Annotated in this window: 54 protein-coding genes; 41 read left to right on the forward strand and 13 right to left on the reverse strand. The window is 56.2% G+C overall.

Annotated features, from left to right (window positions below):
* Positions 1-225: 225 nt before the first annotated feature.
* Positions 226-1,287 carry a medium chain dehydrogenase/reductase family protein gene (locus DC522_RS20880; RefSeq protein ID WP_116530555.1) on the forward strand — a complete coding sequence of 354 codons (1,062 nt, stop codon included), beginning with the start codon at positions 226-228 and terminating at the stop codon, positions 1,285-1,287.
* Between the two features lie 399 nt (positions 1,288-1,686).
* Here DC522_RS20880 and DC522_RS20885 read toward each other — a convergent pair whose 3' ends face one another.
* From DC522_RS20885 to DC522_RS20895, 3 genes are all read right to left on the reverse strand, one after another.
* Positions 1,687-2,130, reverse strand: coding sequence for a hypothetical protein (locus DC522_RS20885; protein WP_116530556.1), 444 nt, complete (start codon positions 2,128-2,130; stop codon positions 1,687-1,689).
* A gap of 188 nt (positions 2,131-2,318) precedes the next feature.
* Positions 2,319-4,841 (reverse strand): PAS domain S-box protein, encoded by a 2,523-nt coding sequence (locus DC522_RS20890; RefSeq protein WP_116530557.1) that lies wholly within the window; start codon positions 4,839-4,841, stop codon positions 2,319-2,321.
* Between the two features lie 246 nt (positions 4,842-5,087).
* Positions 5,088-8,087, reverse strand: a complete 3,000-nt coding sequence (locus tag DC522_RS20895) for an EAL domain-containing protein (RefSeq protein ID WP_165820235.1) — start codon at positions 8,085-8,087, stop codon at positions 5,088-5,090.
* Between the two features lie 896 nt (positions 8,088-8,983).
* Here DC522_RS20895 and DC522_RS20900 point away from each other — a divergent pair.
* The 6 genes from DC522_RS20900 (at position 8,984) to DC522_RS20930 (ending at position 16,235) form a co-directional block, all read left to right on the forward strand.
* Positions 8,984-9,670 carry a response regulator transcription factor gene (locus DC522_RS20900; RefSeq protein WP_116530559.1) on the forward strand — a complete coding sequence of 229 codons (687 nt, stop codon included), beginning with the start codon at positions 8,984-8,986 and terminating at the stop codon, positions 9,668-9,670.
* Positions 9,671-10,070: 400 nt separating this feature from the next.
* Complete coding sequence (locus DC522_RS20910) at positions 10,071-11,744, forward strand: methyl-accepting chemotaxis protein (protein ID WP_116530561.1); 1,674 nt, start codon at positions 10,071-10,073, stop codon at positions 11,742-11,744.
* A 60-nt stretch (positions 11,745-11,804) separates the two neighbouring features.
* Complete coding sequence (locus tag DC522_RS20915) at positions 11,805-14,591, forward strand: hybrid sensor histidine kinase/response regulator (RefSeq protein WP_116530562.1); 2,787 nt, start codon at positions 11,805-11,807, stop codon at positions 14,589-14,591.
* Between the two features lie 2 nt (positions 14,592-14,593).
* Complete coding sequence (locus tag DC522_RS20920) at positions 14,594-15,085, forward strand: chemotaxis protein CheW (protein WP_245444392.1); 492 nt, start codon at positions 14,594-14,596, stop codon at positions 15,083-15,085.
* Positions 15,086-15,133: 48 nt separating this feature from the next.
* Positions 15,134-15,517 (forward strand): response regulator, encoded by a 384-nt coding sequence (locus DC522_RS20925; protein WP_116530564.1) that lies wholly within the window; start codon positions 15,134-15,136, stop codon positions 15,515-15,517.
* A 19-nt stretch (positions 15,518-15,536) separates the two neighbouring features.
* The gene (locus tag DC522_RS20930; RefSeq protein ID WP_245444386.1) at positions 15,537-16,235 is read left to right on the forward strand and encodes a protein phosphatase CheZ; all 699 of its coding nucleotides are present in this window, start codon (positions 15,537-15,539) and stop codon (positions 16,233-16,235) included.
* A 123-nt stretch (positions 16,236-16,358) separates the two neighbouring features.
* Here DC522_RS20930 and DC522_RS20935 read toward each other — a convergent pair whose 3' ends face one another.
* The gene (locus tag DC522_RS20935) at positions 16,359-19,151 is read right to left on the reverse strand and encodes a heparinase II/III family protein (protein WP_116530566.1); all 2,793 of its coding nucleotides are present in this window, start codon (positions 19,149-19,151) and stop codon (positions 16,359-16,361) included.
* A 108-nt stretch (positions 19,152-19,259) separates the two neighbouring features.
* Positions 19,260-19,880: a response regulator FixJ gene (fixJ, locus tag DC522_RS20940; RefSeq protein WP_116530567.1), complete on the reverse strand. Its 621-nt coding sequence runs from the start codon at positions 19,878-19,880 to the stop codon at positions 19,260-19,262.
* Positions 19,881-20,313: 433 nt separating this feature from the next.
* Between fixJ and flgB the strand changes: the two genes are divergently transcribed.
* From flgB to DC522_RS21020, 16 genes are all read left to right on the forward strand, one after another.
* Positions 20,314-20,733 carry a flagellar basal body rod protein FlgB gene (flgB, locus tag DC522_RS20945; RefSeq protein ID WP_116530568.1) on the forward strand — a complete coding sequence of 140 codons (420 nt, stop codon included), beginning with the start codon at positions 20,314-20,316 and terminating at the stop codon, positions 20,731-20,733.
* Complete coding sequence (flgC, locus tag DC522_RS20950) at positions 20,733-21,149, forward strand: flagellar basal body rod protein FlgC (RefSeq protein WP_116530607.1); 417 nt, start codon at positions 20,733-20,735, stop codon at positions 21,147-21,149. The genes flgB and flgC overlap by 1 nt, the downstream gene beginning before the upstream one ends.
* Before the next feature lies 1 nt (position 21,150).
* Positions 21,151-21,483 (forward strand): flagellar hook-basal body complex protein FliE, encoded by a 333-nt coding sequence (locus DC522_RS20955; RefSeq protein ID WP_116530569.1) that lies wholly within the window; start codon positions 21,151-21,153, stop codon positions 21,481-21,483.
* Between the two features lie 10 nt (positions 21,484-21,493).
* On the forward strand, positions 21,494-22,288 hold the full coding sequence (gene flgG, locus DC522_RS20960) for a flagellar basal-body rod protein FlgG (RefSeq protein ID WP_116530570.1): 795 nt from the start codon (positions 21,494-21,496) through the stop codon (positions 22,286-22,288).
* Positions 22,289-22,312: 24 nt separating this feature from the next.
* Positions 22,313-22,774 carry a flagellar basal body P-ring formation chaperone FlgA gene (gene flgA, locus DC522_RS20965; RefSeq protein ID WP_116530571.1) on the forward strand — a complete coding sequence of 154 codons (462 nt, stop codon included), beginning with the start codon at positions 22,313-22,315 and terminating at the stop codon, positions 22,772-22,774.
* Positions 22,771-23,871, forward strand: coding sequence for a flagellar basal body P-ring protein FlgI (gene flgI, locus DC522_RS20970; RefSeq protein WP_116530572.1), 1,101 nt, complete (start codon positions 22,771-22,773; stop codon positions 23,869-23,871). The genes flgA and flgI overlap by 4 nt, the downstream gene beginning before the upstream one ends.
* Positions 23,868-24,377, forward strand: a complete 510-nt coding sequence (locus DC522_RS20975; RefSeq protein ID WP_116530573.1) for a MotE family protein — start codon at positions 23,868-23,870, stop codon at positions 24,375-24,377. Before flgI ends, DC522_RS20975 begins: the two co-directional genes overlap by 4 nt.
* Positions 24,374-25,072, forward strand: coding sequence for a flagellar basal body L-ring protein FlgH (gene flgH, locus DC522_RS20980; protein ID WP_116530574.1), 699 nt, complete (start codon positions 24,374-24,376; stop codon positions 25,070-25,072). The genes DC522_RS20975 and flgH overlap by 4 nt, the downstream gene beginning before the upstream one ends.
* Positions 25,073-25,093: 21 nt before the next feature.
* Positions 25,094-25,603, forward strand: coding sequence for a flagellar basal body-associated FliL family protein (locus DC522_RS20985; protein WP_116530575.1), 510 nt, complete (start codon positions 25,094-25,096; stop codon positions 25,601-25,603).
* Between the two features lie 74 nt (positions 25,604-25,677).
* Entirely contained in the window at positions 25,678-26,421 is a 744-nt protein-coding gene (fliP, locus tag DC522_RS20990; protein ID WP_116530576.1) for a flagellar type III secretion system pore protein FliP, read from the forward strand.
* A 121-nt stretch (positions 26,422-26,542) separates the two neighbouring features.
* Complete coding sequence (gene fliF, locus DC522_RS20995) at positions 26,543-28,192, forward strand: flagellar basal-body MS-ring/collar protein FliF (RefSeq protein ID WP_116530577.1); 1,650 nt, start codon at positions 26,543-26,545, stop codon at positions 28,190-28,192.
* Positions 28,192-28,839, forward strand: coding sequence for a hypothetical protein (locus DC522_RS21000; RefSeq protein ID WP_116530578.1), 648 nt, complete (start codon positions 28,192-28,194; stop codon positions 28,837-28,839). Before fliF ends, DC522_RS21000 begins: the two co-directional genes overlap by 1 nt.
* A gap of 2 nt (positions 28,840-28,841) precedes the next feature.
* Positions 28,842-30,062 (forward strand): MotB family protein, encoded by a 1,221-nt coding sequence (locus tag DC522_RS21005; RefSeq protein ID WP_116530579.1) that lies wholly within the window; start codon positions 28,842-28,844, stop codon positions 30,060-30,062.
* 211 nt (positions 30,063-30,273) lie between these two features.
* Positions 30,274-31,329 carry a chemotaxis protein MotC gene (locus DC522_RS21010; protein ID WP_133239332.1) on the forward strand — a complete coding sequence of 352 codons (1,056 nt, stop codon included), beginning with the start codon at positions 30,274-30,276 and terminating at the stop codon, positions 31,327-31,329.
* Between the two features lie 53 nt (positions 31,330-31,382).
* Positions 31,383-32,639: a flagellar hook-length control protein FliK gene (locus DC522_RS21015; RefSeq protein ID WP_165820236.1), complete on the forward strand. Its 1,257-nt coding sequence runs from the start codon at positions 31,383-31,385 to the stop codon at positions 32,637-32,639.
* 58 nt (positions 32,640-32,697) lie between these two features.
* Complete coding sequence (locus tag DC522_RS21020; RefSeq protein WP_245444398.1) at positions 32,698-33,222, forward strand: transglycosylase SLT domain-containing protein; 525 nt, start codon at positions 32,698-32,700, stop codon at positions 33,220-33,222.
* Positions 33,223-33,230: 8 nt separating this feature from the next.
* Here the strand turns inward: DC522_RS21020 and DC522_RS37345 are convergent, their stop codons facing one another.
* Genes DC522_RS37345 through motA form a run of 8 tightly spaced genes read right to left on the reverse strand, consistent with a single transcriptional unit; the run spans position 33,231 to position 39,084 of the window.
* Positions 33,231-33,923 (reverse strand): AprI/Inh family metalloprotease inhibitor, encoded by a 693-nt coding sequence (locus tag DC522_RS37345; RefSeq protein ID WP_116530583.1) that lies wholly within the window; start codon positions 33,921-33,923, stop codon positions 33,231-33,233.
* Between the two features lie 40 nt (positions 33,924-33,963).
* On the reverse strand, positions 33,964-34,464 hold the full coding sequence (locus tag DC522_RS21030; protein WP_116530584.1) for a hypothetical protein: 501 nt from the start codon (positions 34,462-34,464) through the stop codon (positions 33,964-33,966).
* Positions 34,461-35,525: a flagellar biosynthesis protein FlhB gene (gene flhB, locus DC522_RS21035; protein ID WP_116530585.1), complete on the reverse strand. Its 1,065-nt coding sequence runs from the start codon at positions 35,523-35,525 to the stop codon at positions 34,461-34,463. Before flhB ends, DC522_RS21030 begins: the two co-directional genes overlap by 4 nt.
* Positions 35,526-35,541: 16 nt before the next feature.
* Positions 35,542-36,573 carry a flagellar motor switch protein FliG gene (locus DC522_RS21040; protein WP_116530586.1) on the reverse strand — a complete coding sequence of 344 codons (1,032 nt, stop codon included), beginning with the start codon at positions 36,571-36,573 and terminating at the stop codon, positions 35,542-35,544.
* 13 nt (positions 36,574-36,586) lie between these two features.
* Complete coding sequence (gene fliN / locus DC522_RS21045) at positions 36,587-36,964, reverse strand: flagellar motor switch protein FliN (RefSeq protein ID WP_116530587.1); 378 nt, start codon at positions 36,962-36,964, stop codon at positions 36,587-36,589.
* A gap of 11 nt (positions 36,965-36,975) precedes the next feature.
* A complete protein-coding gene (locus DC522_RS21050; protein ID WP_116530588.1) occupies positions 36,976-37,290 on the reverse strand; it encodes a hypothetical protein in 315 nt (104 codons plus the stop codon).
* Entirely contained in the window at positions 37,271-38,200 is a 930-nt protein-coding gene (locus DC522_RS21055) for a flagellar motor switch protein FliM (RefSeq protein WP_116530589.1), read from the reverse strand. The genes DC522_RS21050 and DC522_RS21055 overlap by 20 nt, the downstream gene beginning before the upstream one ends.
* Before the next feature lie 2 nt (positions 38,201-38,202).
* Positions 38,203-39,084 carry a flagellar motor stator protein MotA gene (motA, locus tag DC522_RS21060; RefSeq protein ID WP_116530590.1) on the reverse strand — a complete coding sequence of 294 codons (882 nt, stop codon included), beginning with the start codon at positions 39,082-39,084 and terminating at the stop codon, positions 38,203-38,205.
* Positions 39,085-39,284: 200 nt separating this feature from the next.
* Here motA and flgF point away from each other — a divergent pair, with 200 nt between their 5' ends.
* From flgF to DC522_RS21150, 18 genes are all read left to right on the forward strand, one after another.
* Positions 39,285-40,010: a flagellar basal-body rod protein FlgF gene (gene flgF, locus DC522_RS21065; RefSeq protein WP_116530591.1), complete on the forward strand. Its 726-nt coding sequence runs from the start codon at positions 39,285-39,287 to the stop codon at positions 40,008-40,010.
* Positions 40,011-40,018: 8 nt separating this feature from the next.
* A complete protein-coding gene (gene fliI / locus DC522_RS21070) occupies positions 40,019-41,338 on the forward strand; it encodes a flagellar protein export ATPase FliI (RefSeq protein WP_116530608.1) in 1,320 nt (439 codons plus the stop codon).
* 93 nt (positions 41,339-41,431) lie between these two features.
* Positions 41,432-42,904, forward strand: a complete 1,473-nt coding sequence (locus DC522_RS21075; protein WP_116530592.1) for a flagellar hook-basal body complex protein — start codon at positions 41,432-41,434, stop codon at positions 42,902-42,904.
* 29 nt (positions 42,905-42,933) lie between these two features.
* A complete protein-coding gene (gene flgK / locus DC522_RS21080; protein ID WP_116530593.1) occupies positions 42,934-44,385 on the forward strand; it encodes a flagellar hook-associated protein FlgK in 1,452 nt (483 codons plus the stop codon).
* Positions 44,386-44,388: 3 nt separating this feature from the next.
* Positions 44,389-45,423: a flagellar hook-associated family protein gene (locus tag DC522_RS21085; RefSeq protein ID WP_116530594.1), complete on the forward strand. Its 1,035-nt coding sequence runs from the start codon at positions 44,389-44,391 to the stop codon at positions 45,421-45,423.
* A gap of 17 nt (positions 45,424-45,440) precedes the next feature.
* On the forward strand, positions 45,441-45,788 hold the full coding sequence (gene flaF / locus DC522_RS21090; protein ID WP_116530595.1) for a flagellar biosynthesis regulator FlaF: 348 nt from the start codon (positions 45,441-45,443) through the stop codon (positions 45,786-45,788).
* Positions 45,785-46,207 (forward strand): flagellar biosynthesis repressor FlbT, encoded by a 423-nt coding sequence (gene flbT / locus DC522_RS21095; protein WP_116530596.1) that lies wholly within the window; start codon positions 45,785-45,787, stop codon positions 46,205-46,207. Before flaF ends, flbT begins: the two co-directional genes overlap by 4 nt.
* 14 nt (positions 46,208-46,221) lie before the next feature.
* Positions 46,222-46,617, forward strand: coding sequence for a flagellar hook assembly protein FlgD (flgD, locus tag DC522_RS21100; protein ID WP_116530597.1), 396 nt, complete (start codon positions 46,222-46,224; stop codon positions 46,615-46,617).
* Positions 46,618-46,619: 2 nt separating this feature from the next.
* Positions 46,620-46,886: a flagellar biosynthetic protein FliQ gene (locus tag DC522_RS21105; RefSeq protein WP_116530598.1), complete on the forward strand. Its 267-nt coding sequence runs from the start codon at positions 46,620-46,622 to the stop codon at positions 46,884-46,886.
* 125 nt (positions 46,887-47,011) lie between these two features.
* Positions 47,012-49,087: a flagellar biosynthesis protein FlhA gene (flhA, locus tag DC522_RS21110; RefSeq protein WP_116530599.1), complete on the forward strand. Its 2,076-nt coding sequence runs from the start codon at positions 47,012-47,014 to the stop codon at positions 49,085-49,087.
* Positions 49,084-49,836, forward strand: a complete 753-nt coding sequence (gene fliR, locus DC522_RS21115) for a flagellar biosynthesis protein FliR (protein WP_116530600.1) — start codon at positions 49,084-49,086, stop codon at positions 49,834-49,836. The genes flhA and fliR overlap by 4 nt, the downstream gene beginning before the upstream one ends.
* A gap of 6 nt (positions 49,837-49,842) precedes the next feature.
* The gene (locus DC522_RS21120; RefSeq protein ID WP_116530601.1) at positions 49,843-50,241 is read left to right on the forward strand and encodes a hypothetical protein; all 399 of its coding nucleotides are present in this window, start codon (positions 49,843-49,845) and stop codon (positions 50,239-50,241) included.
* 45 nt (positions 50,242-50,286) lie between these two features.
* Positions 50,287-50,721, forward strand: coding sequence for a rod-binding protein (locus DC522_RS21125; RefSeq protein ID WP_116530602.1), 435 nt, complete (start codon positions 50,287-50,289; stop codon positions 50,719-50,721).
* 10 nt (positions 50,722-50,731) lie between these two features.
* Complete coding sequence (locus DC522_RS21130) at positions 50,732-51,076, forward strand: flagellar protein FlgN (protein WP_116530603.1); 345 nt, start codon at positions 50,732-50,734, stop codon at positions 51,074-51,076.
* Positions 51,073-51,522 carry a hypothetical protein gene (locus DC522_RS21135; RefSeq protein ID WP_245444390.1) on the forward strand — a complete coding sequence of 150 codons (450 nt, stop codon included), beginning with the start codon at positions 51,073-51,075 and terminating at the stop codon, positions 51,520-51,522. The genes DC522_RS21130 and DC522_RS21135 overlap by 4 nt, the downstream gene beginning before the upstream one ends.
* A 53-nt stretch (positions 51,523-51,575) precedes the next feature.
* The gene (locus DC522_RS21140) at positions 51,576-51,959 is read left to right on the forward strand and encodes a PleD family two-component system response regulator (RefSeq protein ID WP_116530604.1); all 384 of its coding nucleotides are present in this window, start codon (positions 51,576-51,578) and stop codon (positions 51,957-51,959) included.
* 4 nt (positions 51,960-51,963) lie between these two features.
* Entirely contained in the window at positions 51,964-53,079 is a 1,116-nt protein-coding gene (locus tag DC522_RS21145; protein ID WP_371680134.1) for a chemotaxis response regulator protein-glutamate methylesterase, read from the forward strand.
* Positions 53,076-53,930, forward strand: coding sequence for a protein-glutamate O-methyltransferase CheR (locus DC522_RS21150; RefSeq protein WP_116530606.1), 855 nt, complete (start codon positions 53,076-53,078; stop codon positions 53,928-53,930). The genes DC522_RS21145 and DC522_RS21150 overlap by 4 nt, the downstream gene beginning before the upstream one ends.
* The last annotated feature ends 359 nt before the right edge of the window (positions 53,931-54,289 follow it).

Raw genomic sequence — 54,289 nt, forward strand, 5'->3', positions numbered from 1 at the left:
CTTCAACGAAACGCTTCATCCGGCCCTCCGCTGATCAACATCAGCTTAGCAGATCAACGCGTTTCCACACAGGCTGGACCCATAACTGCCCTAGATGACGTGACCAGCAAACGTTTCGGGTGGGAAGCAGACGTTTCAACTGCTCAGATCACACTAGCCGTATAGATAACTTGATGGTGAAGTGCTGAGCTGTTGTGTGCCGTGCGAGGGAAATATTCAGATTTCATGCACAAAGTGGTCATCCATAAGGCTGGCGGTTACGAGCAACTGAGGCTCGAAGCCCGTCCGGTGCCAAAGCCTGGCCATCGTCAGGTTCTGATCCGCACCCGCGCAGTCGGAGTGAATTATTCTGATATCTGTGTCCGGTGGGGCGTCTATGAGTCGGCGCGCCGGTTCGTAGGCTGGCCGATCACCCCAGGTTTCGAGTATTCCGGCTGGGTGGAAGAAGCTGGCCGTGAGGTCAGGCATCTGAAGCTCGGTGATCCGGTGTTCGGGGTTACCTTCTTCAACGGCTACTCCACTCATGTTTGCGTCCCGGCCGATCTTGTCTGGCCAAAGCCTCAAGCATTGGACTTTGAGGCGGCCGCAGGTTTCCTGGTTAGCCATCTGACAGCCTATCATGGATTGTTGCAGAACGTGGTGATCCGGCCCGGCATGAAGGTCCTCGTGCATTCGGCAGGCGGTGGAGTGGGCTCGGCGCTGATTCAACTGTGTCGATTGCACGGCCTGCACGTGACTGGAGTGGTGGGAGCAAGCCATAAGGTCGAGTATGTGCGCCAGCTCGGTGCAAACGCGGTGATCGACAAATCTACTCAACCGCTCTGGGATGAGGCTCGGCGTCTCTGCCCCGACGGCTACGATCTGGCTTTTGATGCGAACGGCCCGGAAACCTTGGCCCAGAGCTATGCGCACCTGAAACCCACTGGCAAGCTGCTGGTCTATGGCTTTCATACATTGCTGCCCAAGCAGGGTGGACGCATCAAATACCTCAAGGCCGCCCTCGGCATGCTGAGAATGCCACGCTTCAGTCCCTTGTCGATGACGAGTGAGAACAAGGGCGTTGTGGCGTTCAATCTATCCTTTCTCTTTAACCGCATCGACCTTCTACAGGCTGCCGTGAATGATCTCACGACGTGGGTGGAGGCAGGCCGCATTCAGAAGCCGAGTGTCCAGTCCTTTGCGTTGACGGACGTGGCGAAAGCACACCAAGCCCTGGAGTCGGGTGAGACCACAGGCAAGCTGGTCTTGCGGACAACACCACCATCTCCGAGCGAAATGTTTGATTGATAGCCAGACTGGAACTCGTGCACGGAACCTCGGATATCTGAAGGGGTGTTTGCGGACGCCGCCATCTGCACGCACACCAAGTCTCACGATGCGGCTACAGCCTCGGACGTGAAAAGTGGATTTGCACTTTTGGGTCCGATGCTTTCTCCTTGAATGAGAGCATCGTTCAGGCGACCCGAAGGGCCGCGCTAGCGAATAACCGGATCCACTTTTCCGCACGATGCGCTAATGTGAACGACCATACCGTTTGGATTTCCCGTAGGCTTTGCAATGCGACCCGGCGGTGTTCAGTGGCATGCGCATGTTCTTGCCGTGTATTCCGATCGTTACAGTGTGCCGTCGGCGCTTGTCAGTAGGGTGTCCCACGTCTTCTCGACTATGATGTCTTGCAAGATCAACTCAGCCCCTGTGCCAATGTTGAAAAATGCTCCGGACTGGGTTCGGTTCAGTTATCTTGCCGTCTTTGATCGCGGCCTGAGCACCGTCAGCCAGCCAGACGTGGGTCGCGCGTCCGGGGCCACCGTAATAGGTCGCGTCAACGCTGGTGACGTTCTCTATGGTTGCGGAGGTGGTCCAGAGGCGAAAGTCGTGGGTGGTGCCCTCGAAGGCCCGCACCAGCACCATATTCGACGACTCGATGTCATAGTCGCCGTCGGTGTTGTTCGTGGCGGTCACATTCTCGAAGCGCACGTTGTAGACGCCGCGCCCGGTCGTGAATCCGTCGCCCTTCCAGTATTCGGCATCGGTGGCATGGTCGCAGTTGTTCATCATCGACAGCTTGCGGAGGACGACGTTATGCGCGGTGCTGTTGACGTGGATGCCGGGCACGTCCTTTTCGCCCATGTGTTCTGACCATCGCCGACAAAATTTTCGACCAGCACGATGTTGGTGTCGTATTTGAGACTGATCGCGTCCAGAGTGTAGCCGATGACGCTGCTGTCCCTAATCGTCATGTCCGACAAGTGGCGGTCGTGCTTTCGCCATAAGCATCGTTCTGCACGAAGCGGGTGACATTGGTGCCGGTTGCCCGATCAGAAGGCTTCAGGATAGGCGACCTCTTCAGTGTCGACAGTCTTAAGGGTGAAGTGAAACGTAGTCCCTTCACCTGGATTCGAGACTGCCCAGATTTTTCCTCCGTGGGATTCCACGATCGTCCTGCAAATCGACAGGCCGACCCCCATGCCACTTTTCTTCGTCGTTGTGAACGGCTTGAAAAGCTTGCTCAAGACTTCAGGCGCAATGCCTGAGCCTGTGTCCTGCACACTGATCTGAACCATCGTTCCATCATGCACCGGCATAGCGCGGATACTTAAGTTGCGATTATGGACGTCATGCATGGCCTCAACCGCATTGCGGAGAAGATTGATCAAGACCTGCTGGATTTGTACGCGATTGACGATAACATGAAGACCATTCGGTGAAAAGTCGAACTCAGCCTGAACGCCTTTCTCCTTGGCGCCAACCAGCCCCAGGGCGCTTGCCTCCTCGATCAGCCGCTGCAATTCCTCGACCCGGTGCTCGCTTTCGCCGTGCGCAACGAACTCCCGCAGCTGTCGTATGACCTCGCCCGCGCGCAGGGCTTCCTCAGCCGCCTCGTCGACGGCCATCCTGACCATGTCAACCTGTTCGCCTTCCATGCGATCCAGGATGAGGCCACACCCCTTCAGATAACTGGCAATGGCTGTCAATGGCTGGTTGATCTCATGCGCCAGTGTTGAACCCATCTCGCCCATAGCCGTAAGACGGGACATATAGGCGAGTTCGGACTGCAATTCCTGCATCCGCATCTCGGTGTATTGGCGCTCCGTTAGATCCCGGATGAAAGCAGTGAAGATGCGCTCACCCTCCCAGCGCATCTCCCCGACCTGAACTTCCATTGGGAATGTTGATCCATCCTTGCGCTGTGCCATGGCCACGCGGCAGCTGCCGATAATTCTGCGCTCGCCGCTCGCACGATAGCGGCTGATATAAGCATCATGCTGCTCGCGATATGGCAGAGGCATGAGGAACTTGACGTTGGTACCGATCACCTCATCGGGCTGGTAGCCGAAAACATGCTCAGCCGTGACGCTGAATGAGCGAATGATCCCTTTCTCGTCCGCCACGATCATGGCATCAGGCACGGTTTCGAGAATGGAACGCAGTTGGGCTTCACTTCGGCTCAACCGCTCCTCGCTCGATTTAAGAGCGAACTCCGCCAGCTTGCGGCTAGTGATATCGTGCGTCGTGCCGATTTTACGAATTGGTTGCCCATCCTCGTCCAGCACGGTTCGGCCTGTCACCAAGATCCAACGCTCTTCACCGGTGTCTGCGCGAAGAATACGGAAGGTGGCGCTGTATGTAAGATCGCTATTGACCGGATCTGCGAACAACTTGCGTTCGATACGGTCTCGATCCTCGGGATGAACGAGGGCAAGAATAGCATCCTTGTTGATCGTTGTGTCTGGGTTCAGACCGAGAAGCTTGTATGCTTCGGGCGTCCATTGATGCTCACCCCTCAGGATGTTGAAATCCCAGATGCCCAAACCTGTGGTTTCAATAGCCAAGCGCAGGCGTTCTTCGCTGTCGCGCAGCTTGTCTTCGGCCATCCTGCGGTCGTGAATGTCAGAAATCGTGCCAGCCCATTGCTGAACTTTTCCCGCTTCGTCCAGAAGCGGGACGGCTCTGCAGGATACCCATCGGTAATCGCCGTCATGTCCGAGGATCCGGTGAACAATCTTCGCGGGTTGGGCCGCATGAACGGTTTCCTGCCAGGCGGAGATGGTGCGGTCGCGATCCTCGGGATGAATGATGTCTATCCAACCAAGCAGTGTGTCAACCACCGGCTCTCGACCGCAGAACTCCTGCCAGCCCCAGCCCTCGGTGTATGAGCCTTCCGAATCCGAGCGCCAGACGATAGCAGTGTTGGTTTCAATCAAAGCGCGGTACCGTTGCTCGCTCATGTGCAGATGATCCGCTGCAGCTTTCTGCGGATTAATGCCGGTGTTTGCATCAGTCTGCTGCTCAACATTGCCCGGATCCCTGCGGTCAGCATCAGCAAGGCCCATTTGCCTGAGCTTGAGCTCGTGGGCCACGAAGCGCGAAAGGGCAAGCAGTGCCCGTGACTGTTCTGGCGATAGCCCGGCAGGACGGGGAGTGTAGTCAAAGATGCAGAGGGAACCGAGAATGGCGCCGTTTTCTGATGCAATGGGAACAGCAGCATAAAACCGCAGGTGCGGTTCACCTGCGACATAGGGATTCTCGCTGAACTCGGGATGGTGAGAGAGATCCCCTATGCTGATTGATCCTGCTGGCTCAAGAGCACGTACACAGATCGAGTCCGCTAAAGGGATCTCGCTCGGGATATTGCCGAGCTTGGCTTTGAGCCAATATCGTTTTTCGTCGAAAAAGCCTATTGCGGCAACCGGACACCCACAATTATTGGCGGCGAGTTGGACGATGTCGTCAAAGGCCGCTTCAGGCGTCGTATCCAGAATTTGCAGTTGACGCAGAATAGAAGAGCGCGGTGCTTCTTTCCCTTCGGACAAACCGTCTCTGGTTGTGTTGGAGGTCATAAATGGCCGGCCGAGGCGTGCTGTTGTTTTCGTCAGATTTGCTGGCCCGGCTACCAAAGTGAAATGTAAAATTCAATATAAACATTGTTATGGACAAGCTCATTCGGCTAGGGGGTTGGAGACAACGGTCTTTGCACGTTATATTATTACTCAATTTGTATATCTTCGTGGTAAGTCGGAATGCCACTCTCTTGGGAGGACGGCAACGTGCGCTCTCTGGTGTCAAGTGGCGATAGCGCTCGACGCTCAATGTGCTCGGAGAAATGCTCTTCTCACGGGCCTGCGGCGAATGACTTTTTGGTTCCACTCGGCCAGCAGGGCGGGAATCTCACAAGCCGGAATGGGCTTTGCATAAAAGTAGCCCTGGACATGATCGCAGCCGAGATTGTGCAGACGTTGTGCTTGTCCGAATGTCTCGACACCCTCCGCTGTCACCTGCAGCTTCAAGCTCTTTCCAAGGCTGATGACGGCAGCAATGATTGCTTCGTCATCAGGATCGTTTTCAAGGTTTTGAACGAAGCTGCGGTCGATCTTGATGTGATTGACCGGGAACTGCTTCAAGTGTGTCAAGGATGCATAGCCAGTGCCGAAGTCATCCAAGGCTATATGGATATCGTGCTGACGGAACTCGTGGAGCAGCTTGGAAACGTTGTCGGAGTTTCTGCCGAGAAGAACGGTTTCCGTGACTTCAACCTCAAGAAATTTGGGTGACACCTTTATCCAGTCGAGTGTTCTGAGCATGTTGTCGACCATGCTAGGCTGGATGAACTCTGCAGGTGAGAGATTCAGCGCGACACGACCGAAGGGCACGTCGTCATCAAGCCATTGGCGCATGTCCGTGGCGACGGTCGACATCAGCAGCTTGCCGATCTCCGACGCGAGCTCGTGATCTTCGAATGCGGCGCCAAAGGTTGCCGGTGTCAACATACCCCGAGTAGGATGACGCCAACGCGCGAGAGCCTCGAAACCCACGATCTTGCCCGTGCTGAGGCAGACCTTCGGTTGATAGAAGGGGAGGATCTCATGGTTGAAGATCGCTTCACGCAGGCTTCTTCCAAGAGCTACTCGCTGCTCGGTCACCCGGCGCATGTGCGGTGAATACGTGACGACCTGATTCTTCCCTTGGGACTTGGCCTGATAGAGAGCGATGTCGGCGTCCTTCATCAGTTCTGCTGGTTCACCATCATGATCCGGGAAAGCGGCAACTCCGATGCTTACGCGACTGATCAAGGTGCGCTTTTGATAGATGAAGGGCTGACGCAGTGTCTCCAGGATGAGAGAGCCGAGCCGGGCGGAATTTTCCAACTTTAAGGGCTCGACCACGAGGAGGGCGAACTCGTCGCCTCCAAGCCTCGCAACCGTATCGCAATCGCGCACCATGCTTGAGAGGCGTGTGGCCGTCTCTTTCAACAGAGCGTCGCCGGCATCATGTCCCAAGGTGTCGTTGATGTCCTTGAATTCATCAAGGTCGATCATCAGCAAGCTGACACTGGTGTCATTCTGACGGGCATTAAGCAGTGCCATTTCGAGGCGACGTAGAAACAGGCTGCGATTGGCCAGGCCGGTGAGAGGGTCATGATTGGCAGCGCGCCAGATCTCCTCTTCGGCTTCCTTATGGTCGGTTATATCGAATGTAACCCCGACAATTCTATCGAGCCCGGCTTTCTCGGCGCGCGCTCTCACCCATCGGAAGTCGCCGCCTGGCTGTACGATACGGCACTCGACGGAGTCTGCCCCATATATCTCGATCCGTTCAAAGAAGTGCTTGATCTTCGGTTGATCCGCCGGATGGACAGTACCAAAGAGTTCCACATTATTTCGAGTGGCAATTCCAAATAAGGAAAGGGAATTCTCCGAGCGGTTGATCAATTTCGTTGTGGGATTGAACTCCCATGCCATCATATGGGCGGCCTTGAGCGCAAGTTGAAGGCGCTCTTCGCTATCACGATGGGCTTCCTCCGACTGCTTGCGCTCGTGAATATCCATTGCGACTCCGAACCATTGTTCGATCTCGCCCGCTTCATTCTTGAGCGGCTGACCTCGAACAATAAACCACCTGGAGGTGTCATCGGACGAACGACGAATGGGGATCTCGACCTCGAAGGAGTTCTCCTTCGAGAATGCCTCCATCAAGAGATTGAGAGCATGGTCACGCCGGCTCGGATGGACGATGGATGCCCATCCATGGCCTTCGCGCTTGTCGCGCTCTAAGCCCGTGTAATCGTACCAGTACTCGTTGCAGTAGGTGAAGGCACCATTTCTGTCGCTGAACCAGACAGCCTGTGGCGAGAGAAATGAGAGCGGCATCACATCCACGAGCGTTCGGAACCGGCCTTCGCTCTCACGGAGGCTTTCTTCGGTACGCTGGATCTCCGTTATGTCACGCGAAACACACAAGAGTGTTTGAGGTTCCCCGGCGTCGTTCATGATAGGCGTGACGACGATGTCCCACCACTTCAGCGTTCCAGAATCGGTAGGGCAGAAGCCCTTGTAGCGTCCGACACCCCCGGCCCTCGCGCTTTCCATGGCCTGAGCCGCCTCCTCAGCGCCTTGGACGGCAAAGAGGTCGGTCCAGCTTCGTCCCTGGACGGAGGCGAGGCTCTTCACTTCCATGGCACGCATGCCATTTTCATTCATATAGAGGAGACGGAGATCGAGATCTAAAACAGCAATGCAATCCCTGCAACTCGCGAGAAGATGCTGCTTGAATTTCTCAGCTTCAGCCAGCGCCCGATCTGAGTGCTTGAGGTGGAGCTGGCTCAGGACAGCTTGAGCAAGACCTCGGAGGGCTTCTGTTTGTTGTTCTGTGAGACCTCGCCGGCGCGCCTTGTAATCCAGCACGCACAATGTGCCGAGAGGAAGGTCATCCTTCGTTCTAAGAGGTATGCCGGCGTAGAATAAAATGCGAGGATCGATATCCAGAAGAGGATTGTTTTTGAAACGTGCATCTTTCCTCAGGTCTGGAATCACAAGAAGGCCTGACTGACACATCGTATGCGTACAGATCGATAACTCGCGTGGAGTTTCGCTCAGTTCAGTGCCATGGGCTGCCTTAAACCACTGTCTGTGCTCATCGACAAAGCTAATGAATCCAATCGGAGCATTGCAGATACGGGCCGCGATCCCCGCAATTTCGTCGAAGAAGCTCTCCGGCTCAGTGTCCAGGATCCGGAAGCTCCGAAGCGCAGCAAGCCGGTCGGCTTCGCGCCGCTCCGGATAGAGATCATTGTAGGAACTCTCCGACATGCGAAATACGCCCGGGCTGGGATAATATGATTTGCTCAAGCGATGTCGGAATCCAACCGACCCAACAAGAATGGCATCATGCCTCAAGCAGTAGAGCTCGATCTGTTGTTCAGGATTCATCCGGGCTCAGACCGGTAAAATGGCAGGGCATCATGCCGGACCTTCAGTAGAAGGTATGCCATAGTGCATCAATGACTTTATGCCTAAAGGCAGAAATAAATAGTCATTGTTTTAAATTGTACGTGCCACTCCAGAAGGAGTCAAGAATGGTGTAATAATTCCTTCCTTGGAGGCATTAACTATATTTTAAAAATACAACACAGAACTGCGCCAATGTCATTCGCGAAAGTTGAATGGTTGCCGAAAGGGGGAAGGACTGGGGCAAGATTGCGGCGCTAACACGGCCATCGCGCCAGCACGATTTGCGCAGCTTTGCGTACGGAATAGGGCGCGAATCACTTCCGAAAAGAGAGCGGATATAGTCCCGATAACCCCAATGGAGTACGTAGGCCTCTAGGCTAGATTACGTAGCACTCTATTTCGTGAAATACTGAGTTATTTAATATCGTAACATATATTTTTCGTAGGAACTCGAACTGGAAGTTCCTGAGGGAGGTGTTCCTAACTCGTTTCCGTTCAAGGAGCTTTCTAAACTCTGTCTTCTCTCCAACGAGGACAACGCTTTGGCAGCCACGACTCTAGGAGAAGATGTTGCTTCGTTAACAGCGATTAACCTTCCCCCTCTTGACCCTCTGTCCCAATACGTATTGCCCCTTCAAACGAACACGCATAGCTTCCAAGTGCCGAACAAAAAATATCCGTCGAATATGGCGAAGAAACGGCAAGGTATGATTTGAGTTAAGTAAGTAATTTATACTAATGGCTGGGGGCCAAAGATGTATATCGTTGTCGATGATCGACAGATAGTGACGTCAGGATATGTGGCAAGCTTCAAGCGGGAAGGTGTATCTTCCATTGGCTTGTATTCGACCGAATTCAGCGAATGGCTGGAGGCGGCTTCTGACACCGACATGGAAGCAATCCAGGGCTTCGTTCTCGGCAGTTTCGAACAGCGCGCAAGCTATGCTGAGAGCATTCGGCGGTATTCCAAAGCTCCCATCATTGCTTTGAGCGATGTGCGCTCTCTTGAGGAGACGCTCGAACTCTTCACCGCGAAGTTCGATGACGTTGTCCGCAAGCCCGTCCACGTAAGAGAGATCCTTGCTCGCTCGGAAGCCGTTTGGAGGCGCGTGAATGCCAGCTTGGGAAAAGCGAGCCCGAACGACAATGACCGATTGAAGGTCTTTTTCGATGGGCGCGATCCTGAGATAGACGGTATTCCCCTCACGCTTCCGCGTCGCGAGCGGCATATCCTCGAGTATCTCGTACGCAAGAAGGGGCACCGCCTGACGAAGAAGCAGATCTTCGATGCAGTCTATGGCCTCTATAGCGACGATGTCGAGGACAGCGTTGTGGAGGGGCATATCAGCAAGCTGCGCAAGAAATTGCGTCAGCGCCTGGGGTATGACCCCATCGATGCCAAGCGGTATATCGGCTACTCTTACACCGGCGCTGTCTCTTAAACACAGGGGTGACGACCTCTTCTTCGGAGCGGATGGATAGCATTCTGCTCCGGCGCTTATGCAAAGCCAGTTTCAGGCATATGGAAAAGTCCTCGTCGGGTTCGCCTGGCGAGGACAGTCATAAGATGACGCCCAGTTGTGAGGATGCGCATGAGAATTGCTCTGCGATGCCACAATCTCCGCTTTAGCCTCAGATTCTCCTGATGCGTTCTTCGAAATGGCCGGTTCTGAGCAAGCACCATAGCTGCCGGAAGCTGACCACAGGTGCGATGACGTTTGGCCTGAAAGCCCAAAGGACCTTATCCCGCACAAGTCCCTCCTTTCCTGCAGCGAAGCCAGCCTGACGCAAGGCAAGGCCACTAAGATCAATCACGCTGAAGTCCAACTCTAGTCCGTCATTATGTCCATCACGATCTCTCGTCGCCTCGGTCTGCTTGTCGCTGTTGCCGTCATCATCAGCGCGCTCGCGGTCATTGCGCAGCTCTTCGTCATGAACAATGCAATCGTTCGTGAAAGAAAGCTGTCCGTCCTCAGTCAAGTGGAAGCTGCTGCCTCTCTCGTAAAAGGCCTTGCCGAGCAGGCAGAAGCTGGACGGCTGACAAAGGAAGAGGCGCAGGAGCGTGCAAAGGCGGTTCTTCGAAGCATGCGCTACGGCAGCAACGAGTACTTTTTTGCTTATGACTCCTCAGGCCGGATGGTTGTTCACGGCAGCAAACCCGAGAACGAAGGAAAGGATTTGCGAGGGATAAAGGACGCGAATGGCGTCTACATGCATGCTGAGCTGGTCGACACCGGGCGGCGAGGCGGCGGCTATGTCAGCTATCAGTTCCCGCGCTTGGGTCAGGACAAGCCGGTGCCCAAGATCGGCTATGCTTACAACTTCGCTCCTTGGCAATGGATCATCTGCACGGGCGTCTACACGGACGACATCGACAAGGTCTTCTGGGCGAACGCCCTGAATGCCGCCCTCTGGTCGGCTCTCATGATCGTGGTGCTGATCGGAGCAGCCTGGTTCCTGTCTCGCGGTCTCGTGCGGCCCGTTCGATCCCTGACGTCGGCGATGGCTGCGCTCGCGGCTGGCGATACGAAGACGGCAGTTCCAGGAACCGGGCGGTTCGACGAAATTGGAACAATGGCAAAGGCCGTTCAGACGTTCAAAGCTGCCATGATTGCGAAAATCGAGGCTGACGAGGCAGCCCTGCAGGAGATGAGCGCAAGGGCGCGAAGAGCCCAGGTTCTGGACGAACTGACCCGGCAGTTCGAGCACAATGTGAGTGCAATGACTCAGTCCCTCTCCAGTGCCGTTTCTCAAATGGAAGCCTCGGCTCAATCCATGTCCGTGGTTGCAGACCAAACGAATCATCAGTCGGTCGGCGTTGCGTCGGCGGCTCAGCAGACAACTGCCAATGTTCAGACTGTTGCCGCGGCCACCGAAGAGTTGTCGATCTCGATCTGCGAAATTGCCAGTCAGGCGGCTGACTCGTCGCGAATTGCCAATGAGGCCGTGCAGGCGGCACAGCAGACTGACGAAACCGTTCAAGAGCTTGCGCTGGCTGCGGAACGGATTGGAACTGTTGTCCAGCTGATCAACTCGATTGCCAGCCAGACCAACCTACTTGCGCTCAATGCGACCATCGAAGCAGCACGTGCCGGTGAGGCCGGTAAGGGGTTTGCGGTGGTCGCCATGGAAGTGAAGGACCTCGCAAGCCAGACCAGTAAGGCAACGGAAGAGATTGGAGCACAGATCACAGCTATCCAGGAAGCAACCCAGCAATCCGTGAACGCTATTCAGAATGTTGCAAGGACAATTATCGAAATGTCCCGGATCTCGACCATGATCGCAGCTGCCATGGAAGAGCAAGGGGCGGCAACCGGTGAGATCTCCCGTAACATTCAGGAGGCCGCCCGGGGTACCGAGCAGGTGACAGGCAATATCGTCCTGGTGCAGCAGGGTGCTGGCGAAACGGGATCTGCAGCCAATCAGCTTCTTGGCGTAGCCCGTGAGCTTGCCCACCAAACATCCAGGCTTGGACAAGAGGTCTCTACCTTCATGTCCGGTATCAAGGCCGCATAGCGAGAGGCGTCGAGCAGTCGACTGCTAACCAGTTACTCCAAAGAGAGAAGAGATACGGCAATGGACGACCTCCTCCTTGAGTTCCTTACGGAGACCAGCGAACATCTTGAGACGGTCGACGTGGAGATGGTTCGTTTCGAGCGGGATCCGAACAACCAAGCGATCCTCAGCAACATTTTCCGCCTTGTGCATACCATCAAGGGAACTTGCGGGTTCCTCGGGCTTCCGCGACTTGAGGCGCTGGCTCATGCAGCAGAAACCCTCATGGGCAAGTTCCGCGATGGAATGCCGGTCACAACGTCGGCCGTGTCGCTGATCCTGACGACGCTTGATCGCATCAAAGACATCCTGGGCGAGCTGGAGCGTCATGGCGTCGAACCGGAAGGTGCCGATGACGATCTGATCGAGGCCCTCGACAGAATGGCGAATGCCGGGACTTATGTGCCTGAGCCCGTTGCGCCTTCCGCCAAGCCGAAGACGGTCGGAACGCTTGTCCATCAGGTGCTCGAACGCGAGTTGAAACCCGGTGAGGTCTCTCTTGATGAGCTGGAGCGCGCTTTCCAGGAGGCGCCTGGGCCTGACAGTGAGGCAACGAGCGGCACTCTCGTTTACCAAGTGCTGGAGAGAGCATTGAAGCCCGGAGAGGTTTCCCTCGACGAACTGGAACGCGCATTTCGGGAGGCTCCTGGTCCAAATCAAATCGCGCCCGCCAAGCCAACCGCGGTTGCGCCACCTGCACAAGCCAAGCCTCAGAAAACTCAAGGTGCCGCAGAAGCATCAGAGAATGGCGAGGGCGGAGAAGGTGTGGCCGGCAAGGTCCAGACGATCCGCGTCAATGTTGATACACTTGAGCACCTCATGACGATGGTGTCCGAGCTCGTCTTGACCCGTAACCAGCTGCTCGAGATCGCCCGCCGCAATTCCGAAGATTATGGGTACAAGGTGCCTCTGCAGCGGCTTTCTCAGGTTACGGCCGAGTTGCAGGATGGAGTGATGAAAACGCGCATGCAGCCCATCGGCAATGCTTGGCAGAAATTGCCCCGTGTTGTGCGCGATCTGTCGAACGAGCTCTCGAAGCAGATCGAGCTCGTTATGCAGGGAGCCGATACCGAACTCGATAGGCAGGTGCTTGAGGTTATTAAGGATCCCCTCACTCACATGGTTCGCAACTCTGCGGATCACGGGATCGAAAGCCCTGCTGAGCGCAGGGCTGCCGGAAAGCCGGAGAAAGGTATCATCCGCCTCAATGCCTATCATGAAGGTGGATCGATCACGATCGAGATCTCCGATGACGGCAAGGGTCTGAACTACGCCGCCATTCGCAAGAAGGCAGTCGAGAGAGCTATCGTCAGCGAGTCAGAGATCGAGCGGATGAGCGACGCTCAGGTCGGCAAATTCATCTTCCATCCGGGCTTCTCGACAGCCGCCGCGGTCACTTCCGTGTCCGGGCGTGGTGTCGGTATGGATGTGGTGAAGACGAATATCGAACTGATCGGCGGTACGGTCGATATCCGCTCCGAGTCAGGCAGGGGTACGACATTCACCATCAAAATTCCTCTGACACTGGCAATTGTCGCAGCACTGATCGTTTCGTCGAAGGACCAGCGGTTTGCCATTCCCCAAGTGGCGGTTTCGGAGCTTGTCAGAGTGTCGCCCGCATCAGAACACTCGATCGAGCGGATCAACGGGACGCCAATTTTACGTCTGCGTGAGCGCTTGCTGCCGATTGTTCCGCTATCTAAGGTGATGCGCCTCTCCGAAAGTGAGGATGTCGACACCGGATTTGTGGTTGTCACTCAGGTTGCACAGCAGCGTTTCGGCATTCTCGTCAACGGCGTCTTCCATACGGAAGAAATTGTGGTCAAGCCGATGTCATCTAAGCTTAGGCATATTCAGCTTTTCTCCGGGAACACCATTCTTGGCGACGGTGCCGTTGTCCTGATCGTGGACCCGAATGGCTTGGCCAGAATGGTCGGATCAGGGGTGCAGAACAACGAATTCCAGAACGATGCGACACTCGACCAGGCGATTGCGGCTGTGGAAGAGCTGACGAGCCTCCTTGTCTTCCGCGGTGGCGGAGACACCTTGAAGGCCGTGCCGCTGTCCTTGGTGACCCGCCTCGAAGAGATTGACGCATCAACGATCGAATGGGCCAGCGGCCGACCTGTGATGCAATATCGGGGCCGTCTGATGCCGATTGTTTCCTGTGACGAAGATCTTGAGATCAAGACGCAGGGCCTGCAGTCTCTTCTGGTGTTCTCGGACGGCGAGATATCGATGGGACTTGCTGTGGCCGAGATCGTAGACATCGTCGAAGACAAGCTCGAGGTCGAGCTGCTGGCTGAACGGTCCGATCTCGTAGGATCGGCCGTCGTGCGGGGTAAGACCACAGAGATCGTGAACATCGCCCATTACCTGCCTCTGGTTCTTGAGACATGGTCTCGCACGGATCAGAGAGCTAAGCAGAGCAACTCGCTACTCCTCGTCGACGGGTCTAACTTCTTCCGCGACATGCTGGTGCCTGTTCTCAAGGCGTCGGGATACCGTGTGCACACGGCAGCGACAGCACAGGATGCCGCTCGTTACCTCTCGAGCGGCGCTCAGACGGATTTCATCGTGACCGATCTTGAACTGCCGGGGAATTCTGGATTTGCGTTCATCGCAACGCTGAGGGCTGACGCCCAGTACCGGTCGATCCCCATCATTGGTCTGACGTTAAGGCCTGACCCTCAGCTGATCGCCTTGGCAAGGCGGTTCAAGATTACAGAAGTTGTTTCGAAAGTGGACCGTCGAGGATTGTTGTCTGCTCTGGCGGAACTCAGTGGATCGCTTGAGGAGGCTGCATGACCATGAAGGCCCTGAATACCGTTGCCATTGGCGCACCCAAAAGCCTCTCCCGAGAAATGGAGTTCATCACTGTTACCGTGGCGCGTCAGTTGCTCGGCCTTCCTATTGGCCGCGTCCATGACGTGTTCGTGGTCAGCGAAATGACCAAGGTGCCATTGGCGCAAGCTGAAATTGCCGGATTGCTCAATCTCCGCGGACGCGTCGTCACGGCTGTGTCGTTGCGCAGCCGTTTGGGCCTTGAGGATGATGGCAGGGCAGAGCGCCGGATGGCGGTCGGCCTCGAAAACCAGGGCGAGGCCTATGGCTTGCTCGTCGACGATGTTGGGGAAGTGCTCAAGCTCGATGCTGACGAGATGCAGCCTAACCCTGTTCACATGGACCGCCGTTGGGTGAACCTGTCTCAAGGGGTTCATCAACTCCAGGGCGAGCTGATGATCATCCTCGATGTGGATGCGGTTCTTGCCTTCGGGGCAGAGCGGGACCCGGTCCAATAAGTTCGTTCTGATCAATTCCATTCATCTCACTCAATAGGATACGTAACCGTGAGCCTAGATCTTTCTACCCCTGTTCTTGTCGTCGACGATTACCAGACGATGGTGCGAATTCTCCGAAACCTGCTCAAGCAGATCGGCTTCAATGATGTTGATGATGCCTCTGATGGACAGGCTGCGCTGGAGAAGCTCAGATCCAGGAAGTATGGCCTTGTCATTTCTGATTGGAACATGGCCCCGATGACAGGATACGAGTTGCTCCAGCAGGTCCGTGCGGATGCCGAACTGGGCTCTCTGCCCTTCATCATGGTGACTGCCGAAGCAAAGACTGAGAACGTCGTCGCGGCAAAGAAGGCCGGGGTCAACAATTACATTGTGAAACCCTTCAACGCCGAAACTCTCCGGTCCAAGATCAGCGCTGTCTTCGGCGCATGAGCATATCGCGGTAAGAGCCATGAACCCACGTAAGAGCTATCGTATCGAGGCTCATATGGCCTCCGCCCCTCCTGACGAGGGAGTTCTCGAGCGTCATAACGAAGTTATGTCCATGCTTGGGACGATCAAGGAAGCTATCGTCCCGGCAAAGGAGCTGTCTGCAGCGCTCATCGAAGAGCACCGCAAGGACATGCAGGAGGCTCTTCGTCTCAAGGTCGAACTAGACTCGATCTACGAGGCGATTGAGCGAACCAAGCGTGAGATCGCAACGCTCCGTTATGCTGGAGCCCAGGGGCAAGAGATCAACCGCGTCACGGATGAGCTTGGCGCCATTGTGCTCGGTACTGAGACTGCGACCAATGCGATCCTGGCGTCCGCGGAAAGGATCGATGAGTTGTCGGGCAACCTCGCTGCGCGTCTTGCGGGCGGGGATCAGGATTTTGCCCGTGAAATCTCCGATCAGGTCATCAGCATCTTTGAGGCTTGCAACTTTCAGGATATTACGGGTCAGCGCATCAGCAAGGTCGTGAATGCGATGAGGTTCGTCGAAGAGCGCGTCCATGAGATGATCGAGATCTGGGGCGGACTAGAGAGCTTCAAGGATATCGAGACCACGGACGTTACGCGCCAGGGTGATGAGGCGCTTCTCAACGGGCCAGCGCTTTCAACGGACAAGGGCATCACGTCACAGGATGCTATTGATGCTCTGTTTGGCTGAGCGCAGCATTACGAACGCGGATGCCCGTTCTAGTTGGGCATTCACGTTCCGTTGACGGATGTATTACAGCAGGAAGTTCACCGTTGAGGGGCTCCTGCTGCTCCGAAGGGTTTGGCTCGAGATCTAAAAGACTGCCGTAGACAGGCGCTGAAACAGGTTCTTGACAGACGTTGTTTTCAGCAGGTCTGCGAGAGTGCCGGCTGATCGCTCACTGGTGGCAAGCAAGACACCACCGCAGACAGTGCCGTGGCCAGAGAACCGATAGCGGAGGACGTTGGCTGGCTGCAGCCCTCCTGTTGCCTGTGCCACGAATCCCTGGAGCGCAGTCTGTCTATCGCTGCGGCCGTTATCTATACTCATGCCAGAGAACTGGCCTTTAAGCACACGTGGAATGATCTGTAGCCTGCCATCCTTACGATAGCCGATCCCTAGCCGCGAACTTGCAATGGCCGCAGTGACCCTGGGATCGAAGTGCAGAAAGCCATCGAAGGAGACGGGTCTTGCCTGGGTTGTGAAATGATCGAACAGGGCGATTGCGTGCAAGTCATCCAGGCACACAATGATGCGGCGGTGATCATAGTCATGACCGTGAACATTTGTGCCTATCTGGAATAGGTTAGCGCCTTCAAGCGTCTCATGTGCTTCAATCCAAGCCGTTCCGGCGGTTGGTTCACGTTCATCTGGAATGGCAAGATTGTGCGCTCTGGCGGAGATGAGATATTGACGAGCTGATCCTGCGTCGCAGAAGTCCGAGCCCTTCGGGTCGACAATCCAACTTGCACCACCCGTGGAGTAGACAAAGGATGTGCAATCGGAATGGCCATGTTCTGAGTGATGACCGTCCAATGACGCACAGAAATAACTCCAATGAGCATTCCGCTCGTAGTAACGCGCTGTGATTAACCCCGCATTTGGTAAGGAGAATATCTTTTTTCCTGTCGGATACGACAGCGCCGCGGCAAGTGCCGGATCGGAGAGCAAGGTAGTTCCATAAACAGACAGCAGCCGTCGCAGCCATGATGCATGATGCAATCCTTGCGGTGCATCGCCGAAAGGTGGAAGCGATCCGGAAGGATCAGTAGCAGAAACGACGTTCTGGAGCCCTTTCGTGAGGCGTGTGGTCAACTCGTCGCGAAACTCGCGTGTCTCCGGCACATCGCCAAGCATGCGAGCGAGAATGAGCCCTAGTGAGATAATCTCCAGGCGGAAGTGCAGGGATTGTTCAACAAACCCGCCCTCGCGGTCGATGAGGCGGTCAAAGCCTTCCTGGATTTGTGGGAGGGCAACAGAGCTCCAGTAAGAAGCTAAGGGAAACTTAGGGAGTGCCCGCGCTGCAGAAAGAAGAGCACAGGCAGCATGGATATGGACAACCGAATGCGCAAAGACATTCTGGCTTACAAGTTGGGCCAGAGCAAAGGCATGGCGCACGACCTCGGAAAAGAGAGTGAAGCTCTTTTCAAAGGCAGCTGATCGTTGCGATCTCACGTTTAGGGAAAGGAGAGTGAGCAGTGCTTCGGTGCGGGCGGACAGGGACAAGGGGTGAGCACTGATCGGATCCTGAGCATGCCCCCAAGGATTGGCCTGCGACCATAAAACCGCAAGATCGATTGCGCGTGTGAGACCTCCGGCTTCCGCCTCGTTTGCGAGATCGACAAGCCAGGATAGAGACTGAAACTCGAGTCTCCATGCCAATGACTGGAATGGATCTTCCATCCATTTCGGTGCCTCAGGAAGACGCCATGATGGGAAGTTGCTGAGAACAAGTTCACGCCCATTGATTGTCGTGGGCGCACCCCACTGCACAGATTTGAGCTTGTGGTGAAATGTGAGGGGAGACCGCAGTGCTTCTGGGTCGACAAACTGCTTGAAGATAGCAGAGTTGACTTTAGAGCCGCCGAACGGCAGCTCGAGGCCCAGCTTCGCTAAGGTCTGACGGAGGAAGGCCCAAGCATCGGGGAGATCGTCGCCTGAGATATTCTCAAGCAGAAGCTCGTCTCCAAGGGACACTTCGAGTGGGACGACCAATTCCATTCTGACTTCAGCATGCCAGGTCTGAAAGCCGATCTCGATGCTTGCTGCTCGCGGCGGAGGAAGGAGATCCAGCGTAAAGCGCCGAGCCTGTCGGTGGACGGGAATGTCGATGAAGGCTCCAATGGATGGCGCCACCGCTATATCAGGATAGGGAGGGGGCAGTTCCTCTCCTTCCGCATTGCGATAAACGATGCGGGCCAGGGCCCCTTCGCCACCCGGATTCTCATTGATGATCTGTCCGCGCACCAGGAGTTGGTGTTCCGGACGCACTCCATATTTATACCAGACAGGCTCGGCTGTGAGAGTTCGCCATGTTCGGCGCACGTCGGACAATTCATGGGCGCTCGTCTGATGAGCCTGATCGGCTTCGTTCAAGCCGCTGTCCTGCAAAGAAGTGGGACGAGCAGTCTGAAACAGCTTCGGATCGCGAATGGTGAAGGGGTGGGAATTGCGCCAGCTCCGAACAGATACGGCCAGTTTCCTGGCCGGGGAGGGGACAAAAAACGTACAAGATACCTTACCAGGATGCACAGGGCCGTTATGACGGCCGTTGCAATCCGGCCCACCAATGTGCCAGCTGTGAGGATCAATCTGACTTCTTGTCAGGCCGGGCACATAAGCGAAATCGATACTTGATCCATCCTCCATAAGGAAATCGAAACCGATGGCGGCAAGATCGTAGGCAGCCCTGTTTTCCTCTTGTGGATTCCAATCTATTTGAAAGCTCAGCTCGCACCAGCTGTCGCTATCGAGGCCCTCAAAGTTCAGGGTGATGCGTGACCAACGGTTGTTGTTTGAAACAACGTATCGGGAGCTGTCGACCGCCGACAGCGCATCGGCGCCAATGTCGGCCGGGATCGGAAAAATGCATCTGGCGGCGGGCATAAGGCGGCACAGCTCTTCTGGTTGAGGGAAAACTATTCACACTGACGCTGATGCAGCCCACGAGCCGGAACCATCTGCAAGGTCCGGGCTCTTTCCTCCTATCTCTAGTCAATTGCCTACTGTGGCTTCGATGAAAAGGGCCATCCGAATCAACTCGGAAAGGCTTCGAGCCTCCATCTTAGCCATGACATTGGATCGATGGATCTCGACCGTTCGGATGCTGATGTTGAGTTCATGGGCAATCACTTTATTGGCCTTGCCTGCGACCAAGCAGTCAAGGACTTGGCGCTCGCGCTGAGTCAGCGACTGGAGACGAGCTTGAGTTCTCAGGAGCTCCTGGCTCCGTCGAACGCTTTTCTCATCACAGACGAGGGCAAAGCGGACGACCTCAAGAAAACGGTCCTCGCGAAATGGCTTTTCCAAAAAGTCGATGGCGCCAGCCTTCATGGCTTCGACTGCAAGAGGGATGTCAGCGTGACCTGTCATGACGATGACAGGCACATTGAGCCCTCGCTCATTGAGACGCTGGATAAATTCCAGCCCATCGATCCCCGGCATCCTGACATCCGTTACAATGCAGCATCGGCCCGGATCCGCCACCTCTCGCAGAAAGGCGGTCGCAGACTCGTACAAGCGGACGTTCAAACCGGCAGAGACCAATAGGAAGGATAGCGCCTTGCGCACACCAAGATCATCATCCACCACATAAACGATTGCCCCGCTCGACATTGGGCATATTCTCCTGATCAGCAAATCCGAAGATGAAAGATAGAGAGTGCCTCTGGTCAGGTTGCCCGACAGCCCAGGAGCCTGCACCCATGCCGCTTCAGTCCGAGGTCGTAGACCGCTTGAACCGCTTCTTCAAGATCTGACAACAAGCGTGCATCATGCACTGCCCCCGGCTTAAGCGTCTTTAATGAGTGCTATGATCCTTCATGCTTGCATTGGAGCAAAAATCAATTGGCGGAAATGCGACATTGCACCGCTAGAACATCCCACTCAGGGGCGGTTTTGCTATCGATATAACGTTCAAAAGTCAGTCCACTATTTCTCTCAGCGGTTGTACTCTGTTCATTGCGTACCGAGAAATCCAGGCTGGCTCATCTCCACCTGCAACGTGTTGAACTGGCTAGGTCAGCCTCATGCAAGGTTGCATGGGTAAATGCATCTTTACCATGACAGCTTGGAGATCATCGTGACGTCACCCGTCTACCTCTTCGATTTGGCATCGCGGCAGGCGCAGTGGCTTGCAGCACGTCAGTCCACGATCTCGGGGAACATCGCGAATGCCAATACACCCGGATACCGCGCGAGGGACATCGAACCCTTTGGCGATGTTCTGGATAAGACCAAGCTGGCTGTGGTCGCCACGAACGGCGGCCACATCGGCCTGGATGCGACACGGCCCGAGGGAACGAAGATCAAGAAGGCTGATACTTGGGACACTGTTTATTCCAAGAACTCCGTCAGTCTGGAGCAGGAACTCATCAAGGCCGGTGAAATCGACCGGCAGCATTTATTGAACACCAGCATCGTCAAGGCATTCCACCGAATGCTGATGTCGAGCGTGAGGACTGCATGATGTTCGATCCTCTCATTGCATCAACAAAACTCTCGAGCTCAGGGCTGGAAGCACAATCGGCGCGCCTGAGGGTCATCTCCGAGAACGTCGCAAATGCGCAATCGACTGGGCGCACGCCGGGCTCAGATCCCTATACGCGTAAAACGGTTACCTTCAGATCGGAGCTCGACCGGGCTCTCGGCGCCTCTTCCGTGTCGGTGAAGGAAATCGGGACGGACGATGCGCCATATCCTGTCGAATACGATCCCGGCAATCCTGCTGCGGACGAGAACGGCATGGTCAAGAAGCCGAACGTGAACATGCTGATCGAGATGGCCGACATGCGTGAGGCCAACCGCTCATATCAGGCAAACCTGCAGATGATGAAGCAGGCGCGCGCCCTGATTTCCGCAACAATCGACCTAATGAGAGGCTGATATGATCAGTGCAGCATCTTCGATCTCTTCAATGATTGAACGGCCGGTTGCTGTTTCCTCCGCCCCGACAGCAGCAGTCAAATCCATTGCTGGAACAACTGCAGCCGGGAATCCCCAGGTGAGCTTTCTCGACACGATGGCTCAAGTTGCCTCGACTGCTATCGATACGCTGAAGACGGGTGAAGCCTCCTCCATCGCCGGCATTCAAGGAAAGGCATCGGTTCAGCAGGTAGCTGAAGCGGTCATGGCCGCCGAGCAAACACTTCAGACGGCGATTGCGATCCGCGACAAGGTGGTCGCAGCCTACCAAGAAATCGCTCGTATGGCGATCTAAGGAGAACACCATGAGAGCGCTTGCGATTGCTGCAACCGGCATGAATGCTCAACAGCTGAATGTTGAAGTCATCGCCAACAACATCTCAAACGTGAACACCACGGCGTTCAAGGGCGCTCGGGCCGAGTTCTCGGATCTCCTCTATCAAGCCGAGCGTGCTCAAGCCGTGCCCAATCAGGCCGGAGCGAGTCCGGTGCCGGAAGGAGCCATGCTGGGCCTTGGCGTGCGGACAGCAGCAATCCGCAATCTGCATCGTCAAGGATCTCTGACCGCCACGTCGAACCAGTACGATCTTGCGCTGAACGGACGCGGCTGGTTCCAGGTGGGAGCACCGAACGGTGACATCTTGTATACGCGCGCCGGCGCCTTCAACAAGGATGCTAACGGCCAACTCGTCACCCTCGATGGCTATACGCTCAATCCCGGCGGGCCGATCCTTATTCCAACCGAGGCTATCGAGGTCAGCATCAACGAGTCGGGTGAGGTCTTCGCCAAGATTGCTGGTGAGGAGCAACCCCGGGCTCTCGGCCAGATCATGCTCGCAAACTTCGCCAATGATGCGGGATTGGAGCCGATCGGGAACAATCTGTTCCGTGAGACGCTTGCGTCCGGCGCTCCGAACCCCGGAGCGCCTTCGGATCCTGGTTACGGAAAAATTCACCAGGGTTACCTCGAAGCGTCGAACGTGGATGCGATCAAGGAGATCACCAATCTCATCACTGCGCAGCGCGCATTTGAGATGAACTCCAAGGTGATTCAAGCGGTCGATGATATGGCCGGAACCGTGTCCAAGGGCATCCGCTGAGTAATTGAGGGTCGGGGTCTGTTCATGAATCTATTGCTTCGCTTCGCAATGGCTGCCGCCATCATTGCTGCCACGTGCCACACGGCTGCGGGTGAAGAGCGTGTTCTCCCCGTCCCGACAGTCACGATCTACCCCGGTGACATGATCAATGAATCCATGCTCAAGGATAGGAAATTCCCTGAGAATTATCGCTTCCGGACGGCAGTCGTGGAGTCGCCCCGCGTTCTGGCCGGCAAGACGGCCCGTCGGACGCTGCTTCCAGGCGAACCTATTCCCCTGAATGCTATTGATGATCCAAAGCTCGTGACGCGTGGAGTTCAGACCGCGATCCTCTTCGAGGAGGGGGCTCTGTCAATCGTAGGTGTTGGCATTCCGCTGCAATCCGGTGCGCTGGGCGAAACGGTTCAGGTCAAGAATGTCGACAGCGGCAGGATCATTACAGGCCGTGTTCAGGCCGACGGCAAGATCAGGATTGGCATCCAATGATCCTGCGCGCGCTCCTGCTGGCTTTCGGTATCCTTCTGTCAGCCCACGCTATGGCTGCCACGCGCATCAAGGATGTGGCCGGCGTCCAGGGTGTGCGCGATAACCAGCTGATCGGTTACGGGCTGGTCATGGGATTGCAGGGTACCGGCGATACTCTCCGGAATTCGCAGTTTACCGAGCAGGCTCTGCAATCGATGCTGGACCGGATGGGAGTGAACGTCCGGGACATCAACCTGCGGACCAGAAACGTCGCGGCCGTCATCGTGACCGCTGATCTGCCTCCCTTCGTCGGCGCAGGTTCCCGGATCGACGTGACGGTGACCTCGATGGGTGATGCGACGTCACTCAAAGGCGGCACTCTGATGCTGACAGCGCTGCAGGGTGGCGATGGTCAGATCTATGCGGTGGCTCAGGGCGCGATCGTCGTGTCGGGCTTTTCCGCTCAAGGGCAGGCGGAGACATTGACATCGGGAGTGGCGACCGCTGGCCGGATCGCCAACGGCGCTCTCGTCGAACGGGAGGTCCGGGGTGGCTTCGAGGCAGTCGGGTCGCTGGCTTTCGAACTCAAGAATCCTGATTATAAGACCGCCACTCTCGTGACAGACGCCATCAATCAATATGCACAGCGTCGATATGGAATGCGTGTCGCCGCTCCACGGGATTTTCGCACCGTCGTTCTGCAGAAGCCGAAGAGTATTGCAGCAACCCGATTCATCGCCGAACTGGGGGATCTCGAAATCCAACCTGACACGCCCGCTCGTATCGTCGTTGATCAGAGAACCGGGACGGTCGTCATCGGGAAGAACGTGCAGATTTCGACTGTTGCAATCACTCATGGAGCCTTGACGATCCGCGTCACCGAGGCTCCCGAAGTGTCACAGCCCGATCCGTTCTCATACGGGCAGACCGCCGTTGTTCCCCGCACTCAGGTCACAGCGGATGAGGAGCGGGTTCCTCTTGCAATCGTGAGAGGCTCGGATCTCCAGACCCTGGTCAGGGGACTTAATCAAATGGGCCTGAAGCCGTCGGATGTGATCGCAATTCTTCAGGCTGTCAAGACGGCCGGGGCTCTTCAGGCTGAGCTGGTAATCCAATGACGCAGTTTGAAAAATTCCTTGCAGTGAGGGCAGGTATATTGGGAGCAGTTGTCGTACTTTCCCTTTCCGGACCTGTCATGGCTCAAGACAAGGAAGGTGAGGCAAAGAGCAACGCATATTGCGTCAATATCGCAGATGCCGCCGCCGATGCACGCTTTGCATTGCAAAAAGAAGCGCTCGCCAAAATGGAAAAAGAGCTTGAGGGGCGGCTTAAGATCCTTGAGGCGAAGCGCGCCGAATATGAGGAATGGCTGCGCCGCCGCAATGAGGTTCTCCAGAAAGCCGACGAGACGATTGTGGCGATTTACTCGCGGATGCGCCCTGATGCCGCGGCTCTTCAGCTGACCAATATGGAAGATGAGATTGCCGCGGCAGTCATTGCCAAGCTCAACCCCCGCTCCGCCAGCGCCGTGCTGAACGAAATGGAGCCGGCAAGGGCAGCTCAACTGGCCAACATCATCACGGATGCTCCCAAGCGGGTTGCGGGCAACGGGAGGAAAGAGTGAAGTTCATCATTGCAGTCGCTAGCCTTTACCTCCTTGCGGCATGTGCGACCCGGCCTGAGGAAATCGGGCGGGAACCGACGATGACGCCGGTGGGAAGCGGCATTGCCGTCGAGCGTGAACCCCTTCCTCACGTGTTCAAGAGCACCACCAGCATTGCTCCAAATTCTACGTGGAGCAACGCGAGTGCTGATCTGTTCACCAGCCCCCGAGCCCGCCAGGTCGGCGATATCGTGACGGTCAATATTCAGATCGACGACAAGGCCCAGTTTGACAATGCGAGCGACAGATCTCGCTCGTCATCGGTTGACGCTGGACTCGGCTACGGCTTCAGCTTCGAGGGATGGCAAGCCGATGGCAGCGCTGATATCGGGATCGACTCCTCGTCCTCGTCGGCCGGTCAGGGCAAGATCGACCGGTCCGAGAAGCTGCGCCTCTCTGTAGCAGCGGTCGTGACCGAGGTTCTGCCTAACGGAAACGTCATCATCAGCGGGTCGCAGGAAGTCCGGGTGAATTACGAGCTGCGTATTCTCAATATCGCCGGCATCGTCCGCCCTCGTGACATTTCTCCCCGAAACACCATCAGCTATGACAAGATCGCCGAAGCGCGCGTCTCCTATGGCGGCCGCGGACGCCTGATGGAGGTCCAGCAGCCGGCCTATGGGCAGCAGATCTTTGACGCCGTGACGCCGTTCTAAGCAGGTCGAGAGGCGAGTCTCATGGCGACGAATCTGGCATTGCCGGCAGCTTCAGGGCAGGCGTCTGGGAAAGAGGGAGCCAAAAGCCTGATCCTGACGCTTGGACTTCTGACACTGCTCTCTGCTGTAGTAGGCGGAGGCTTTGGTCTCACCATTGTATCGAGCATCGAAAGGAGAGTTGAGGAGAAGTACAAAGACGCTCCGCAAAAGGTCCCGAATACGAGCCCATACACAGGCGACATAACGATCAAGAAAATGGCACCGGTGGTGACCAATCTCGCCAACTCTGAGAACGATTGGGTCCGGCTTGAGGCCTCTATTGTTTATAAGTCAGGCGACGTTTTGAATTCGGACGTCCTGGTTGCCGAGACCAGGCAGGACGTGCTGGCTTATCTTCGCACCGTATCGCTCTCTCAAGTTCAGGGGCCGAGTGGCTTGCTTCATGTGAGAGACGACCTGAATGAGCGCGCCAAGATAAGGTCAAAAGGGGTGATTCAGGAACTCGTCCTCGAAACCCTCGTCGTTCAGTGAGGCAAAGAGAGCGAGAGAGCCAGCCATCTCAGACCACATCATTTGAGTGCATCTTTACTACGGAAGACTTTTTCATGCCTGTTCGCCTTCTCGCTCAGAGCCTTTTCTTCCTGTTGATGACAGGTGCAGGCGCATATGCTCAAGTTCCTGGTCTCGATGCGCTGCTGCCGGCTGGAGATGGGGCTGCAAGCGGGAGGATCATTCAGCTCGTCGTCTTGCTGACAGTGCTTTCCCTTGCGCCGGGGCTTCTGATCATGGTGACGAGCTTTACCCGGTTTGTGGTTGCATTCTCCTTCTTGCGTTCCGGTCTGGGGCTTCAGAGCACACCGGCCAACATCTTCCTGATCAGCCTTTCTCTCTTCATGACATTCTTCGTGATGGGCCCAACTTTCGACCGGGCTTGGAACGATGGCGTACGCCCACTGACGGAGAATAGGATCACCGAGGCGGAGGCATTCACCAGAACGACGGATCCTTTCCGTGAGTTCATGCTGGCCCATGTTCGACCCAAGGATCTGCAAACATTTACGGATCTGGCGGCCGCGAGCTACCCGAAAGTCAATGAGGGAGAGAAGATCGACCTGCGCGTTCTTATTCCGGCTTTCATGATCTCCGAGTTGAGGAGAGGGTTCGAGATCGGATTTCTCATCGCCCTTCCTTTCCTGGTCATTGACATGATCGTGGCGACCTTGGTGATGTCGATGGGCATGATGATGATGCCGCCGACAGTCCTTGCCCTCCCGTTCAAGATCCTTTTCTTCGTCCTGATAGATGGTTGGAATATCCTGGTCAGCGGACTTGTCAGGTCATACTTCTGATGCCCTCTCTCGGAAAGGCATTTCCTTGACATTGCGCCTGCCCGTCTAGGTGCAACCTTCACACAAGGTTGACCGAGCAAAAAGGTATCTCGACACAATTCATTTTTCGCCGAGATCCTTTATGCCCGGTCGTCAGCATGCCGAAAGATTGTGGACTAGCCTGATGCAGCTCGGGGCCCGCCGGTTGGGGGCTCTGGCCGCAATCGGTCTTGCCGTGTTCCTGATGGTAGGTATCGGCGCCTATTATCTGAGCCGTCCTGCGCAGGAGCCTCTCTATACCGGACTGGACCGCGAAGATGTGAGCCGCATGGGCGCCGCCCTCAAGGATGCGGGAATTCCATTCGACGTCAGTTCCGACGGAACCGCACTGCTTGTTAGCTATGGAAATACGGCTCAGGCGCGAATGCTTCTGGCCGAGAAGGGGCTCCCTCATAGCTCCAAATCGGGCTACGAGCTGTTCAACGATCTTGGCTCCCTCGGCCTGACCTCCTTCATGCAGGAGGTCACGAAAGTGCGCGCGCTTGAGGGTGAGCTTGCTCGTACTATCCAGGGGATGAAGGGCATCAAGGCTGCACGCGTTCACATCGTTCTGCCTGATCGGGGCTCTTTTCGCCGTGAGCAGCAGCCGCCTTCGGCATCGGTCGTCATCCGTACGTCCCCGTCCGATGATGCGTCTTCGGCTCAGGCCATTCGCCACCTCGTTGCGGCTGCTATCCCTGGAATGGCCGTTGACAAGGTCACGGTCATGAACACCGAGGGAACGCTCTTGGCTTCCGGAAACGATGCCGCCAACGCATCGACCGGTAAGATGGCCAACCTTGAAAAAACGATCGGCCTTGAAATCCAAGACAGCATTCGAAGAACCCTTTCTCCCTATCTCGGTATCGGAAACTTCGAAATCAGCGTCGCTGCTCGCCTCAATACAGACAAGGTGAGCACGAACGAGACTATCTTCAATCCGGAGTCCAAGGTCGAACGCTCGACGCGGACCGTGAAGGAAACCGAAGTTTCGCAGAACAGAAGCGGCCAGAAACCGACGACGGTCCAGCAAAATCTTCCGGATGAAAACGTGCGCGGAGATTCGAGCGATAGTTCAAGCGAAGATAGCCAGCGCCGTGAGGAGCTCACGAATTACGAGATTTCCTCCAAGACGATTCAGACCATCAGTGATGGCTACTCGATCAGAAATCTCTCCGTCGCTGTTCTCGTCAACAGGTCTCGAATCACTTCTCTTCTTGGCGAGGGTGCAACATCGGCAGATGTCGATGCGAAGGTCGCCGAGATCGAGCAGCTCGTCTCTTCTGCGGCTGGGTTCAACAAGTCCCGTGGTGACCAGATCAAGGTTGCGGCCGTGAGCTTCGTCGACGATGGCGGCGTGCTCCAGCCGGTTCCAGGACCCTCGGTTGCGGAAATCCTGATGCGCCAGTTCGGCACGGTTGTGAATGCGCTGACCGTTCTTGCGCTTTGTGCAATGTTGATTTGGTTCGGCTTGCGGCCAGCAGTCCGCATGCTCGTGGCCCGTCACCAGGCCGACCTCGAAATCCAACGGGAGCAGGTGGCGACATTGGTGGCGGTGGAGGCCAGTGAAGCATTCAACCAAGAGGTTGCGCGGGCCGAACCTGCCCCGCAGCCGGCGCTGCAAGACGATCCGATGCCAAATCTCCTTGGGACACAAAGGACACCGCAGCGCAAGCTCGAGCAGATTATCGAACTCAGTGAAGAACAGGCTGCGGCAATCCTCAGGCAATGGCTCAATCAGGAGGCTGCCTGATGTCGGGAGGAGTTGCGAGGCTCATTGCGGACTTCTCCATCCCGAGCGCCTCCGAAGGGTTCGGACTTGGGATGCTGCGTCGCGTAAAGGCCGTTGTCGAAGAGGAGCCGGTGCGGGTCCAAAGCGCGCCCGATCGGCAGGCCGAGCTGATACGGTCTGCCGAAGCCCAGGCCAGGGCCGAAGAGAGAGAAGCGGCGCGCCAACAGCTCAAGGAGGCGCTGGACGCCGAGCGTGAGAAGCACTGCGAAGAGCTGGCGGTTCAGCGGGAACTCTGGGTCGAGCAGGAAGCCGCGCAGCTCTCGGCCCAGATTGTTGACTCTCTTGGAAACCTCGAGCGAATTCTCTCGGACAGGGTCGCGCGTATCCTCGCTCCGATTATCCCTGAGGCTCTTCAGCAGAAGGCGCTTTTCGAGTTCAACGAGATTCTCGGAACAATATTATCCGGTGAGATCTCTACCGTCCTGAAAGTGACAGGGCCTGAGGACATGCTGAAGGCCATCCGGGCTCGCTTTGCACTCCGTGAAGGTATCATCGAGTTCGTGCCGAGCGACGATGTGGAAGTCACCCTCGTCGCCGGCGATACAACGATACAGACACAGCTCAGCTCCTGGTCGATCCGCCTGAAAGAGGCGCTCAAGGCAGAGTGACGATGCTCAGTTCAGACAAGCATGAAATCATCATCGTCCGCAGAGGCGATGGCGGTGAGGAGACCACCAAGGGTGGCGCCTGGAAGATCGCTCATGCGGATTTCATGACGGCGATGATGGCCTTCTTTCTTGTAATGTGGCTTGTTGGTTTGGCCGATGAGGAGACCAAGGCGGGGCTCGCCAACTACTTCAATCCGGTTCAACTGGCCCAGTCCACGTCGAACAAGAAGGGCTTGGATGACCCACAGAATGTTCGGCCTGACAACGAAGCCGAGGACGACAAGGAGGGAAGGGAAAAAGGAAGCGGCCCGGGAACAGGCGGCAAGTCGCAGCAACTGCAGAAGCCTCGTTTCAAAGAGGGCGCTCTCTTTCAGGATCCTTACGCAGTTTTGGCAAGAATCGCGGATGAGATCGAGGCCAATCCCCACGACACGCTGGGAGCAGACGTTACGCCTGGCGAAAGCGATGTTCCTGGTCTCAAAGGCGGTGAAGTCTTCAGAGACCCCTTCGATCCTCTCTACTGGCAGGTCGCCCCGGTTGAGGAGTTGAAGGCTGAAGCGGCTCCCAAGCCTGGAACCGCAAAACCTGCTCCGTCCAAGGCAGAGATCGATGCGCTGGCAGCGACTGCCCCTAAAGCTCAGCCCGATGCCAGCCATACAGCCAAGCCCGAAGACGCAAATGCATCTGCGGATGCGGTCGCTGCGTCGGGCACACAGATGTCACCGGCGGCCGCGGTCTCGACCGAGCCAGTGGACAAAGCTGCCGACCAGAAGGCCGCCGAGTTGAAGAAGGACATCATGGACGCAGCCCAGGAAACCAGAGATAGGTCCCCGAAGCCGCAGATCGAAGTGCGGCGGACAGGAGCTGGAACTCTGATCAGCCTGACCGATGATTTCGATTTCTCGATGTTCACTGTCGGCTCCGCGGAACCGCATGCGAAGGTCGTCCATGCGATGGCTAAAATCGCTGCGGTTCTACAGTTACGTCCGGGGAGGATCGTTATCCGCGGCCATACGGATAGCCGTCCGTTCAAGTCTGCAAACTACGACAACTGGCGTCTCTCACATGCCCGTGCTCAGATGGCGCTCTACATGCTTGTGCGCGGCGGCTTGGATGAAAATCGGATCGCGCGAGTTGAAGGACATGCAGATCGCGACCCGAAGGTTCCGTCTGATCCAAAGGCCGATCAGAACCGCCGCGTGGAAATCCTGCTGCAGGAGTAATGAAGTGAATAGTCTTCTGAAGACTGCTCTTGCTCTCGTCCTGACCATTGCGTCGGGCGCGGCCAATGCGGAAAGCGAGCAGCCATCCATTGTAAAGCCGTCGCATGATCTGCCGCGACCTCAACCAGCGAACGCCGCAAGCCCTGTTCAGATGCTGCGGACCCTTCAGCTCATGCAAGATCAGATCGCGGCTGGATCGACCGAGGCTCATATGGGCCAGCGTGGTCTTCTCACGATTCTTGACAACCGGTTCATGGATCTGCCTCCGGAGGTCTGGACAGATGGGAGGAACATTCGCGCCACCATCGCATTCGTCTTGAGTGGCGGCAATCCGCAGATCCTCAGGAAGCTCTTGGAAATGGGCGATCCTGCTATTCCGATTGAGGATAGGTCGCTCGTTGAGGGAACCCTCGCCTATGTCGAAGGACGTGAGGAGGAGGCAAAAGGAAAGCTCCTGTCGATCGATGTTCGGTCCCTTCCGCCCTCGTTGGGGGCTCAGCTAGCGCTGGTCCAGTCTGCTCTTGTGGTTCGGGCGGATGTGAAAAAGTCTTCCGACCTTCTCGATTTTGTCAGGCTTCAGGCCCCGGGCACACTTCTGGAAGAAGGGGCATTGCGGCGCCAAGTCTTCGTGGCAAGTCAAACCGGAGACATGAGGAAATTTCTGGCGCTGTCCTCAGGATATCTGCGCAGATACCGTCATTCGATCTATGCCGGCAATTTCAGACAGCGCCTCGCCTCAGCCTTGACCCGGATCGACTTCGGAAAGGATTCGGCGTTATTTGACGACGTTGTCGAGATGCTGATGGATCTTGAGCCTGATGCCAGGCGCGAAATCTACCTCATGGCAGCCCGTTCCTCGATCAACCAGGGGCAGACGCATTCAGCCCGAATGCTTGCCGAGAAAGCCAAGGAGCTATCCGAAGGTGATGTCGCGAGCACCGCAAGAGCGAAGCTTTATCGTGCGGCAGCAATGATCGTCTCGTCTGAGACGATTGGTATGGCTGTGGAAGATCTCAAGGGAATTGATAGAACGAAGCTCACGGCTGGCGACGCAACACTCCTGGATTCAGCCCTGTCAATGGCGGGGCATATTCGTGTCATGCCTGGAGACAAGATGGCAGACAATCTGGGCTGGACGTCTCCATCTCCTGCATCAGATGTTCCTAAGCAGCAAGCGCCAGAACAGCTTCAGGCGGTATTGAAGGCACAGGATGCTCTTAGTCGCATCGATAAGCTGATCAAGAACCAGGCGTCGACAGTTCAATGAGCCCAATTGACCTCCTGTCCAGGAGCCTTCCCAGGCCTGCCGATTCACAATCAATGCGGGATGGTTCGGCTACAAGTGAATCGGGTGATGCAAATGGAATGCTCCCTGAAGCGGACAGCTTCGACACATTGCTTGAGGGACTGTCCGGGAGGCACCGTCGCGACGGAAAGAATGCTCCACTTCCCGATGAGTGTGACGTCCTCAACCTCATAGCGGATCTCGATCCGCCCCATTCGGCAGGTTCTGAAACCAGCAACCCCGTTTTCGTGCTGCTGGAAGGGCTCTTACCGCGCGTTCTGCCGCAGGCTCCGTCGGCCGGTTCTGATGACAAGGCGCAATCGAGTGACGCCGCTTCCCAGCTGATGCCTTCCGAGACTCAGCAAATACAGGATAGCGGTGACCTTTTGGGCTCTCCTGTGCAGCAACGGGTTACGGTTGCCGTTCAGCACCAGGAGACACATTTCAAGCCCGTTATCGAAGCATCTGTCACTGAGGCGGACATTAAGGACGAGAGGCAGGAGAGCGCATCGGAATTTGCCTCCGTCGACAAGTTCATGGACAGGCCGTCCAAGGCAGTCCATCCGAGACATCAGGACCTGACGAGATATCCTCTGCCGCAGGAGGCAGCGACTCCCGTTGATGAAGAACAGGTTGAGGAACAAAATCTTGACAAAGACCAGTCGTTGAAAGCGGCTGCCGAGCGTCTGGAGGCGCGCAAGAGCGCACCATCAAGTGCGGCGCAAACCGAGGGTGCGAGCATTCCCCCAGCAACGCTTCAGCGTCTCGCCAGCTCGGTAAGGGCTGAGGTTCGTTCGATGGTCAATGAGGCTGCGCAGCACGCAGCATCGACTGACCGGACAATCCACATGTTCTCCATAAAGGCTTCCGATAGTGCTCTCCGGATCCTCAACCTGCAGCTTCACCCCGCCGATCTGGGCGTGGTGACCATCAAGATGAGACTAGCCGGCGACAGTCTCGAAATGGAGCTGCACACTGAGAAAGAAGATACGGCACAACTTCTCCGCAATGATTCCGAGAAGCTGTCCGCTCTTCTGCGTGGGTCAGGCTATCGTCCCGATGCAATCATCATTCAGGTGAACGGTATTGCTGACCAGGATCGCGTCTCCCCACAAAGGCAGCAATCTGACATGCAGTTTCAGGGGCAATCGTTCGAACAAGGTGGAGCCAGTCAAGAAGGTCATTCTCGGAATCGGGAAAAGCAATATGCCAGCACGAGAACAGAGCCTCTTAACAATCGGACGGAAGATGGTACCCTGGGCAGCCGCAATCCTGGCGGTGTGTACCTTTAATTTAGCGAACTCAAGCCAAGCCGAAGCTCAATCGGGCAGCCAGCTTTGTGAGAAAGAGATGCTGCGGGCCTCCGCGAAGTACGGAGTTCCCGTTGGAATGCTGTACTCAGTTGGTCTAACGGAGACCGGCCGACGTGGCTCTCTGCAGCCTTTCGCGATGAATGTTGAGGGGCGAGCAGTGTTCTCGAGCAGCCTCCCTGAAGCGGTTCAGCGGTTTGAGGAAGCTCGCCGGGCGGGAGCGAAGTTGATCGATCTCGGCTGCATGCAAATCAATCACCATTACCACCGGGAGAAGTTCGCGTCAGTGGAAAGCATGCTGAATCCCCGGGACAACGTCGAATATGCTGCGCGCTTTCTGAGTGAGCTCAAAGGCCGCCATGAGACCTGGACAATGGCCGTGGCTCGCTATCATGCTGGACCTGACAATGACCCGGCGCAAAAGCGTTATGTTTGCAGGGTCATCGCCAACATGGTTGCGACAGGTTTTGGGCAATGGACACCGAATGCCCGTACATTTTGTGCCGATGCTCCGGGCCTCAGGCCCGACCAGACCGCTTCTGACGGTTTATACACGAGGCCCTGAGAGATCCATTAGCGCAACATCTGGAGCGAGGTGCCTGCCTTGCTCAGAGACCCACTAAGGGCGGCTTCCGAACCCGTTAGCTGGGCTATTTCTACGCCACGAGAGAAAAGCACGATCCGGTTTTCGTTGAAACTCCAGGAGTTCACTTGCCGGAGAGCCTCGTCGGAGCATTTAGATGTTGATGCTTTATACAGATCCAAAGAGGCGACACTGGACAGCTGAATAAGGCAAGAATCTCCTTTGTGGTCCCTCGCTTTCCATGTCCCTGCATACGATGAAGTCCGACGTGGGGCGCTGAAGACACTGGGCGGCGATTCACTTGGGGCTGGCGCCAGATCGGTGGCGTGCGGTTGAGGATCCTTCGGCATCGAAGCTTGCTCAAACACAGTCGGTGGAGCCGGGATGACCACCGCCGCGGTAGGGATAGAGGGCTGTGGGTCTGCGGGCAACGCAATGAGGTGTTCATATGGTCTGGGTTCAGCCAAGGGCTTCACACTGCTCGAAGGAGCAATAACCTCAGCAGCATCATCCGGGTCTAGTACGGCGACGACACGGATATCCGGGCGCCATCGGCCCCAAGGTGATGCATATTGCGCGTAGCCGCGATGCGCGTCGGGTGTTCCCCAGTACCCATGCGCGTAGAGACTATCCCTTGAATTGCAGCCTGCAAGGATGGTGGCTGTCGAAAGTGCAAAGAGCATGGGAGCGGATCGTATCACGACTTCGGTCCGACATCATTTCTCAATGCCGCAGAGAAGCTGCAGGGCAGTAAGACGAGCGGAATCTCGGGGGAAGGGGTCTCAGCCGCGCCGATGAGACGATTTCCGCAAACGAACGAGGATCAAAGTCGCTGTCAGGACTCTTGGAGAGCAGGACTCTATTAATATGAATCCCGACAGAAAATTCGCCGAGGACGAGCTTGAAGTACACGCTTACTGTGTCATGTGCGAATTCCATATCAAGAACGATGCAGGGCGGTTGGCCCAGCGCTGTGCTGATATCGGCCGCGCGGGCATAAGAGAGTGTATCGCCTTTGAAGAAAAGCTCAGCGGAGGACGACACGATCTCATTCATGTTGCCGTGCAACTGTTTGCTCACATAAGACCGGATGATGTCTGCATCTGTCAGGCAGAAGTCCGCTATGACATCTTTGATGTTGCAGGCAAGAATTTCTTCAAATGCATTCACATCAAGTTCTTTGTCAAATGACTCTGCTGCGCTGATTGACGGAAGACTTTTCATTTGGATCTCGTCAGGATGTAGAATAGGATCTGAGCGACGGCCTTGTAGAAATCCGGCGGAATCATGCGATCCACTTCAACATGATCGTACATGGATCTTGCCAGGGGCTTGTCTTCGATAACCGGAATGTCATGTTTTTCTGCAGTCTCGCGGATTTTCAGGGCGATCAGGTCTTTACCCTTCGCAACAACGACAGGTGCACTTGCCTCGCTGCGTTCATAACGAAGTGCAATGGCATAATGCGTCGGGTTGGCGATCACGAAAGTTGCTTTGGGAACGGCTGCCAGCATTCGCTTGCGGGCGCGATCCTGAGCCAGAGAGCGCATGCGCGCCTTGACCATGGGATCGCCTTCCATCTGCTTGTACTCTTCCTTGACCTCCTGCGGCGTCATCTTGAGATCGTTCCGCCACTTGAGCCGGGCCCAGACCAGGTCAGCGGCTACAAGAGCGATCGTCGCAATAGCAATGGCCGAGACGAGCCGCATTGCCATGATCAGCATGAGTTCCGGAATAAGGATCGGGTCACTGAACATGGCATTGAAGACCTTGGTTTGCTCCGATTTCAGAAGCAGAAGGGACACAATCGTAATTGTCCCGAATTTGAAGAGAGACTTGGCGAATTCCACTAGACCTGAGCGGCCGAAGATTCGTTTCCAACCGCCCATCGGCGAAATTCTGTTCCATTGCGGCCGAATTCGCTCGGACACGAAAGATGGCATGTTCTGGAAGACAGATGCCGCCAGACTGCATCCAGCGAGGATTGCAATAATGGGCGTAAGAAACTGACCGAGCTCAAGAGCAAGTGCTTGAAACAAGACAGCCGCATCCGCACCCGAGTCCAAACGGAAATCTTGGGGGCGATCCACAAAAAGAGAGAGCTTCTCCGCCAGAACTTTCGTGTTGCTTCGCGTCACGAATGTCAAAACGACGAGAATGCTAAGGATCGACGCGAACATTGGCGCCTCTCTCGAGAAGGGGATATTCCCCTTCTCGATGGCATCTCTAACCTTCTTGTCAGAAGGCGCTTCTGTTTTACTTTCTTTATCTTCCGAATCAGACATCGGCTACCATCGGTACTCAGATAAAGGACTCGTCGTCAGGTTCTGAGTTGATGACGATTTCACCCCGTCCTGCCATATCCAAAGCGAGATCAGTAATGGAGCGGCGGGCTTCGGCGACGTCTCTTTGCGACGACGGCTCGTTGCTCCCCAACTCGTGCTCGATCATGCGGCGTACGCGTGAGGAGAGAGCAGTCAGAACGACCTTGCGGAAATCCTCGTTCGTGCCCTTGAGAGCCAAAACGACGCGATCCGGAGGAACTTGATCGAACAGAGTTGTACGATCCCGAGGCGTTAGCTTGACGATATCGTCGAACGTGAAGAGGAGACTTCTGAGAATCTCCGCCGATTTTGGCCTGACGGCAGACAGGCTGCTCAGAACGTCCTCCATGTGATCGCGTTCCATCTTGTTGATGATGTCGGCGATCTTGGCGTGAGTGTCAGCGCCAGCATTCTTCGAGAAGTTCGCCATGAAGTCTTCATGGAGAGTTTTCTCGATATTCTTCATCGTTGCGTCGACGATTGGCTTCATGCTCAGCATACGACGCATCAAATTATTGCGCAGGGGCTGAGGAAGTTGAGCCATGACCTTCGCTGCACAGGATGGCTTCACCTTGGACAAAATAAGTGCCGCCGTTTGGGGATGCTCCTTCATCAGGTAAGAAGCAATAGCACTTTCAGAGACCGTCGAGATGCGCTCCCAGATGCTCCTGTTCGCATTCCCGGCGACTTCGCTCAGGATCTCGGCGATCTGTTCAGGCGTTAAAATCCCGGCCAGGAGCTTCTCAATGTGAGCCACGCTGCCGACAACATCTGCTCCCGACGAGAAGTTCGAGGCAAACTCATCGATGAGGGTCTCTATCTGTGATGGCGATACGGGTCCAAGTTGAGCGGCAGATCTCGTGACAAGGCGAATCTCCTCATCACTGAAGTGCTTCAGAATTCTACTGGCTGCGGGCTTTCCCATCGCCAGCAGAAGCGTCGCGACACGTTCCGGCCCTTTCATGGGCCTGGTGCCACTGTTCGTCTTCACGGGAATGTTCGCAACCATGGTGAAAGTCGCTTCAGCCGTTCATATCGTTGCTGGGAGGGCCAACGATCTCAGTGAGAGAGATACCAAACCGGGAATTGTCGTCTTCCACGACGACAACTTCCCCGCGAGCGATCACGCGGCCGTTGACCACAACGTCGACCGGCTCGCCAACTCTGTGGTCGAGAGGCACGATAGCACCGCGTCCGAGCTTCATCAGGTTCGAAACCGGCATCGTGGCCGAGCCGAGAACGACCTGAATTGTAACGGGGATCCTCAGGATGGAGTCGAGATTGCGGCCAGCATCCCCTTTCGAGTCGCGCGATGCCGCGTTGTTGAGACTTTTGCCAAGCTCGCTTTCCTGCTGCCAAGCAACCTTGTCCTGAAAATTATTTTCAAATGGATTTGACATAGTACAGACCCTTACTGATTGGGATTGGGAGGACGGGACTGCATCAGCTCATGGGCCGATCGAGTGAGCTCTTCGAGGCGTTGAGCGGCAGTCCGGGCTTCTTCAATTCGCGAGCCGAGGAGAACGAGGGTCACTCGACCCTCAGAACCAAAATTGGTCACGGCGTTCTGAGCTCCCATCAAGACCTCTCCGGTCTTGTCGAAGATCCGCTTGTACTCTGCGTGGTATTGATCCAAACGCTTGAGCTTACGGTACATGACCGCAACCATGGCGCTCGTAGTGACGAGGGCTATGAAAAGGATCACATTAGCGAGCGAGGACATCATCGAGAAATTCTTTCTCTTGATCGATTGGCTCATCGATCTTTAGAACATACGAGCCGTCTGCCTGTCCGATGTGACACCAGAAGAGCCCTTGCTGGTTTCCTTCGAGCTTGACCCGACTCCGGGGTGTTGCCTGCAACTCGATGACCTGTCCAACCTTCAGATCAGCAATCTCGCCAAGTGACAGGAAACGTTCTTCGAGAACGGCCGTGAGGGTCACTTCTGTCTTTTGAACCTCGCTGGCCATTTGCTTCATCCAGCGCGGGTCACGACTGGTCGATTCACCGGATACAACGCGAGACAGCACTTTCCTCATCGGGTTCAGAGCCGATTGTGGGATGATGACGAACATCTCCCCACCGCGGTTGAGGGCCTGAAGGAGAAATTTGGCTGCAACGGCCTGATTGTTGCGACGACCGATGACGGCGAAGTCCATTCTGGTCTCGAGACGCTCCAGCTTGAACTTCGTATCCGACACAAGGGAGAAGGAGGCTTGAAGAGCCTTGGCAACCTGCTCAAAGAGCACCTGGGCCATCCGCAGCTCGATGTTCGAAAAGCCTCGCGCCTCCTCGACAGGAGGCTCGGAGCCATCGGACCCGAAGAGCACCTCCACCATCGTATAGATGAAGTCCCGATCGAAGCCGATCAGAATATGACTATCCCAGTCCGGAGCGTGAAAGATCGCGGCCACTGCATTGGCCTCGTACATCTCCAGAATTTCACTGATGCGACCACTCTCGATGCCACTCAGCGAGTAGTACATGGGTGAGGCGGCCATATGGCGCAGGTGCTCGGCGCAGCTCGTCGACATGCGATCGAAGATCACGTGGAGCATGGGCAGGCGGTCAATGGATAGACCGGCCGAGTCCAGGAGCATGTCTCTAATATCGTTGGCATTCTGCATGCCGCTCATGACTAAGCTGCCTCCTTCATGTCTTCGGAGCGGCCGCCCGTCGTGGTAGCCGTTTCGACTTCATCAATGGTGGGGCGGTATTCAACCGAGATTCCCTTGCGGCCATGCTCGACGGCAATCTGCGGCAAAGCTCCATTCATGTAGGCGATCAAAGCTTGCTTCACGATGATATAGACGCGCGTCTGCTTCTCTCGTGTCGCCTTCACCTTATTGGCGAGCGGCGAAAGAAAAGCATAAGAGATGAAGATGCCCCCGAACGTCCCGACGAGTGCGGATGCAATGAGCCCTCCAAGAATGGTGGGAGACTGGTCGATCGCACCTAGAGCCTTCACGATACCCAGCACGGCCGCCACGATGCCAAGCGCAGGTAGGGCTTCCGCTACGGTGGAGATGGAATAGTAGGGTTTCGTTCGGTCGCGCTTGAGCGCAGCGATCTCTTCTTCCATGAGGGCTTCGATCTCATGCGGGCGCGCATTGCCGATAATGATCAGGCGCGCGTAGTCACAGATGAAGAGGGTCAGGTCCTTGTCCTTCAGAACGCTCGGGAACGCCTTGAAAATTTCCGATTCCTCAGGGGTGTCGATGTGTGCCTCAACCTCATTACGTGGCTTGTTCTTCAGCTCTCTCAGCAGAGCATACAGAAGGCCGAGAATCGATAGATACTGTTCCCTCTTGGGAACAGTTCCCTTGATCGCTTCTAGGGACGCCCGTCCTGTGTCCTTCACAAGCGACATGGGGTTCGCAATGATGAATGTGCCGATCGCGATGCCGCAGATGATGACGTATTCCCAGGGCTGCCAGATCACGGACAGATGCCCACCCATGGCGACATAGCCGCTGACGAGAGATCCGATGGCAACGACCAATCCGATTAAGACACCCAACCTCGTAGTCCTTCGCGAGAGATCAATCCTTGGTAACTTCCTAATCATGGAGGCTTGCGCGAAGCTGGGATGGGGGTGGCAAGCCTCATGCAAGGCTGTGCTGGTACAGACGACTGGAAATTGACCAGGCGGCCCAGCCAACGCGTAGCGGAAGATCGATCAGAGCCACGGGCGGCCATCTGACTGGATGGAGTTTCCAGGTGCAATCCGCCCTCTATGTGTCACTGTCGGCCCAAGTCGCCATGGAGAAGCGTCTGGCGACCATTGCCAATAACGTCGCGAACATGGCAACCGGCGGTTTTCGCGCTGACGAAATCAAGTTCGAAGAAATTCTCTCTCTCGCCGCCAAGGACAATGTGTCGTTCGCGTCTCCAGGCCAGAGCTTCATCTCGCGCCGGGCCGGTCCTGTGACCAAGACAGACAATCCCCTTGATGTGGCGATCCAGGGCGAGGCATGGTTTGCCTACCAGGGGGCCAGTGGCCCGGTTTACACACGTGACGGACGCTTCTCCATGAATGAGAACGGCGACCTTGTGACTGTCGACGGCCATGCGGTTCTCGACTCCGGTGGGGCGCCCATCGTGCTTGATCCTCTGGCGGGCCCTCCAACCATCAGCCGTGATGGAACGATCACCCAAGGGGGCAATCAGGTCGGAGCCCTGGGCCTTTTCAACCTGAGCAGCGACAGCCGCCTGACCCGGCAGGGAAGCTCGGGGGTCCTGTCCAGCATCCCTGGTGAAGTCGTTCAGGATTTCACATCGAGAGGTGTACAGCAGGGCTACAGTGAAGGGTCGAACGTCAATCCTGTTCTGGAGATGACGAAGATGATCGCCCTGCAGCGGAATTTCGAAAGCGCCGCAACCACGATCCAGGAGAGTGAATCCACATTGATGGACGCCATTCGGACACTTGGTCCCAGCAGTTGATCGACGGCATGAATGCCCTTTGCGAGCTTGAGAACCTCCTTCTTGAAAGTGCTGGACGCCGCCTGGTGCGGATCGTTGGCACCATTCGTGAGGTGACCCCTAGTTATTACCGGGTCATCGGGCTCTCCCAATTCGTCAAGCTGGGTGACCAGGTCGGTTTCGACGCCAATGGAAAAACGCAGATCGGCGAGGTCGTTCGCATCGACACCAATGGGCTTACGATCAAGCCCTTCAATGGACGTATCGATGCCAGGATTGGCACGCCTGCGTTTCTGGTCAGTAATGCTGGCTTGAGCCCTGATCCGAGTTGGAAAGGGCGTGTCATCAATGCCCTTGGTGAGCCGCTCGACGGGCAGGGTCCCTTGGCGCCGGGACCGAGACCGGTGCATCACGACGCCGAGCCTCCCTCTGCGATGACGAGGGCGAGGGTTCATAAGCCGTTGCATACGGGCGTGAAGGCGATCGATCTTTTCACGCCTATCTGCCAGGGACAACGTATCGGCATCTTTGCCGGATCGGGTGTGGGAAAATCAACCCTATTGACGATGCTTGCAAAGTGCGAGGGCTTCGACACGATCGTAGTTGCTCTCGTGGGCGAGCGCGGACGAGAAGTGCGAGAGTTCCTGGAAGGGCCGATCCAAGCCAGCTTGCACAGAGCCGTGATGGTGGTCTCGACAGGCGATGAGAGCCCGATGATGCGGCGTCAGGCGCCGAGAACCGCTGTGTCGATCGCCGAGTATTTCCGGGATTGCGGCGAATCGGTTCTCCTGATCGTCGACTCCGTGACCCGCTATGCTCATGCCGCCCGGGACGTGGCGCTTGCAGCAGGGGAGCCGGCTGTCGCCCGCGGCTATACTCCAAGCGTCTTCAGCGATCTGCCCCGCTTGCTGGAGCGGGCTGGCCCCGGAGAGGAAGGGAAGGGGTCCATCACGGGCATCTTCTCCGTTCTGATCGATGGCGATGACCACAACGATCCGGTTGCCGACAATATCAGAGGCACCCTCGACGGCCATATCGTCCTTGACCGGTCGATCGCCGATCAGGGCCGCTACCCTGCAATCAATGTCCTAGGCTCCATATCGCGACTGGCGGACCATGTCTGGTCTCCGGACCAGAAGGAGCTGGTCCGGCGGTTACGTGGGTTGATCGCTCGCTATGAGGATACGCGCGATCTGCGCATGATGGGTGGATACCAGCCAGGTACGGATCAGGATCTTGATCAAGCTGTTGTTCTCGTTCCAAAAATTTATGAAGCCCTGCGGCAGGATCCATCCTCTCCCTTAAGCCGAGATGCCTTCTTGGACCTCGCACAGGCGCTCAAGCAGTGATGCCCTTATGGCATCCACGCGCGCTTCATCTCTCCTCCAGCTTCACACAAGCATCCTGGTGTTAGCTTCCTCTCGAATTCGCAGGAGTTGTACATGAGTCTTTATGGTGTCCTTCGCAGCGGCGTGTCCGGCATGAACGCTCAGTCGAACAAGCTGGGAACGGTTGCCGAGAATATTCAGAACTCGAGCACGACTGGCTACAAGCGTGCCTCGACTGAGTTCTCGTCTCTCATCCTTCCGTCCAGCGAGGGAAACTATAATTCGGGATCGGTCACAAGTAGGGTACGCTATACGATCGGCGATCAGGGGCCGATCGCTTACACGACCTCGACGACGGACCTGGCGATCTCCGGCAACGGCTTTTTCGTTGTGTCGGACCCGGGTGGAGCCAATTACCTGACCCGCGCCGGCAACTTCGTGCCCGATGGTCGAACCGGTAACCTCGTCAACGCAGCCGGCTTCACGCTCATGGGCTATAAGATCGGGGTCGACCCATCCTTGAACAGTCTCGACGACGTCGTCCCGGTCAACATGGCCGACTTCGGCATGCAGGCTGCCGGTTCGACTGCAGGCACATTCAAGGGGAATCTCCCATACGGCACGACGGAGGTGGCTGGTACTGCACATCCCGGAACATTGGCCCCCCCGGTGCCTGGATATGTTGATATCAAGATCTCGAATCTGACCCCCAGGGATATGATCCAGTTCTCTGTCGGCGGCGGACCTGCCCAGACCTTCAATGTGACGACCGAAGCGAATGTGGATGATCTGGTCACATCGATCAACGCAGCCGTCACCGCCGGTACGCTCAGCGGTGTTCAAGCGTCCAAGGATCCGGCCACCGGCAATCTCGTGCTGACGTCCGATGACCTGACCGGCGCCACGAACGTCACCGGCTCCTTTACGGATATGACACCGGCCAAGAAAACCTCGTCTCTCCAGGTGTTTGACAACGTCGGAAATCCGGTGAAGGTCGATATCCAGTTGGAGAGGACCGGAGAGAAGACCTGGGAAATCGCGGTCTATAACGGCTCCACTCTGCTGGATGGACCAACTACGATGACATTCAGTGATCTTGGGCAACTCATCAGTCCTGCATCGCTGAGTTTCGGCATTCCCAAGGGGCAAACCTTCACGCTTGACATGACCGGTATGACGCAACTCGCGGGTGAGTACTCAGTCACGGGCTCGGCTAACGGCAATGGGCCGTCCGCTGTGAAGAGCGCCGAATTCGCTTCCGACGGCACGGTTTATGCCGTCTATGAGGACGGATCGCGTGTCGCCGCCTACAAAATTCCGCTGGCAACCGTGCCCAGCCCGGACAACCTCTCTCCTCGTGCGGGCAATGTTTACGAGATGACCGCGAGTTCGGGCGGCTACCAGGTCGGTTTCCCGGAAACCGGTAGCTTTGGATCGGTTGCCTCGGGAGCGCTTGAAGGATCGAATGTTGATATCGGCACCGAGCTGACGGCCATGATCGAAGCCCAAACCAGTTACACGGCCAACTCGAAAGTGTTCCAAACCGGTTCCGAACTGCTCGATGTTCTCATGAATCTGAAGCGATAACGGTTTAGGTCATTCTCGAGAGCTCGAACATGTCACTTTCGGTCGCCTATAACACGGCCCGTTCCTCGTTGCAGGCATCTCAGTCGCAGATGGCGATTGTCTCCCGCAATACGGCTGGAGCGTCGGACCCCGCATATTCGCGCAAGATCGGCGCGCTCGTCACGACGGGCGGCGCCGCTCGCGTGACGGTGCTCAGAGCCAGCGACAGAGCGCTTCTGAACAAGATGCTGGAGACGACCTCGGATGCAGCCACTCAGAAGTCGCTGCTTGAGGGACTCCAGAGGCTGAGCCAGACAATCGGCGATCCGGAACTGGATGAGTCTCCTGCCGCCCGCATTGGTACCTTGAACAATGCCTTGAAGCAGTATGCGAACGCGCCTGACGATGCCGTACTTGCCCGCGGTTTCGTGAAGGCTGCTTCGGATCTCGCGGCAAGCCTGAATCAGGCGACGTCAAGCATCAACGCGATACGTCAGGAAACGCAGGTCCAGATTGCGGACTCGGTTTCCCGGATCAATGACATCCTGGCGAAGTTCAAGATCGCCAACGATGAGGTCGTAAGCGGAGCCGCTCTTGGGCGAGACGTGACGGATGCTCTCGATACGAGAGACAGTCTCATTGCGCAGCTTTCCGAAGAGATTGGAGTTACCGTCGTCCCGAGGGCCGACAATGACATTGCTCTCTATACCGATAGCGGGGTGGCGCTCTTCGACAGATTGCCGCGCAGCGTAAGATACGAATCAGCCGCTCTGACCGCTGGGAAACCCGGGGGAGCGATCCTCATCGATGAGATTCCGGTGACTGGAAGCTCATCTCCGATGCCCTTGAATTCCGGCAATCTTGTCGGGCTCGTCAGGCTGCGGGATGATGCGGCTGTCACGTATCAGAAACAGCTCGACGAGCTGGCTCGTGGTTTGATCGAGGCTTTTGCCGAGTATGACAAAAGCGGGGGTGGAAAGCCGGACCGGGCTGGTGTCTTCACCTATAGCGGTGGCCCGAGCATTCCAAAGCCGGCTCCGGAAGGTCTCGCCGGGCTGATCAAGGTAAGCGATGCCGTTGATCCGTCTAAAGCAGGCGGGAAATTCGAGCGAATCCGCGACGGTGGAATCAACGGTGCTGATTACACCTATGGTGACGGAACCGCATCGTTCTCCACGCGCCTTTATCAATTGGTCGATGCCATGCAGGCGGATCGTGCTTTTGATCCGAGCCTAGGACTTGGTAATGCGATGTCCTTGCAGGAATTCGCATCGTCTTCGGCAGGCTGGCTCGAGGCTCAACGCCAGGATGCATCCCAGCAGGTGGCCTACCAGGAGACTTTACTTGCACAGGCGTCCGAGGCGCTCTCGAACGCTACGGACGTCAACATGGACGATGAGACGGCTCTCATGCTGCAGCTTGAGAAATCCTACTCGGCGTCCGCAAAGCTGATCTCCGTCATTGATCAGATGCTCCAGACGCTTCTCAATGCGGTGGGTTAAGACATGAAGACAACGTTCATCTCCTCCACCACTCTCTGGAATTCGCCCAGATCGACGCTCGACAAGCTCCAGTCCGAACTTGTGAAGGCGAATAAGGAAGTCGTGACCGGGCGCCATATGGATGTTGGTCTGGCACTCGGACGCAAGACCGGGAAAACACTTTCTCTCCGTCAGGAAAGAGCCGCTCTTGATGCTTTGACCGACAGCAATACTTCGGCGACGCTCCGGCTCAAATCGACCTCGGCAGCACTCGACCAGGTTCGTACCGTGGCCGACAACTTCAAGAATGCCCTGGTCGGAATGCATGTGGGGTCGCAGGACGTTCCTCTCATTCAAAGCCAGGCCAGGGCCAGTTTGAACAAGCTGGTCTCGAACCTGAACGAGAATGTCGGAAACCAATTCCTGTTTGGTGGTGTGAACTCTAAAGTTCAGCCCCTCAAAGCCTATGATGCCGGTCCTCAGGCAGCCATCAACAAGGCGTTCCTGGACCACTTTACCTTCCCGCAAACCGATGCGCAGGTGGCGGATATCACGCCCGCCCAAATGCAGGCTTTCATTGAGGGGCCACTCGCTGATCTCTTCGAAACTCAATGGCACGGCACATGGTCCAACGCCTCGGATCAAAACATCCAAAGCCTGATTTCTCCTGCCGAGAGAGTTGAGACATCCGCCAACGCAAATGAGACCGCTTTCCGACAGCTGGCAATGGCTTACACGATGACCTTTGATCTTGGGATTGCAGGTCTCAACAATCAGACAAGATCATATCTCCTCGACAAGGTTATCGGGACGCTCGGTGAGGGCGTTTCCGGAGTGACCGAGCTCCAGGCCGACCTCGGAACGGCCCAGCGGAAGATCGATGACGCTAACGAGCGGATGGGTCTTCAGAAAACGTTCTTTGAGGAGAGGATCACGAACTACGAGGCCATTGATCCCGCTGAGGCGAAAGTTCGAGTCGATCAACTCTCGACTCAGATCCAGACATCTTACTCCCTGACTGCGCAACTCAATCAACTGAGCTTGATCAATTTCATTTAACGGCAGGAAAAGTGTAAATGTATCAGTTCTCCTACTCTGAAATCCTCGAGGATTCGTCGAAAGACTGCCGGCAACGCGAGTACGATCTCTTCGAACGAGCCATCACCCTCTTGCGCGCAGCAGAGGGATTTCCGTCTCAATCTCCGGAGATGCTCGGCGCAATCGTTTTTCTCCAGCGCCTTTGGACCTTTCTGATCAAGGATCTTGGACATCCCGAGAATGCATTGCCCGACAAGCTGAAAGGCCAGCTGATCTCGATCGGTCTTTGGGTGATGAAGGAATCTGATCTCGTCGTTCGTGGCGAGCACAATAATCTCAATGCTCTTATCGACATCAACGTCCTCATCAAGGATGGCCTGAAATGACTGCGAAGATGCGTTTCTCTCTCAAGGCCGGCGAACGGATTTTTATCAACGGCGCCGTTCTGACGGTCAGCCAGAAGGTCACCTTGAGCCTCCTCAACGACGCCCGATTCCTTCTGGAAAGCCACGTGCTCCAGCTGGCAGAGGCTACGACCCCGATGCGGCAGCTCTATTTCGTGGTGCAAGCTCTCCTCATCAATCCTCAGGAAGAGGAGCAGGGGATGATAGCCTTCCACAAGATCTATGACGCCCTGCTCGTGGTCACATCCGATGAAACCACAAAGGCTCAGTTGAGGAATATCGGAGGTCTTGTCGCCCGGAAGCGGACCTTCGAAGCGCTGAAAATGATCAGAGGGCTCTTCGAAAAACTAGAGTTCCAGCCTGCATCCACAAGCGTGGTAATGCCCGAGAAGGCTGCTTAGCCCGGAGTCGAGAAATGAATGTCAGTTCCGTTGCATCTGCGGCTTACAATCAGCAAACATCTGCCGGCGAGAAGACGTCTACCGTCAGCTACGACAATTTTTTGAAGCTGTTGATGACGCAGATGAGGAACCAGGATCCTACGGATCCGATGAAATCGACGGAGTACATGGCTCAATTGGCCACGTTCTCCCAGGTCGAGCAGACCGTGAAGAGCAACGAGAAGCTCGATGCCCTGCTTTCGTCCTTCGCCCTATCTCAGGCCGACAGCGTGATCGGGCGGACGATATCCTCGGCCGACGGTACCATTTCGGGCAAAGTGGAATCAGTGATGATCACCAGCGATGGCGCCGTTGCCAAACTGTCGAATGGAGACCGGGTCCTGCTCGGCCCCGGCATCGTGATCAGCTGACGATGAACGAAATTGATGCTCTCGAGCTGGTCCGTGCGGCGATTTGGACTGTCATCATCGGCTCCGGGCCAGCGGTCTTGGCCGCGATGGTGATTGGCATCGTGATCGCCCTGATCCAGGCTCTGACCCAGATTCAGGAAATCACTCTGACCTTTATTCCCAAGATTATTGCCATCCTGGTCGTCACGCTTCTCACAGGATCGCTGGTCGGATCCCAGATCTATGCCTTCACGGAGTTGGTTTATGGACGAATTGTTACAGGGTTCTAGAATAGCGAAGGCCCTGAGAAGCTGCTGCGAAGGAGCAAGAGCCTAGCAAGACGCGAGGCGACCTTCGCGCAAGCTTCATGGCGCATGTGTCAGACGGATGGTTGGCTCGCCGAAGGGAGAGACACATGGCGTCTAGCGACATGATGGTAAAGGACCGCGGCCGGGATGTGATGTTCGCCGCAGGCGTCGTCGTGATCCTTGCGATCCTGTTTCTGCCGATCCCGCCCCTGGCTATCGATATGGGGCTCGCTTTCTCGATCGCCCTGTCGGTCCTCATCCTGATGGTGGCCCTGTGGATTCAGAAGCCCCTCGAATTCTCTGCCTTCCCGACCGTGCTCCTGATAGCCACTCTCCTTCGCCTTGCCCTTAGTATCGCCTCGACGCGACTGATCCTGTCTAACGGTCATCATGGCGTTGAGGCTGCGGGCCATGTGATCAGCGGCTTCTCTCGCTTCGTCATGAGCGGCGACTTCGTCATCGGTATCGTGGTCTTCATCATTCTGATTACCGTCAACTTCTTGGTGATCACCAAGGGTGCCACACGTATCGCCGAGGTCGGAGCCCGCTTTACCCTCGATGCGATCCCTGGAAAGCAGATGGCTATCGATGCAGACCTCTCTGCGGGGCTCATCGATGAGAAGGAAGCCCAGAGACGGCGACGTGAACTGGAAGAGGAGAGCGCCTTCTTCGGTTCCATGGACGGCGCTTCCAAGTTCGTTCGCGGTGAGGCCGTCGCGAGCTTGATCACCATCGCAGTCAACATCTTCGGTGGGATCATCATCGGCGTGACACGCCATGGCATGCCGCTTTCAAAGGCCGCCGACGTTTTCACCCAGCTGTCAGTTGGCGACGGCCTCGTCAGCCAGATTCCGGCGCTCGTGGTTTCTTTGGCTGCTGGCCTCCTCGTTTCCAAGGGCGGCACGCGTGGGCAGGCCCAGCAGGCGGTGCTGGATCAGCTTGGCGCCTACCCGCGTGCTCTGATGGTCGCTTCCGGAATGATGTTCATCTTCGCCATCGTTCCCGGTCTGCCGATGATCCCCTTCATGATGCTGGGCGGATTCATGGGGTTCGTGGCCTACAGCATTCCAAAGGTCCGAGCCGAGCAGGCGGCGAAAGAAAAGCTGAACCAGGAGCAGGAGCAGCAGAAGAACCTTCTGGAGGCGAGTGATACCGTGAAGGAGTCGCTCAAGATCGCGGAGGTTGAACTCTGCCTCGGCAAGCACCTATCTTCTTATCTGGCGAGCTCCCATGGAGACCTCGCCCATCGCGTCAAGAAGATGAGGAAGAAATTCGCCCAGGACTTCGGCTTCGTCCTCCCGGACGTCAAACTCTCCGACAGCTTCATGATCCCGGCGAAGAGCTACCAGATCAAGATCCATGGCACGGTGGTCGCAACGCATGAGATCAGACCGGGTGACCTTCTTGTCGTCCTTGGCGACGGTCCGGTTCCAGATGTGCCGGGAGATGAAGTGCGCGAGCCTGCATTCGGCATGAAGGCCCTCTGGGTCTCGGATGCCTATGCCGGCGAGATCAAGCGTCAGGGCTTCACGGCCGTGGACGGGGCATCTGTCCTGCTCACCCACCTCAGCGAGGTTATTCGCAACAATCTGCCCCAGCTCCTTTCCTACAAAGATGTTCGCAATCTTCTGGACGGGCTCGAGCCTGAGTACAAGCGTCTTCTCGACGATATCTGCCCGTCCCAGATTTCTTACTCCGGATTGCAGGCGGTGCTGAAGCTGTTGCTGGCCGAGCGCGTCTCGATTCGTAACTTAAGCCTGATCCTCGAGGCGATTGCCGAGATCGCTCCCCATGCCCGGCGGGCCGAGCAGTTGGTGGAGCACGTGCGGGTGCGCATGGCGCAGCAGATTTGTGGTGATCTTGCCGAAGGAGGCGCCCTCAATGTGCTGCGTCTGGGCAATAAATGGGATATCGCGTTCCACCAGAGCCTGAAGCGCGATGCCAAGGGGGACGTCATCGAATTCGATATCGACCCGCGCCTCGTCGAGCAATTCGGGGCGGAGGCTTCGGAAGCCATCAAGACTCGGATGGGTCAGGTCAAGAACTTCGCCATCGTGACAGCGCCCGATGCGAGGCCATATGTGCGCATGATTATTGAGCGCATGTTCTCGTCCTTGCCGGTTCTGTCTCATCTGGAGATCGCGCGAGGCATCGAAGTCAATTCGCTTGGTACTGTCGCGTGAGCCAAGTCGCCTCCGACACACTCCTTGGGATCTTCCTTATCTTCTGCCGCATCGGCGGATGTATGCTGATCGCGCCGGCGTTCTCCAGCAACAGGATACCACCTCAGGTTCGGCTCTTCCTGGCTCTGACCGTGAGCCTCGCCCTTGCACCCGTCCTGATGGATAAGATCCGTACCGGTATCGCTGGGCAGGCGCCAACAGTGACACTCACTTGGATTGGCACTGAGATGCTGGTCGGATTGCTGATAGGACTGCTTGGAAGAGTTTACTTCCTCGCCCTCCAAACGATGCTGAGCGCCGTATCTATGGCCATCGGCTATGGTGGCATGCCCGGAACCCCAATCGACGAAGCGGAGCCACTTCCCGCAATCAGTTCCCTCATCATGATGGTGGCAACGGCCGTCATCTTCCTGTCCGACCTCCACTGGGAGCTCTTTCGTGGGCTGATCGCCTCATATTCGCGCGTGCCGGTCGGTCAGGGCTTTGCCGTGCAAACTTCCTTGACGGAGCTGGTCGACCAGGTTGGGGTTGCCTTCGTGCTGGCACTGCGGATCAGCAGTCCGTTTCTGATTTACTCCGTCATTGTAAACCTCGTGGCTGGACTCACGAACAAGCTGACGCCGCAGATACCTGTCTTCTTTATCGCAACCCCCTTCGTGATGTTCGGAGGGCTGTTCGTCATGTACTTCGCAGCGCAGGATTACGTTCTGCTCTTCATCGAGGCCTTTACGGCATGGCTGCGGGACTGAAGGCCGATGAAACAGAGACTCAAGAAGATCGATAGGCTGATCAAGGTTCAGCAGCACCTTCATGAGAGTGCAGAGCTGAAACTCGCCAATCTCCACCGCCAGGAGAGCGAACTCAAAGCGGCCCAAGAAGAGACGCTCCAAACGATGGGCGATTCCGATGTTCTGCACGGTCTCTTTGTGGACATGTTGGCCAAGAGACTAAGGACGTTGTCTTTAGAAGAGAGTCGAACGCAGGTCGCCATCATCGAGCAAAAGGCACTCACAGTTGAAAAAGCCCTGCAGGTGAAACGCACGGAGAAAGTTTACTCGCGTCTCAAAGAGGATAATCGACGAGGTGAGGAGAAGAAAGGGCTGATCGCCATCCTTGAGAGCATGGCCCAAAAGGACAGCGCAAGCCTCCCGTAAGCCTCGTGGGCTAAAGTCTGGCTCAAGTGAAAAAGGAGGATCGCAATGGCGATCAGCCCCCCGTCAGACATTCTCAGCGAGGTTGCCAGAGCAGCAGATCCTGCGCGGTATCAGGCGGCCGCACAGAGCCTTCTGCAAGGCGCTGCCCCTGTCTCTGGGCTAAGCTTCGAAGACACTGTGCGCTCTGTTTCCGCTCGTCCCATTGGCGGTGGGGCAGACGTTTATCAGATCCGAAATTCTCTTCGAAACGATGCCGAATCTGCGGCAGCAGTCAAATCGAAGCGTACCGCGCAAGAGTTCGAGGCCTTCATTCTCCAGAGCTTCGTTGAATCGATGCTTCCGAAGAATGCCGAAAATGTCTACGGAAAAGGTAATGCCGGCTCCATCTGGAAGTCCATGATGGCGGAGCGGATCGGCGCGCAGGTGGCGAGGACCGGCGGCATCGGGATTGCAGAGCAAATTCTGGGCGTGAAAAAATAAGGAAGGTCGCATGTTGATGAAGTCATTGGACCGGCTTGAGGAGACGCTGGACCTCGAGACGGCAGCCCTGCTGTCTCGTGACTTGAAGAATCTAGACGAGTTCAACCGCCGCAAAAGCCAGAGCCTTTTAGAGATCAGCCGGATGGTGAGAGCTGCCGAGACTCTCGCGTTTGATGGAATTGCAGCGAAGCGATTCGAGAGGTTGAAAGCTAAGCTGGAGCGAAACCAGGAAATTCTGCAGCGTCACATGCGGGCGGTGCAGGAAATTTCGAGCATTATCTCTGGCGCTATTCAGGCTGCAGAGTCAGATAGCACATACTCGGTTCACATGGTGCGCGGGGGCTATGGCGCATGATCAGGAATGTCATGGCTGGCTTCTGGGTTTGCGCTGTCACGCTCGTTTCGTGCTACGCAGCTGTAACCTGGATGGTCGGCAGGGCGCCAGCAGAGGAGCAGCCGCATTATGAAGGATTGCAGTACAAAAAGCTCCCGCCCATGAACATCCCGATCATCGCAGAAGGCGCGGTTCAAGGTTATGTGATCGCTAATCTTGTGTTCACGGCCGATGCAAAGACTTTGCGGGAGATCTCCGTACCGCCAGAAGCTTTCATTCAAGACGAAGTGTTTCGCTATGTCTACTCGGACGAGACAATCGATTTCAGGAGGTTGTCTCGGTACAATGTGAATGGGATGATCGGCAATGTTAGAGACAGAATCAACAAGCGCCTCGGCGCCGATATCATCAAAGAAATTCTAGTCGAGAATTTCAACTTCATCGATAAATCCGACATCCGATCCTGATCTGCCTGCTTTAGAGCGCGATTTGGGGCCTTGCTGCCAGGGATATTGCTTTCATGAGCTATTGCTTGATTGTTGACGACTCGCGGACGATCCGGAAAGTCTCTCGTGAGATCGTCGAAAGCCTCGCATTCGAAGTTGCGGAGGCTGAGAACGGGGAGGTTGGGCTCTCGATGTGTCAGGCCAGAATGCCCGATGTCATTCTGCTTGATTGGAACATGCCGATCATGGATGGCTACAGCTTCCTCAAAGAGCTGAGAAAGTCTCCAGGTGGCCAGGCTCCGAAAGTCGTATTCTGCACGACAGAAAATGACATGGGGCACATTACCCGAGCGCTGGAAGCCGGTGCGGACGAGTATATCATGAAGCCGTTCGACAAAGACATTTTAGTTGCAAAATTCCAGGAGCTGGGCCTCCTTTCGGAAGCATTCTCTGTGTGATTCCATGCCAGCGGATCGCCTCGCACAACCTACTCCTATGCAAGCTCAACCAACACGTGTCATGATCGTGGATGATAGTGCGGTCATTCGCGGGATGATCGCGCGGTGGGTGACGGAAGCGGGCGGCTTCGATGTCGTCTGCACCGCGTCCAACGGGCGGATGGCTGTCGGTCTTGCCGAGCGACATAAGCCAGAGATTGTTCTTCTCGATATCGAAATGCCTGAGATTGACGGCTTAGCGGCATTGCCGATGATCTTGAAGGCTCACCCTGCTAGCAAAGTCATTGTAATCTCCACTCTGACACAGCGAAACGCGCAGATTTCACTGAAGTGCCTCTCCCTGGGTGCTGTTGATTATCTTGCAAAGCCTGAAAGCGCGCGCGCTGTGGATGCTGCGGCAGAGTTCCGGCGCGACCTCGTCGAGAAACTGAGAGCCCTAAGCGCCATGAAGCCGAGACAATTCCGCCCGAGTATTGTCCCGGTGCCGAATGTCCCTGCACCCATGCAGTCTCCTCTGCCAAAGTCAGGCAATGTACGGCCGCAATGTCTTCTCATCGGCTCTTCGACCGGTGGCCCAAGGGCTGTTGAGCGAGTGCTGCAGGATCTCAGGCCTGTTCTTGCCTCCATTCCGGTTTTGATCGTTCAGCATATGCCTGCGATGTTCACGGCGGTTTTCGCCGAACACCTGCAGACTTTGCTTTCGTTTCCCTGCCGTGAAGCGAAAGACGGGGACGGGATCAATGCGGGCACAGTGCTTGTTGCCCCGGGCGGACGTCATATGGGCGTGGTCTCAACGTCAGGAAAGCCCACGATACGACTCAGCGACAGCCCTCCTGAAAATTTCTGCCGTCCTGCCGTGGACGTTCTGTTTCGGGAGGCCGCTTCTGTCTTTGGAGGGGCTGCAATCGCGACGGTGCTGACAGGAATGGGTTCCGACGGAACGAGTGGAGCCCGTCATCTGGTCAAGGCTGGTGCAACCGTTGTTGCCCAAGATGAGCCGACGAGCATTGTCTGGGGTATGCCTGGAAGCGTCGTGAAAGCCGGCCTTGCCCACGAGATCCTTCCCCTTGATGCCATTGGCCGCTCATTGAGAGGCCTGATTGCCGGAGCCTCACGATGACCGAGATTGAATTTGAAGCTCTGCGCGCTTTTCTCAAGACACGGTCAGGGTTGGCCCTTTCCCCCGATAAGCGATACCTCGTTGAGAGCCGGCTTGCTCCCGTTTGCACCCGCTTCAGGGTCGAGAGCTTGTCTCGACTCATTTGGGAAATCAAATCGAGCCGGTCTCCTGCCCTTGAGAATGCAACTATCGAGGCAATGACGACCAACGAGACTTTCTTCTTCCGGGATAAGGCGCCTTTCGATCTCTTCCAGGATGTTCTGCTGCCGAGATTCCTCAGGGAGCGATCCGTCAGCCGGCGCCTGCGCATCTGGTGCGCGGCTGCATCAACGGGGCAGGAACCTTACTCGCTTGCAATGCTTCTCAAGGAAGCATTTGCCCGCATGTCGGGCTGGCAGGTGGAGATCATTGCAACCGATATCTCGAATGAAGTGCTCGAGAAGGCAAGGGCGGGTGTCTATAACCAGTTCGAAGTGCAACGCGGTTTGCCAATCAGGCTCCTCGTCAAGTATTTCACGCAGAAGGGCGATCAATGGCAGGTCGCACCTGAAATCCGCTCCATGGTGGATTTTCGCTATTTGAATCTCATCGAGGATTTCAACCGACTTGGGCAGTTCGACATTGTCTATTGCCGCAACGTGCTGATCTATTTCGACGTCGCGACGAAGTCGAATGTGCTTCGCAGGATTGCGCAGTTGATGGCATCGGATGGAGCTCTGGTGCTCGGAGCATCGGAGACGATCCTTGGCATCAGTGATGCGCTGTCGCTCGATCCGGCATATCGCGGGCTCTATACAAAGGCCCTTCCTACCGGAGCCCCTCACAGAACGGCCTTGGCTGGAACGCGCTGAATGCGCTGGCCTGATCAGATCGCTCGCCATCTCCCATGGCGAGCCCGCATGCATTTGTGCTTCCGCGCGAGCGGGAGCCTTTTGTGCCGCCGATTACTATCCTTAAAAGACTTTTAATAATAAAAGTACGTCCAATACTTCATTTCTGTGCTTGACGATTAGGGATGATTCGTCCATACACAGATCTATGGATGCAACGGGCGGGATGTTGAAAGCGCGGTGCATCGAGCAAGCACTATGGAGGCTCTTTAAGAGGGCATGGCATGACGCCACTCCATTTTACCGGTTGAGCCCGGATGTCATGTGAGCAGCGGATCGAGCTTTGCTCGAGGCATGATGCCGCTCCGCTGGGCCGGTTC

The organism is Microvirga sp. KLBC 81 (assembly GCF_003075415.1).
Taxonomy (GTDB): domain Bacteria; phylum Pseudomonadota; class Alphaproteobacteria; order Rhizobiales; family Beijerinckiaceae; genus Microvirga.

Coding starts and splice junctions, on each gene's coding strand:
- DC522_RS21020 (WP_245444398.1), top strand. CDS start 32,698: ATGCTGCGGGCCTCCGCGAAGTACGGAGTTCCCGTTGGAATGCTGTAC.
- flgK (WP_116530593.1), top strand. CDS start 42,934: ATGTCACTTTCGGTCGCCTATAACACGGCCCGTTCCTCGTTGCAGGCA.
- DC522_RS21010 (WP_133239332.1), top strand. CDS start 30,274: ATGGGCCAGCGTGGTCTTCTCACGATTCTTGACAACCGGTTCATGGAT.
- DC522_RS21145 (WP_371680134.1), top strand. CDS start 51,964: ATGCCAGCGGATCGCCTCGCACAACCTACTCCTATGCAAGCTCAACCA.
- DC522_RS21135 (WP_245444390.1), top strand. CDS start 51,073: ATGATCAGGAATGTCATGGCTGGCTTCTGGGTTTGCGCTGTCACGCTC.
- DC522_RS21120 (WP_116530601.1), top strand. CDS start 49,843: ATGAAACAGAGACTCAAGAAGATCGATAGGCTGATCAAGGTTCAGCAG.
- DC522_RS20935 (WP_116530566.1), bottom strand. CDS start 19,151: ATGCCCGCCGCCAGATGCATTTTTCCGATCCCGGCCGACATTGGCGCC.
- DC522_RS21015 (WP_165820236.1), top strand. CDS start 31,383: ATGCGGGATGGTTCGGCTACAAGTGAATCGGGTGATGCAAATGGAATG.
- DC522_RS21130 (WP_116530603.1), top strand. CDS start 50,732: ATGTTGATGAAGTCATTGGACCGGCTTGAGGAGACGCTGGACCTCGAG.
- flgC (WP_116530607.1), top strand. CDS start 20,733: ATGTTCGATCCTCTCATTGCATCAACAAAACTCTCGAGCTCAGGGCTG.
- DC522_RS21055 (WP_116530589.1), bottom strand. CDS start 38,200: ATGAGCGGCATGCAGAATGCCAACGATATTAGAGACATGCTCCTGGAC.
- DC522_RS20885 (WP_116530556.1), bottom strand. CDS start 2,130: ATGGGCGAAAAGGACGTGCCCGGCATCCACGTCAACAGCACCGCGCAT.
- DC522_RS21000 (WP_116530578.1), top strand. CDS start 28,192: ATGTCGGGAGGAGTTGCGAGGCTCATTGCGGACTTCTCCATCCCGAGC.
- DC522_RS20890 (WP_116530557.1), bottom strand. CDS start 4,841: ATGACCTCCAACACAACCAGAGACGGTTTGTCCGAAGGGAAAGAAGCA.
- DC522_RS21040 (WP_116530586.1), bottom strand. CDS start 36,573: ATGGTTGCGAACATTCCCGTGAAGACGAACAGTGGCACCAGGCCCATG.
- flgG (WP_116530570.1), top strand. CDS start 21,494: ATGAGAGCGCTTGCGATTGCTGCAACCGGCATGAATGCTCAACAGCTG.
- flgB (WP_116530568.1), top strand. CDS start 20,314: ATGCATCTTTACCATGACAGCTTGGAGATCATCGTGACGTCACCCGTC.
- DC522_RS21085 (WP_116530594.1), top strand. CDS start 44,389: ATGAAGACAACGTTCATCTCCTCCACCACTCTCTGGAATTCGCCCAGA.
- DC522_RS20955 (WP_116530569.1), top strand. CDS start 21,151: ATGATCAGTGCAGCATCTTCGATCTCTTCAATGATTGAACGGCCGGTT.
- DC522_RS21125 (WP_116530602.1), top strand. CDS start 50,287: ATGGCGATCAGCCCCCCGTCAGACATTCTCAGCGAGGTTGCCAGAGCA.
- DC522_RS20985 (WP_116530575.1), top strand. CDS start 25,094: ATGGCGACGAATCTGGCATTGCCGGCAGCTTCAGGGCAGGCGTCTGGG.
- DC522_RS37345 (WP_116530583.1), bottom strand. CDS start 33,923: ATGCTCTTTGCACTTTCGACAGCCACCATCCTTGCAGGCTGCAATTCA.
- DC522_RS20895 (WP_165820235.1), bottom strand. CDS start 8,087: ATGTCGGAGAGTTCCTACAATGATCTCTATCCGGAGCGGCGCGAAGCC.
- DC522_RS21105 (WP_116530598.1), top strand. CDS start 46,620: ATGAACGAAATTGATGCTCTCGAGCTGGTCCGTGCGGCGATTTGGACT.
- DC522_RS20920 (WP_245444392.1), top strand. CDS start 14,594: ATGAAGGCCCTGAATACCGTTGCCATTGGCGCACCCAAAAGCCTCTCC.
- DC522_RS20915 (WP_116530562.1), top strand. CDS start 11,805: ATGGACGACCTCCTCCTTGAGTTCCTTACGGAGACCAGCGAACATCTT.
- fliF (WP_116530577.1), top strand. CDS start 26,543: ATGCCCGGTCGTCAGCATGCCGAAAGATTGTGGACTAGCCTGATGCAG.
- DC522_RS20880 (WP_116530555.1), top strand. CDS start 226: ATGCACAAAGTGGTCATCCATAAGGCTGGCGGTTACGAGCAACTGAGG.
- flgD (WP_116530597.1), top strand. CDS start 46,222: ATGAATGTCAGTTCCGTTGCATCTGCGGCTTACAATCAGCAAACATCT.
- DC522_RS20975 (WP_116530573.1), top strand. CDS start 23,868: ATGACGCAGTTTGAAAAATTCCTTGCAGTGAGGGCAGGTATATTGGGA.
- fliI (WP_116530608.1), top strand. CDS start 40,019: ATGAATGCCCTTTGCGAGCTTGAGAACCTCCTTCTTGAAAGTGCTGGA.
- DC522_RS21150 (WP_116530606.1), top strand. CDS start 53,076: ATGACCGAGATTGAATTTGAAGCTCTGCGCGCTTTTCTCAAGACACGG.
- flgI (WP_116530572.1), top strand. CDS start 22,771: ATGATCCTGCGCGCGCTCCTGCTGGCTTTCGGTATCCTTCTGTCAGCC.
- flbT (WP_116530596.1), top strand. CDS start 45,785: ATGACTGCGAAGATGCGTTTCTCTCTCAAGGCCGGCGAACGGATTTTT.
- DC522_RS21005 (WP_116530579.1), top strand. CDS start 28,842: ATGCTCAGTTCAGACAAGCATGAAATCATCATCGTCCGCAGAGGCGAT.
- flhA (WP_116530599.1), top strand. CDS start 47,012: ATGGCGTCTAGCGACATGATGGTAAAGGACCGCGGCCGGGATGTGATG.
- flgA (WP_116530571.1), top strand. CDS start 22,313: ATGAATCTATTGCTTCGCTTCGCAATGGCTGCCGCCATCATTGCTGCC.
- DC522_RS21030 (WP_116530584.1), bottom strand. CDS start 34,464: ATGAAAAGTCTTCCGTCAATCAGCGCAGCAGAGTCATTTGACAAAGAA.
- DC522_RS20900 (WP_116530559.1), top strand. CDS start 8,984: ATGTATATCGTTGTCGATGATCGACAGATAGTGACGTCAGGATATGTG.
- DC522_RS21140 (WP_116530604.1), top strand. CDS start 51,576: ATGAGCTATTGCTTGATTGTTGACGACTCGCGGACGATCCGGAAAGTC.
- fliP (WP_116530576.1), top strand. CDS start 25,678: ATGCCTGTTCGCCTTCTCGCTCAGAGCCTTTTCTTCCTGTTGATGACA.
- flhB (WP_116530585.1), bottom strand. CDS start 35,525: ATGTCTGATTCGGAAGATAAAGAAAGTAAAACAGAAGCGCCTTCTGAC.
- DC522_RS21050 (WP_116530588.1), bottom strand. CDS start 37,290: ATGATGTCCTCGCTCGCTAATGTGATCCTTTTCATAGCCCTCGTCACT.
- fixJ (WP_116530567.1), bottom strand. CDS start 19,880: ATGTCGAGCGGGGCAATCGTTTATGTGGTGGATGATGATCTTGGTGTG.
- DC522_RS20910 (WP_116530561.1), top strand. CDS start 10,071: ATGTCCATCACGATCTCTCGTCGCCTCGGTCTGCTTGTCGCTGTTGCC.
- flaF (WP_116530595.1), top strand. CDS start 45,441: ATGTATCAGTTCTCCTACTCTGAAATCCTCGAGGATTCGTCGAAAGAC.
- fliN (WP_116530587.1), bottom strand. CDS start 36,964: ATGTCAAATCCATTTGAAAATAATTTTCAGGACAAGGTTGCTTGGCAG.
- DC522_RS21075 (WP_116530592.1), top strand. CDS start 41,432: ATGAGTCTTTATGGTGTCCTTCGCAGCGGCGTGTCCGGCATGAACGCT.
- DC522_RS20930 (WP_245444386.1), top strand. CDS start 15,537: ATGAACCCACGTAAGAGCTATCGTATCGAGGCTCATATGGCCTCCGCC.